Consider the following 57,671-nt stretch of genomic DNA (forward strand, 5'->3'; position numbering starts at 1 on the left):
TCCTCTGTTTATATACAAGATCCCGTGATAATAGGCAATGCTGACTGCATGAGCGATTGTTGTAGCGTTAAGCTTGCTCTTCAGATTCTTTATGTGCCATTCTATTGTATGTGACGATAGGTAAAGCTTAGTTGCAATTTCCTTGCAGCCTAAGCCTTCAGCTGTCAGCCGCAGTATTTCAGTTTCCCTTTCAGTTAGCATGGCTAATTTCCTTTTTTCACCCTCGCACACATTGTATCAGCTACGCAGTTATGGCACAACTAGGCTACGAGTATAATGTAGAGAATAAATGAACTGTCCTTAGTCTCAAGGTCTATATGAATATGGATGTGGAAAATATAGTTGACAATAAATAAAGCTGATATTTATAGGGCTTCTAAGCTTGCAATTTTGGTGACAACAGCCAAAACTTCAGTCGCTTTTTTAAGTTCAGTTACAGACGGTAATGAAGGTGCAATGCGAATGTTGCTATCAATAGGGTCTTTGCCATAAGGATAAGTAGCTCCTGCACTGGTGAGCTTGACGCCTGCATCTTGTGCCATTTGAACAATTTTTTTGGCAAGCCCAGGTTTACTGTTAAAACTAATAAAATAACCACCTTTAGGTTTATCCCAAGTGGCAAATTTACCTGCTGCTCCTAGTTCATGCGTTAACACTTCATTTACAATATCAAACTTAGGCTTTAAAAGTGCAGCATGTTTTGCCATGTGTACCATAAAGGCAGTCTCATCAGGTAGAAGTTTTAAATGGTGAAGTTGGTTGATTTTGTCGTGACCAATCGTTTGTACTTTTAAGTGATGTATTAGCCAATCGATATTTGCTTTGTTAGCTGCAACAATTGCAACACCCGCACCAGCGTAGGTAACCTTAGAGGTTGAAGCAAACATAAACGCTCGATTAGGGTTGCCAGCCTGTTCACACACATCAAGGATATTTAAAATTTCTACAGGATCATCGATATTTAGGTGATGAACGGCATAGGCATTATCCCACATGATTCTAAAGTCACTGGCAGCGGTTTGCATATAAGCTAAACGTTTAATTACTTCATCGCTATAACTCTCACCAGTTGGGTTGCTATATTTGGGAACACACCACATTCCCTTGATGTTCTTATCTGCTTTAACAAGTGCTTCAACCTTGTCCATATTAGGACCTGAACCTGTTAAGGGTACGGAAATCATGTCGATGCCAAAAGACTCACAAATAGCAAAGTGGCGATCATAGCCAGGCGTAGGACATAAAAACTTGATTTTACCTTGCTCTGACCAGCTTTGCTGCTCGTTGGGTAACTTGTGAACCAGTGCTTTGATAATGGTGTCATACATTAAATTCAAAGACGAGTTCCCACCAATAATAATTTGTTCCGGTTTAATGTTAAGCACTTTGGCAAATACCGCTTTCATTTGTGGTAATCCTGTGAGTAAATCAGGCGGGCTGTAGTTACGGTAATCGGGGGCGATCACAACATCCTTATGGTTTAAGTTATGTAATAAATCATCTGATAAACTCAACTGTTGAGGGCAGGGTTTGCCACGCGTCATGTCTAATTTCAGGTTTTGTTTTAAAAAACCTTGATAGCGTGATTTCAGCTCAGCTAATTGATTTGATTGGATAGTTACTGTCATGTTTTAACTCCAAGCGACTACTAGATAAATGTAAATACCAATATAAAGCAAGATAAAAACAAAAGGCATATAAGTTTCAATGCGCTTAAGTGGTGTAAATGAACCTTTTTGCATAGCAGTAACCCTCTCTGCTGAAAAGATAGGACTAGATGGCAGACGCTTCTCCAGTGCGCCAATCACTTGTTCTTTAATATTGACTGTGTGGCGATAAAAACGCACTACACGCCACCAGCAGTAGCAAATAGCAAGTAAGCCTAATAGTGGTAAAACCAATAGCCCAAGCGACAACTCAGCGCTTGATCGACTAATGCCAAGTGCCATGATTCCAACAATAGCGATGTTAGTAATCAAGAAGAATAGATTAATTGAAATACGGCGAAAGCTCGCACGATCTGCCATTTCAACATAGATCTTATATTGCTCAATCAAAAGCGAATAGTACTGCTCATTGCTGAAATTATCCTGCTCTTCATTCCATAGATTATCCATGTTGATATTATCAAAACGACTCATGAATGATTAACTCCAAATTGTTATCAAATTCTACGACAGTCAGATTAGCAGATTTATAGCTATCGGACTATTGTAAAATGTGTCAATTTTTTGTTTATTTTTAGGAGTTTTATAGAGACCATGCTCATATGAACAAGATTATTCCTGCTAGGCTCCAGATAGTAACTGAAAATGGTGAGATCATTAAAACTATAGCTATACCTGCTTTTAGTCAAGTACATAAAAGTTAACAACGCCTTAAATAGTATATATTTTTTCATTGATGATTCACCGAAAGTAATTTATGTGCCTTATCTTTTCTCATCAACCGATATTATAGAGCTTTCAGAGAGTCTTAAACAAAACTTATATCCTGTTAAAATAGCATATAAGTGAGGAGAACGCTCTTTATTGTTATTTGAGTACGTTATATACTCAAACCAGTCAAGGATAATAAAGTGAGGATGCTATGGTCAAAGCAGCAGTAATTCAAATGAGCTCTTGTCTGGCAGTGGGTATTAATTTATTGACGTTGAAGCGCATGGTTGAGCGTGCAGCAAGTGCAGGTGCTAAGCTTATTATTTTTCCTGATAGATGTACTCTTTTTTCTGTTAACGCAACTGATTATGACATCAATAAGGAGGTTTTAGGTGAAGGAAGAATACAGGATTATATTCAAAAATTAAGTCGCGAGAATGACGTTTGGATTATTGCCAGTGGGATTCCCATCGTATCTGAATATAGTAAGTTAAAATATTATTTGGCTACGGTCGTTTACAATGACTTGGGAAATTTAATAGAAGTATATTACCAATTACCACCTACGTTACCTGCTGTGTTTCAATGGACGCATATGTTGTTGCAAAACCAAGAGTATGGAGAGTTTGTCAAAATTGTTCAAACACCGTTTGCGAACATTGGACTTAGCACAACGTATGACATATTTTGTCCAGAAATTTTTCGTTACCTCAAGAGGCAAGGCGCTGATGTATTTGTATTAAGTGCGGCGATGGGTAGTGATTTGGGTGTACACGCTTGGACTATGTTATTGAAAACCCGTGCATTGGAAAACAGTACGATGATTTTAGCAGCTAATCAAAGTGGTTTTCATGAAGATGCAAATATGCTTTCGCATGGTAATTCTGCGATTATAGATGATAGAGGTCAAGTTGTTGACAGTGTCGAAATTGGTGAAAAAGTACTTGTTGTTGAGCTGAATTGTAATTCTTTTAAAAATATTTGTTTTGATCAAAATCCATTCCAGTTACAATATCGCAGATAGTTCTTAAACGAGGTGTCATTTATTTGTACGCCTCATTTTTTTAAAGAAGGTTAAATATGCAATTACATATGCCAAAAGTAGGTTTTTTGAGCTTAGGCTGCCCTAAAAATTTAGTTGATTCTGAACGTATTATTACCAAGCTTAAAACAGATGGTTATGAAATCGCAGCTGACTATGCCAACGCAGACTTAGTTGTTGTCAATACATGTGGCTTTTTGAACTCAGCAATTGAGGAATCACTTGATGCAATTAAAGAGGCTTTGGATGAAAATGGCAAAGTGCTGGTTACAGGGTGTCCTGGCAAAAAGTCCGAGATGATTTTAGAAAGATATCCTGATGTATTGGGTGTTTCAGGTCCACAAGATTATGAAAACTTGATAAAAGCAGTGCATAAGCATTTGCCAATTGAACATCATGCCTTTACCTCTCTTGTGCCAGCACAGGGGATTAAGCTTACACCACGTCATTATGCATATTTAAAGATATCAGAGGGTTGTAACAATAGTTGTACTTTCTGCATTATTCCAGATATTCGTGGTAAGCTAAAGTCACGTAGGATTGATGATGTGATGATGGAAGCAAAACGCCTAGTCAATGCAGGTGTTAAGGAATTGTTAATTATCTCTCAAGATACCAGTGCTTATGGGGTGGATATTAAATATGAACAAGCAAAGTGGAACGATGAAGTGTATCAAAGTCGTTTTGTTGATTTAGCGCAAGCACTATCAACGCTAGGGGTATGGGTGCGGATGCATTACGTTTACCCTTATCCTCATGTCGATAAAGTTATCCCTTTAATGGCAGAAGGTAAGATTGCACCATATTTAGACATTCCCTTTCAACATGCCTCAGCACGTATTCTAAAGCTTATGAAGCGTCCAGCCAATGCAACCAATACACTTGCTACCATTAAGCGTTGGCGTGAAATGTGTCCTGATCTTACAATTCGTAGTACTTTTATTGTTGGTTTTCCTGGAGAAACTGAGCAAGAATTTGAAGAACTTTTAGCTTTCCTGGAAGAAGCAGAGCTTGATCGCGTAGGTTGCTTTAGCTATTCGGAGGTTGAAGGTGCTCAAGCAAACGATTTACCAGGTCTAGTTGCAGAAGAAATAAAGCAAACGCGTTTAGAGCGTTTTATGTTGGTGCAATCTAAAATAAGTGCCAAACGTCTTAAACGTCATATTGGTAGTGTACAAAAAGTTATTATTGATGAAATCCGTCATGATGAAGGTATTGCACTTGCACGCACGCAATATGATGCACCAGAGGTCGATGGCGTTGTGATTATTGACAATATCAGTAACAAACAGCTTTCTAAGGGTTTGTTTGTGAATGTTGAGATTATACAAGCCAATCAACATGATTTGTTTGCACGACTTACTAAGTAAATCATTAGTTATATGCGTTGCATAATGCACAAAAGCCTTGAAATGTTTTAGATATAGTTGATTTGAGTATTAGATTCAATGCATCTTACGGGAGCTTATATTATAAAAATATAAAAAATAAATTGAATTTATGAGTAGAGGTACTTTAGAATTTTGAACCAAAGTGGTTTTGGATTTAGCTTTTGTAAACAGAAGTACTCAAGGAGAAAGTATGCGTTTTATAAATACAGTTTTGATGTTACTTACGATTATTGGTGGCTTTAATTGGTTCACTTTTGCGGTATTTAACTTTAATATTATTGCAACTATTTTTAGTAATTCAGCAGTAGGGCAAAAAATAGTTTATGTCATTGTTGGTTTGTCAGCTTTGTACTGTTTAAGCTTGATTAAGGTAGTTTATAAGAGTAAATAAGTTTTCAGTATGAAAGCCTGTTGTAAAATTAGTTATTTTGATTAGAGAAGGATAACGTTACCTTCACCCATGTAATGATGAGTTAGCTGATTTCTTAGTGATGATTGAGGCAATTACTCCAAGTATATCCCAGGGATGTATCACAACATAAGTAGGGGTAGTACGCAAAAGGTTGGGCATACTTTCTAGCATGTAGAATTTTCATTAAAAGGATTAGAAATAGTCCTATGAGACTTTCCCAGTACATTATCCTTATTACTGTCACTATTGCTTGGAAGATTTAAAATATAATCTGCTATTTCGGCTTTTTTAAGAAACTCCTCCTGTGACATTGCCATTAAGCGAGAAAAACCTGGATGATCTGTAGAAATTTGTTCTTTCACCAATTCCTTAAATTCATCCAAGCTCATTAGAGAATTATTCCCTTTCACCGAACCAAAATCAAAATCATATTGACCTGCTTCTTTAGCCTGCTCTGAAGTTACACCGTGAAAGACCGCAAAAGGCTCAAGAGCATCTGGATATAATTTGATGTAGTACTCCATAAAATTGATATTTCTGAAATCGTTGATGTAACCAGTTACTGTTTGATTTTGATGAAGACGGTATGCATTTTGATTTCGAAGATATGAGGCAGGATAATCGCTATTATCGTTAACCATTCCTGTGTGGTCTATCCCCGCATAGGCATAATGAATAGTGCTAAATGTGATTAATGCTGCGACGCTGTATATTGTCCTTTTCATGTTGCTTTTCCTTTCTGAACTAAATTAAACCAATGAAGAAAGGTCATCTCCCTTTCTCACTATCGAATGGTAATAAAAAAAAGCATGAGGTCAATAGGTTGCAAACCATAAAAAATAATTATCCATAATCATTGTAAAATCTGGTAGAGTTTTATTTTAACTTGAAAGCATTATGTCTATACTTGCGAGACTGCTTGGTATTATACGTTTAAGATTTATGTGGAAAAAAACCGTTATTTTATCGACGTTTGTTGTTATGAGTGCAGCTGTTGTATTTGCAGGTGAAGTATCACTGCCCTCAGCTAAGTTTAACTTTCAAGTAAACACGATTTCATCGGATTCAACCTATAAGCCTTTCCTTGCTTTTGTTGATAATGAGAAGACATATATTCGTTTTCCTCCAACCGTAACAAATGATAACATGCCAATTATTTTAGTAGATCAACTAGGTGATGCTAATACACCGATCATTTTGTGGCAACAAGGATACGTTGTAATCAATCAGCCTTCTAGTCATATTAAAATTTATAATCCTAAAACAAAAAAGCTTATTTATGATTTGACTTTCCCCGAGCAGTTTAATTATGCGGTTGTGCCACCTTCACCTAGAATTTTGCCTTATGAGTATGCTGGTTTCTTCGTTGGAGCAACTGTTGGAGCATCAAATATAGATGGTAAAGGCATATCAGCTGCCGGTGGTATGAAGGCAGGTTATGATTGGCATTTCTTGAAAGGATTTTTGGCTGGATTTGAATTTGGCTTTAACTATGATGGTAAAGTGTCAAAAGATTCTGTTAACTATAAGAGCTGGAATATAAATACAATGCTAAGAGCAAAATATTTGTTCCAATCTGGGTTTAGCGTTACAGGTAAAGCAGGTATAGCATACGTCAAAAATAGTCAATCTACCCCAGCTGGAGCAGCAAGTAATAGCATACGGAATACAGTTGCCCCTCGATTTGGTGCGGAAGTGGGTTATTTGTTTACCAATGGAATTGGTTTAAATTTAGAATACGATCATTTATTCTCAAGTTCGAAAGTACTCTCATTAAATAGTTTTCGGTTTGGGGTTTCGTATATTTTTTAAGAGCTTTGTAAAAAATGCAAATATGGAGTTTGTTTATGAAAATTGCTACAACCCTTGTTTTATTGACACTAACGAGCACACTTCTATATGCAAAAGAAAATAATAAAATCAGTGTGGATTATGCTTTGGGTGATTATTACTACCCCTACATTGATAAGGGGCAAACAGATAATGGTTGCTTGACACGTTTTGTGACAAAAGTATTTAAGAGTCAAGGTATTGAGCTTGGAGAGATACGCTGGTTACCATGGAGCGTGGCATTAAAAAGTTTAAATTATACAAAATCTGCTGTTGTTTCGTTTCCATGGAGTTACACAAAAGAGCGTGCCAAGGATTATTTGTACAGTGATATTTTATATACTAAGCAAGCCTATATTTGGGCGTTAACTGAACAAAAAGATAAGTTAATTGACTTTACCAAGCTTAATGGTCAAAAGGTTTGTATTCCACAAGGTTATGGTGCCTATGGTCAGATGAAAAGCATGTTTGAAGCAAACAAAGCTATGCGTATTACGACACCAACGATGCAAGATTGTTTTAATCAATTAAAAAACAAGCAAGTCATAGCGGTTTATGCAGGTGATGATGCTATGAAGAACATGAAAAACGTTGATAAATCTGCAAATATGCTTTTTGCAAAAGCATTTGCTGCTGATATGCAAACGCATTATTTGATCGCAGGAAAAAGTAATTTTTTATCGGTTAAGCTAATTTCGGCTTTTAACAAAGGCTTGGAAGTGAATAAATTTGACTTTGATAAATATTGTAAGCAATAGCGTTAGCATGCATTGATCAATCTTGAGAATCACAAGATATATCAGTTCTCTAAAATTAAGAAGTTGTTAATAAGCATTTTATATTAATTATTAAATAATAATATATTTTAATTTGTTCTATGGGTTTGATACTATCAGTGACAAATTAAGAACTGTTTATTAAAGGTTAAGATCATGAAAAATGTAAAAGTGGCAATAGTTGGTGCAGGGACTGCAGGACTTTCAGCCAGAGCTCAAGTTGCACAAGTAACGGATGATTATGTTGTAATTGATGGGGGTTATATGGGTACTACTTGCGCACGTGTTGGCTGTATGCCATCGAAAGTACTGATTCAAGCGGCAAATGACTTTGATCGTCGGAAAGTGTTTACCAGTGAGGGAATCTACGGGGCAGAGTATTTACAAGTAGATCATCATCAGGTAATGCAATTTGTACGTAAATTAAGAGATAGGTTTGTTCGAGGTGTTATAACTGATATGCAAGGATGGCAACAAGAGAAACTCATCAATGAATATGTACATTTTGTTGATTCCCATACTTTGCAAACAGAAAGCGGTCTGAAAATAAGAGCAGAAAAAATTATTGTAGCAACGGGATCAAAGCCAATTATACCAAAATCATGGCAAGTTTTTAACCGTCATATTATTGATACTAACCAGTTTTTCGAACTTGAAGATTTACCCGAAAGGATGGTGGTTATTGGACTAGGGATTATTGGTATTGAATTAGGACAGGCTTTAGCTAAGTTAGGTATTGATGTGACGTTGGTTGGATTAGGTAAAAGTATAGGTGGTTTAAGTGATCCTGTCATTCAGGAATATGTGGCATCTAAATATGTAGAACAGCTCAATATTTCTTTTAATGGCGCGAACCTGATTGGGATTGATCACAATGATAAGCTGCAAGTTGAAATAGAAGGCAAAATTAAATTATTTGATAAGGCATTACTAGCAATGGGACGCACTCCTAACTTAAGCCAGCTTAAGCTTGAGGTATTGGGCTTGTCATTAGATAAAGGCATTCCACGCTATAGCGAAACAACCTATCAACTACAGCAGCAACCACATATTTATTTAGTTGGTGATGGTAATGCTCAGCGTCCGCTATTACATGAAGCAGCAGACCAAGGTAGGATCGCAGGCTTTAACGCTGTGCGTGCAGATAGTCAATGTTTTACAAAACGCGTAGCTTTAGCAATTACATTCAGCGATCCTAATATTGCAACAGTCGGCATGCGTTACCAAGAAATCATCAGTAGTGATATAGATTTTGTCATAGGTAAAGTTAGCTTTGAAGGGCAAGGGCGCAGTATCGTTAAATCAAAAGAACAGGGTCTATTGCATCTTTATGCCAGAAAATCAGATGGTAAGTTGTTAGGTGTAGAACTACAGGCTCCTGAAGGAGAGCATTTGGCACATCTGTTGGCATGGGCGATTGCCAATCAGATGACAGTTGATGAAGTTTTGACGATGCCATTTTATCATCCTGTTATTGAAGAAGGTGTGCGCACCGCATTAAGAGATGCCTCCAAGCAGTTGGCGACTAAGGAGCATGATTTAGAGCTGTTTCGGTGTAGTGATATGCCAATTCGGTAAATCTGCTGAATTATAATTGTAGAGTTCAGTTTTTATATGCTATGGTTTGAGGCATTAAGAGAGATTGCAAATTTTTGTTGTGAAGTCATCGCGACAAGGTGGGTGATATATTATAATATGCAGTCAGAACTACCTAAGTGGTCAGATTACAAAGGTTAAAACAGACTAAATCAATAGGGATTACACTTGCATGAAGAAAAATGAATTTTTGCGAAATGCACTGTTCTGGGGGCTTATTGCCATTGGATTAGTGTTTATTTTTAGCAATATGAGTACTAAGACAGATTCATCAACAGCGATGAAGTACTCAAGCTTTATTCAACAACTTAATAGTGGCAGCATTCAATCGGTCATGGTTGATGGACGTACTTTTATCGGTACGACGGATACAGGAGAAAAGTTTACAACTTATGCTCCATTACTTGATCAAAGCATTGTTGATCAAATGCTGAGTAAGAATACGGAGGTTTCAGCTAAAGCGCCTGAGAAACCAAGTTTACTATTGGCATTTTTATTTAATTGGCTACCACTTTTATTGATTGCTGGTTTCTTTATTTTTCTGATGATGCGTGCAGGCGGTGGCAAAAGTGGAGCTTTTTCATTTGGTAAGAGTAAGGCCAAGCTTTTAGGTGAAGACCAAATTAAGGTTACACTTGCTGATGTCGCTGGTGTCGATGAAGCAAAAGAAGAGGTCAGTGAAATTGTGGATTTCTTAAAAAATCCGGCTAAATACGAAAAAATTGGCGGTAAAATTCCTAAAGGTGTATTAATGGTGGGACCTCCTGGGACAGGTAAAACGCTATTAGCGCGTGCGATTGCAGGTGAAGCTAAAGTTCCGTTTTTCTCAATTTCAGGTTCCGATTTCGTTGAAATGTTTGTTGGGGTTGGCGCATCTCGAGTTCGAGACATGTTTGAACAAGCAAAAAGACGTGCACCTTGTATTATTTTTATTGATGAAATTGATGCTGTTGGACGTCATCGTGGCGCAGGTCTAGGAGGTGGACACGATGAGCGTGAACAAACGTTAAACCAAATGCTCGTTGAAATGGATGGTTTTGCCGATAATGAAGGTGTGATTGTCATTGCTGCAACTAACCGTCCTGATGTTTTAGATCCTGCGTTATTGCGTCCTGGTCGTTTTGACAGACAAGTAACGGTTGGTTTACCAAGTGTCAAAGGTCGTGAGCAGATTCTTAAAGTACATATGCGTAAAGTAGCAGTTGGCGAGGAGGTGCGTGTTGATTGGATTGCGCGCGGCACATCTGGTTTCTCAGGGGCTGAGCTTGCTAACTTGGTCAATGAAGCTGCTCTTTTTGCTGCACGTTCCAACAAAGAAATTGTTGGAATGGAGGAGTTTGAAAAGGCGAAAGACAAAATCTTAATGGGAGCAGAACGCCGTTCTATGGCAATGAGTGATGAGCAAAAACGCTTAACTGCGTATCATGAAGCAGGACACGCTATTGTTGGTCGTTTGGTGCCAGATCATGATCCTGTGTATAAAGTGAGCATTATCCCTAGAGGACGCGCATTAGGCGTTACAATGTATTTACCAGATGGTGATCAAGTCAGTCAATCGCGTGAACAACTACTTAGTCGATTATCGAGCATCTTTGGTGGGCGGATTGCAGAAGAGCTTATTTTTGGCTATGACAAGGTGACAACTGGAGCTTCAAATGATATTCAAGTTGCAACTAATATTGCTAGAAGCATGGTTACAAAATGGGGGTTATCAAACAAGATGGGACCAATCTTGTTTGACGAGGATGATCAGCAACCATTTTTAGGGCAAAGTATGAGTAAAAGCCCTAAACATTTCTCAGATAAAACCGCGTTAGATATTGACGAGGAAGTACGTCGCTTGATTGATGAAAATTATGCAAGGGCAGAAAAAATCCTACGTGAGAACGTTGACATTCTCCATGCTATGGCAGAGGCGTTGATGAAATATGAAACGATTGATTCAATGCAAGTAGATGACTTAATGGCGCGTCGTGAAGTCAGAGAACCAGGTGACTGGGGAGATAGTTATGTTCCTAAAGAGGAAAAGCAAACTATAGCAAATAGACCAAGAAACAATGAATCATCTAATGTGTCAGAAACCACTCTAAAAGAGTAAACTACACCTTTTTAACTTGTGGGAAAATTGGCTATTCGGCTTAAGTAGTTGATTTCATCAAATGATTTTTGTATGCGGCATATAAGGTTGATATATCCTGTCCAAAATATTGTTGATCATTTTCTTAAACATCTTGAGATTTTTGCTCAAACTGAGTGTATCTTTTAAATGTCTTTCGTTCTTTGTATTTCCGTGACTGTAAGCTAAGTATTGCTTTTGCTCTTAGAACATCAAATGAATATCCACGCCCATTTTTATTGATCAATTTAATCAAACCATTGATCGCCTCAGTACAGGCATTAGTATATTGATAGTAAAAGTAATTAAAGATTTCATCCTTCCAGTTGCTCACGGTTTTTGCCACTAACTCATAAAATACTTTAACGTTATCATCAATAAGAGTGAGCCAAGTGTCATACGCTGCTAATGCTTTTTTTCTATCTGATAACTCAAAAATACAAAAGAAAGCTTCTTTTAGAACATAAACCTGTTCTAATTGAGGGAATTTACCAAACCAGTCATATAATATAATTTTTTCCATCTCAGATAAATCACGTTGGTGCTTCAATAATAAATAACGATCATTCTTTAATTGTTTTCTCTCTTTGTGTGATAAGGCAGACTCAATTGATTTTCTTGCTTTTTCAAGCGCCTCTTGTGCTAATTTGACGACATGAAATTTATCAATGACAACAACAGCGTGTGGTAAAAGCGCTTTCACAACACTATGGTAAGGGCGCCACATATCAATTGAGACGACAGAGATTTTATGTCTATCAGGTAAGTTACTAATGTATTTTGACAGTGTCACTTTATTGCGATCAACAAGCATATCAATAAGGCATTTTTCTTTAACGTTTGTAATCACACATCGAGCTTTTCCAATCAGATGTGCCTCATCAATACCAAGTATTGTTGGTGTAATTGGTTTGTAGCTATTTATTTCTGGCGTTAATGATTCTTTAAATATTCTTCTTACCGTTTTCTCATCTAGACCAATTTCATCCGCAACAGATTGGAAAGTCTTATTGAACGCATTTTTATAAATATACTCGTGCAATCGATTTGTCATCAATGCTTTTTCGTGCATCTCACACGAGTGCTGATATAAGGTAGCACCACAGTCTTTGCATTTATAGCGTCTACGCTTAAGATAAATACCAACAAACAACCCATGTAATGGAATGTCACGATAAAGTGTTGTTTTGCTGCCATTTTTAATCAGCTTACCAGTATTACAGGATTTACAGGTGGTCGGATCAATGACTATTTCAGCATTGATATGGCATGTATGATCAGCATCCTTTTTAATATTAATGACACGAATATCACTTAGTTGTAAGTTGCCCACTGTCTGCCTTTTCAGAATAAATCATATCTGCAATCAAAGAAGTAATTAATGCCATTTTTTCTTTTTGTCCTAGCGCTTGCATGCTTAAATCCGTATGAGTACGTAGACTATCTACAACAGCTCTTTCTACTGATTGCGGCAAACTTCCCTCCATTGCGCGCTGTTTATCGTTAGCATGAATTTGTGCCATGGTTTTTTCATCTTTTTTCACTTTATCTTTAACACTGGTCACAAAATTGATAGCATCTTCATCACTAAAGTCCCCCGAAAATAGCTTATTGAATTGATCGATAATTTTGCTCAAAACTTCAGTTTTCTGATCTCGTGCTTTAGCTTGACCTGGGTTAATGGCATCTATTTTGCTGCCTTTCAAGTCAATGCTTTGGGTTGCCTGTTTAGTTAGCTTGTAGTTAGTAAGTACCACATCGCCAATATCAACCTCAGGTGCTAGTTCAGTGGTATATAAATTTGGCAACAAGCCACGCGCATAACTTGAGAATTTTTCTAGTTCAATATCATTATAATCATGCACCTGAGACAAGAAGTCGTACATTCTGATAAAGGTTGATAACGATTTTTTAAACACATCTAAGTAATTTTTGGCTTCTGAGACTTCTTTTAGCTGTGAGTTTGCATTTTTGATAGCAATCTCATCATTAGAATCCTTTGCGCGATTAAGCTCAAGTTGTGCGTGCTTGATTGCCTCAATAGTCTGTCTATAACGCCCTTTAAATCTATCTGCTGCGGGCTTAATGGCAGCACTCATTAGATTTTGAAGGTTCTTGTGCTGATAAAATACTGCCGAATAAGCATTTATTTCAAGTGTGGTAAATATACCATATTCATCAAGCTTTTCATAAAGCTCATACACTAAATTTTCATCAGTTACATCGGTGATTTCAGCCGCCTTATAGTATGGCTCAAACGCTTCTTTTATATCTTGAGCTTTATTGACAAAATCTAAGATAAAAACATGATCTTTGCCGGTATAGGTGCGATTTAAGCGTGATAATGTCTGTACAGCATCAACACCACTTAATTTCTTATCAACATACATAGCGCAAAGCTTTGGTTGGTCAAAGCCTGTTTGAAATTTATTAGCAACAAGCATGACTTGGTAATCATCCGTATCAAAGGCATCACGCATATCACGCCCCTTTAATGTAGGATTCATATTGAGCTCAGTATATTCCTTTTCATCCCCTTGATAATCATCATTAACTTTACCAGAGAAAGCAACCATTGCTGCAACGTTATCAAAAAGTGGATTACCTTTATTTTTTTCTAAAAAGCGATCAAACTCAATTTTATATCTTACCGCGGCCTTGCGTGAGGAGGTAACCACCATTGCCTTGGCTTGGTAGTTTAATAATGATTTAATTGAAGTGGCAAAGTGGTGAAGAATAATGTCAATCTTCTGTGCAATCGCATAAGGATGTAAAGTGGTATAGCGCTTAAGTTTGATTTTTGCCTGCTTGGTTTCTACTTCACGCTCGCCATCTTTTGAGATAATCTTTAACGCGGTTTCATAGGTTGTATAATCTTTCAAAACATCGAGAATAAATCCTTCTTCAATGGCTTGTTGCATCGTGTATACATGAAATGGCAATGGCGGATTGTCCTTGCTTGTGGGGTTATTTGGGTTTGCAGGTCGTCCAAACAGCTCCATCGTTTTGTGTTTTGGTGTAGCAGTGAATGCAAAAAAACTGATATTGGTTAGTTTGCCTTTACTCTCAAGAGTTGCATTTAATACATCCTCAGCACTCATCTCATCATCAAGCATTTCAGCATTTAATACTTCCTTCATTTTTTGCGCTGTTTTGCCTGATTGAGATGAATGCGCTTCATCGGCAATAATGGCAAAGTTTTTGTCCTTTAATGTGGTTGTTTTTTGTATCTCTTCCAACACAAAAGGGAAGGTTTGAATCGTCACAGGAATGATGGCAGCACCATCTTTTAAGGCGACAGCAAGCTGATTAGATTTGCTTTGAAAGTCCGAGTTTCTCTCAATAGGTACCACTAAGCCGTCAACTTGCTCAAATTGTTTGATCGTTTGTTGTAGCTGACTGTCCAAAACCGTGCGATCGGTAATTACAATTACGGTATCAAAGTAACGCCTGCCTTCATTACTATGCAATGATGATAATTGATGCGCAAGCCATGCAATAGAGTTAGACTTGCCACTGCCAGCACTATGCTGGATTAAATATTTCTGACCAACCTTTTCAACATGCACGACCTCTAGTAATTTCCTAACCACATCAAGCTGATGATAACGCGGGAAAATTAACGCTTCTTTTTTCTTGATAACGCCTTCAGCCGTTGTTTTTTCTTCAACTTGAAGGTGCATGAATTTAGCTAAAATATTGAGCAAACTCTCTTTGCTTAAAACTTCCTGCCATAAATATTCAGTTGCAAAGCCCTCTGGTTTATGCGGATTGCCTTTACCGCCATTATGACCTTTGTTGAAAGGCAAGAAAAAGGTATTTTTGCCTTCAAGCTTAGTCGTCATATACACTTCATCGGTACTCACTGCAAAATGCACCAACGCACCACGCTTGAAAGTAAGCAATGGCTCATCTTTACGTGTCGGCTTATCTTTTGGTAAACGATCTGATTTATATTGCTCAATGGCATCTTCAACCGTTTGCGTAAAGTCGGTTTTTAACTCGATGGTCGCAACAGGGATACCATTGACAAATAACACCAAATCAATGCTATTTTTATTATTTTCAGAATAAAATACTTGCCTGACTACGCGACAAATATTGGCATGATAATTACGTTCCAAAGTCTCATTATGTAACTGCGGTTTAAATTGGCATAGTTTTAATCTTGCTGGATGTGCTTTTATTTCATGTCGCAAATAATGCAAAGCACCTTTATCATGAATTTTTTTAGCAACAAGTTTGGTAATTTCATCATCTGCTTTATCTTTAAAGCGTAGTTGATATTTCTCATAGGCTTCAGATTGTGTCATTTTAATATAATCGAGTAAATCCTCTGTGTATAACGCCAAAGATTTATCATAACGACTTGAAACACCTTCAACCCAGCCGCATTCGGGTATGCACATATCTAAAACAACTTGCTGTTCCATTTTTTTCTCGTGATGTTTTGTACTCATTTCTTGCCTCTTCCCTTTGGTAATTGATCAATGACCTTATCAAAATCACTTAACCGCTGATCGTTATGCTTTATCTCATTGGCATGAAATGTATCATAAGCTTGCTCTGCTAATTGATTAGTTGCCCATTGGCGGAATCTTGTTGCAACATGAGATCTAACCCGATATCCCACTGAGATGATCATATCCAAATTATAATAATCAACAGCCCTATTTACTTGTCTCTCACCCTCAAATTGAACTGTTCGGAAATTCCGAACAGTTGAAATTTGTTCAAGCTCATCTTCTTCATAGATATGTTTAATGTGTTCACTAATAGTTGATTTTGCAACTTGAAATAACTCAGCCATGCTTTTTTGAGTAAGCCAAACGGTCTCATCTTGCAAGCGCACTTCTATTTTGGTTTTACCTGATTCAGTCTGATAGATAATAAATTGAGATTGATTTTCAATCGACATCAAATGCACTCCCTTACGTCAACTTTGCCTGTGACCACAGCGGTGATTAAGGCAGTACGTTTTTCTTTTAGTAGCTCAATTGCCTGTTCAGCTTTGGTAATGGTTTGGTCTATTTTAGCGGTTTGTTGGTCTAGATAATTGGCTATGGCGGTTTGTTCTTGAAGTGAAGGTAAACCTATAGTTATGTTATTTAAATCCTCCTGCGTCATACTAGGAAGGGCAGTACTGGTAGAATAGAAATCAAAATTTATTACCGTAGATCTATAGAAGATAAATTTAGGGTTACGGTTTGCTTCGATAATTGAATAAAACATTGTATCTACTGTCCAGAACTTACCATTAATTAATAAAGGTTTATCAATTGTACCTTTTCTTCCAAATAAAATAGAAACTCCTTCATACAGATAATTAGATGCTCTTGCAAATTCACCTCCTGAACCCATTACAGGGTATCCTCCTGTATCTGTTTGTATGTTTTTATAGTCTTGACCATTTTTTATCTTTAAAGAATATTTCATTTTTTGAACAACCCAATGCTCAGGCACCTCCCCCAACCACTCAACCCCACTATTTTTCATTTTAACCGTTGGATCTAAGCCTTTGGTCACACAATGGGTAATTAAAGCTGTGCGTTTTTCTTTGGAAAGTGCAATTAGCTTTTGATAGTGCTCAATAAGCTTATCTATTTTTGTGGTTTGTTGGTCTAGGTAGTTGGCGATGGTGGTTTGTTCTTGGCGTGGTGGCAATAATCCAAAAAGGTAGCACAGCCTTTCAGCTTTAATCCCAAGGGCAGTTGACCCAGATGCATACAAATATAGGCTAACTTGAAATGAATATGACATTATGAAATATTTAAGAAAATAGTTACAAAGTTGATTTGAACGCCCTCTGAACTTAATAATTCGTTGCGCTAATGCAATTTCTTCATTGTCAATATTTGCAACTTCACCCAATGGTGCTTCTGTAGTAAAAACCACATCACTAATCTGAGGAAGACCTCTAGACATAACCTCTGAATAATCGTTAGCAGTAATATATTCTTGTGAAAGTGTATAATCAATTTTACCTTTTTTAATATTCCTTGCTGTAACTAGGAAAATTCCTTCAGTATGCTTTTCAGGGGTCTTACCTCTATAATCAACTATTGATTCCATCATTTTCTTGAATCCAATAACCACCCAACCCTCAGGCACTTCCCCCAACCACTCAACACCACTCTCTTTATATTTTGGATAAGGCTTCAGTTTACCACTCACTGCTTGTCTCCTTGCGGAAAGGGAATCACATTATCAATACCAGCGACATTTTCGCCCTCATTAATGCAATCGCCATCAAGATACGACTGCCAAAGCGCAATTGGTTTAGTGTACTCTTTTTTAGTATGTGGGTTGGTGATTAAGGCACTTTGCCAGTAATCCATTGTTTTATTACAAACTATTTGACTCACTTCACCATGGCGGAAACATTCAAACTCTAGGATTTGTTTAAATTGATTGAGATGTGTCGTCACACTGCGATTATCCGTTTTACAAAAATCAAGCTGCTTTAACTGTGGCTCAAAATAATCACGAATCTGGCAACCGTAGTCTTCAAACCTTGGAATTTCAAGCTCATTAATCGCCCATTCGATCATTGCTGGCAGCGAATCAAAGAGATATTTTGCACCACCTATTTCAAACAATGGGATAGCTAATGTGACTCGCGTGTTAACGTGCATAAACACGGCAACATCTTTGCGTTGGATTTTTAACAAATCAACTGCCCAATCATCATAAAAAGGTAAAGACTGCTCTTTTGATTGTGGCAAGTCCATTATTTTAAGCCTGCTTGCCATTTTAGCCGTTAATCTAAATTGGGCCATTTATGTTTCCCTTAAAACGCAAAAGCCGCTAAAGTGTGCGTGAATCAGAGGCATAGCGGCTATGTTGCCCCTAAGTATATTCGCAAGGATCCGAAAATGCAAGCACCTCATGAATGCACCTCGCCCAAAAGCGCTAATATCTCTTTGGTAACTGCATCTAATTCTGCGTCAATTTCTGCTAACGCGCGTGGTGGTTTATACTCGTAAAAGTAACGATTAAATGGGATCTCATAACCAACAATACCAATGTTACCATCCTTCTCATCGCGTTTACTCTCATCAATCCAGGAATCTGCTACATGCGGTTTGACTTCCTTTTCAAAGTAATCATAGATATCCTGTTGTAATGGGATATTTTCATAATCTCTTAAGTCAGTATTTGGCTCGGGGTTGCCTTTGCTATCAACACAGATTTCAGCATTATCATTGGTTTGAGAGAAATGTTTTTGCAGTAATTTAAATTGTGCTGCGGTCAGCTTGACATTTAGGTCTTTTATAAATTGATCTCGCGATAAGTACTCTTCTTTTTTGCAACTTGTTAAGGCATTCAATATTTCCTGTTGTTGTTCATCTTTAAGCTTCAAAAACGCGTTATCCTCTTTAAGCGCATTGATGTTGTTCTCGTCTTTTGGGTAAAAGGCAAGCTTTAATGGTCGCTCAATGGTTACCCGTCTAAAACCAAACTCAGTATAATCAAATAACTTACTTGTCTTAGTTTGTTCAAAGTTGCCATACGCTTGAACAATGTCAGCAATAACATCTTCATCTAAGTATTTACGTTTAGATCCCAATGACTTGCGCATGGGGCTACCTTTATCTGCAGCATTAATTAGTTGCACTTTACCTTTGCGCTCAGGTGATTTTTTATTGCTTAACATCCAGATATAAGTAGAGATACCCGTATTAAAAAACATATCCGTAGGTAAAGCAATGATGGCTTCCAACAAGTCATTTTCAAGCACATAACGCCTGATTTCAGACTCCCCTGAACCAGCGCCACCTGTAAATAAGGGTGAGCCATTAAGAATAATCCCAATGCGACTGCCACCTTCTTGTGAAGGACGCATTTTTGAAATAAGGTGCATTAAGAACAATAACGAACCGTCACTCACTCGTGGTAATCCAGCGCCAAAACGCCCGTTATAGCCTTGGATCTTATGTTCATCTTTTACTGCCTTTTCAACCTTTTTCCATTCCACACCAAATGGTGGATTAGATAGCATATAATCAAATTTTTTAGACGTAAGTTGATCGTCACTTAAGGTGTTGCCAAATTTAATATTGTCCGCATCTTCGCCTTTGATTAAAATATCTGCCTTACAAATGGCAAAGGACTCAGGATTCAACTCCTGTCCATAAGTTTTTAAATGGGCATTGGGATTAAGCTCCGCAATATATTCACTGGCTGATGTTAGAAAACCGCCTGTGCCAACTGTAGGATCATAGATTGAGCGTACCACGCCTTGATCAGTTAACATCGCATTATCTGCACTGAAAATTAATGAAGTAGCTAAACGTACAATGTCTCGTGGTGTAAAATGCTCCCCTGCGGTCTCGTTAGACTCCTCGGCAAACTTGCGAATCAACTCCTCAAATAAGTTACCCATTTCATAATTTGAAACCGCTTCAGGACTTAAATCGCAATCTTCTTTTGTAAAACGCTCGATGATCTTATACAGCAAGTTTGCTTCATCTAGGTAATGTATTTGATCTATAAACTTAAATCGATTAAAAATATCTTTGATATTGTCACTAAACGAATCAAGGTAGGTAATAAGGTTTGCTCTTAAGTTATCAGAGTCAGCCTTTAATTTAGCTAATGTATATTCCGATGTGTTATAAAACGTGTTTTGCGACTTAGCAGTTAAAATGGCATTTAGCGGAATGCCTAAATCTTTGCGTTTGTTGTATTCATCGACAACATCTTGCCTTGTCGGCGCAAGAACTGCCTCAACACGCGCTAAAACCGTAAAGGGCAAAATCACCTTACCAAAATCAGAGCGTTTATAATCACCGCGCAATAAATCTGCAATTGACCATATCAATGAGGATAAGTTTTTTGTGTTCATTTTGTATTATCTAAAATCTTGAATAATCGTGAATCTAGCAGTAAAGGATGTCAAAATCAATGGCATCATCAACCATAAAAGCCGATATTTAAAATAATATTCAAAAATAAATCAACTATGTAAGCCGAATAGCCTTAATTAGGTTTCATTGACTGTTTATTGTTAATCATTATTTGATGATGGGAGGAAGTAGGTTATGCAAAAAAATGTTCAATCAATTCGCAAGTGTACCAAACTCCAACACCACTGATTTCGGTTGGAATAGGAGCAAGCCCACCTTTATGTTTGCAAGAAGCTAAATCCATGTGTAGCCAACGAATTTCTTTGCCTACGAATTGTTGCAAGAATTTAGCTGCAAGAATATGGTCGGCATTACCCGTTACATAGCATTGTTTTAAGTCAGCGATATCTGATTTCAGTTCTTCTAAATAATGCTTATCCATTGGGAATGGCCAGACTTTTTCTGCGCATTTTATGCCATATTTGACGAGATTGTGCTGCCAATCATAATTGTTACTGAAAATGGCAGAGTATTCAGTACCTAGCGCACGCACTGCCGCCCCTGTTAAGGTTGCATAATCAATCAGTAGATCTGGTTTTTGCTGGCTAGCAAGACAGAGTGCATCGGATAGTACCATTCGTCCTTCGGCATCGGTATCAACAATTTCAATCGTTTTACCGTTTAAAGCGGTAATGACTTCATTAGGTAAAAAAGCATTTGCACCAATATTATTGGTGGTAATCGCCAAATAGCAATGCACTTGGAAAGGTACTTGTAAGATGCTTAACGATAGCAAGCTGCCAACTGCAACCGCGCTGCCCATCATATCATCATTCATGCCATACATATGTTGTGGTTGCTTTAAGCTTACTCCACCTGTATCAAAGCAAATACCTTTGCCGACTAAAGCAATGGTGTTAGTAAACTCCCTTGGTGTATAGGATAGCTTAACAATGCCCGCGACTTCTGATGCACGTGCTACTGCACTGAAAGCGCCTGCCCCCATATCTTGAAGTTGTGCTTTGTCATACAGTGTATATCCCCAACCTTCTGTTTTAGCCATGTTGGCTAATATTTCAATATAGATAGCGGGGGTTAAATAATTTGTAGGTAAAATAGTAAGATAGCGTGCTAACGCATTGCCTTTATGTTTGGCAATAATTTCTAGAAAATCACTTTCGATATAATCGCCAATGATATCAATTTCAGCATTGCATGGCTTATTATCGCGTTTAAAGTTAGGCATGTTTTGAGTGTGGGCAAGCAGTGCTCGGACACATGCTTCTACTGTTACATTATCTGCGTGATTAGTAATCAAGGCAATGTGTTTGGCTTCTAATACATTTGCCTCAGAAAGCAATTTAGAAAGATCCTTTAACCATAAGTAAAGCTCACAATCGCCTAGATTTTGTTTAACAATGATTCGAGTTCCTCTAGCGTTAGGTAGTTGAGTGAAATAGCCTTTCTTGTCGTGTGGCGCATAATACATTTTGCGCTGATATATCGTTTCTCCATGAGGTAGACTTAACCATTGCTGCTCGTCATCAGAAATAGCAATAATTACATCATATTGCTGTTGTGTTTGATTATAATCTTGAATAAAGTTTAACCTTGTTGCTGAGAGTGATTGTAGTACGTTCATTAGTAAGTCCTTAGACAAAAAAACTTTTTGCTAGAATGCCTTAGTATAACGAGACTCACAAGTAGTATAAACCATAATTTTACATATTTTGGGACTTAAAATAGCCGAAAAATTTAATGCAATGAGTGTACAATATTATGCGCATGTTTTACTATGGCAAGACTAAAAGATACCTCATCATTTTAGGTACCTAAAATGATGATTAAAGTGAGAAAGAATGGCATTGATAACTGATCAATCCATAAAAGCTAATCAACATTCTAAATTAAAGTTTAAGAAAATATGAGCAATAAGATTATTTTAAAAACCCCTGAACAAATTGAGAAAATGCGCGTTGCTGGTCGTTTGGCTGCTGAAGTTTTAGAAATGATTGAACCATATGTGGCAGTTGGTATTACAACAGCAGAGCTAGATAAAATTTGTCATGACTACATCGTTGATGTGCAAAAAGCCACTCCTGCACCTTTAAATTATAAAGGTTTTCCTAAGTCGATTTGTACATCGGTAAACCATGTAGTATGTCATGGTATTCCATCGGATAAGAAGCTTAAAAAAGGCGATATTTTAAATATTGATGTCACGGTGATTAAAGAAGGATTTCATGGAGATACCAGTAAGATGTTTTTTGTTGGTGGCAAAGAAAGTGCATCGATTATGGCGCAACGTTTAACAGAGGTGACTTATGAGTGTTTATTAAAAGCCATTGAGATTGTAAAACCAGGAAATATGTTGTTAGATGTCGCAAACGTGATAGAAAAACATGCCAAATCTCATAACTTTTCAATAGTAGAAGCATTTTGTGGTCATGGGATTGGTCAAAATTTTCATGAAGAACCACAAGTCTTACATTATGTTTCTAAAAATCCACAGGAGCATAAGTGTTTAAAAACTATCTTAAAACCAGGAATGACCTTTACGATTGAACCAATGATTAATGCAGGGAAAAAGCAAGTGACGATTTTGCGTGATGGTTGGACGGCAGTAACAAAAGATAAAAACCTTTCTGCACAGTGGGAACATACGCTTGTTGTGACTGAATTAGGTTGTGAAGTCTTAACTAAGCGCAAAGATGAAGTGATTTAGAGACATATTATGTTAAGCCAACGTCAGATCAATGAAGCTTGTCAAATGTTAAAACGAGACGGGCAAGAAATTAGCATTGCTAAAGTGCGTAAGCTCTTGCAAGGGCATTATTCTTTTTTTGATGTAGCTGACAAAGTTTTGCTTTTTAAAGAAAATCCAGATAAGGCACGTGAGCTTGCCAAAAAAGAGGTTATTATTGAGGATAAAAGACCAAACGGTTTAGCTTATGTCATTGATCAAGTGTTACTTACTTGTGCTTTGCATGAACATAAACAAATTACTTTAAACCTTAAAGATAAGTTACAGAATTTTGTTGATGCTGAAATTAAAAGTAAGACGCATGATTATGAACATAAGCTTAGAAAACTGCGTCAAAAAAATGATCATTTGGAAGTAAACTTTTATAGTCTTCAAACCCGTATTTTGCAGCTTATAGAAACTCAAAACGTACTAAAAGAGCAAAATTACAGCTTGCAACAGCAGCTGCAAAAGGCGCTTGCTCAGAAAAACTATCGCTTACCAGAGGAGCAAAATACCCAAAAACCTGCACAAATTCGTGATTTTCAGACCCAGATATCGTTTTTAAAAGCTGATTGTTGTGCCGTTTATGATATTGAGAAGCAGAGAATTGTGGTGAAATTGCCACCAAAGCATAAGTTAGAAAGAGAGTTTCAAAAAGGACTAAATAGCATTTATTTGCGTGCTAACGCTATCTATGACTTTGAGATGAAGTGTTGGTTTTTAGATCAATTTGAAGCAAAGACGATTAACCTTTTGGTACGTAATAACTTCGTTATTTCTAAAGAGTTGGCTTATGTGCTGCAAAAGTTGCAGGAACAAACGACTAATTAAGACTTTCAAATACATTTGTTAGTGTTAAAATAATCTCATTTTCATGAGTCTAAGGGTGTCGATTATGCCGTTTGTAGTAACAGAAAGTTGTATTAAATGTAAGTATGGTGACTGTGTTGAGGTTTGCCCAGTAGATTGTTTTTACGAAGGTGAAAATATGTTGGTCATTAATCCAGATGAATGCATTGATTGTGCTTTATGTGAGCCTGAATGTCCTGTGAATGCAATTTATTCCGAGGATGAATTGCCAGAAGATCAACTGGAATTTGTTGAGTTGAATCGAGAACTCTCGCAAGTGTGGGATAATATTACCGAAAAGTGTGAGCCACCTGAGGATGCCGATCAGTGGCGTGACATTAAAGCCAAGCGTCAATATTTAATCAAGTAGGCACGTTTATAAATGTTTAAAAAGAAGCCAGCTTTAGTGATATTGGATCGCGATGGTGTAATCAACGAAGACTCAGATGCTTATGTTAAATCAAAGGATGAATGGCAACCTATTGTAGGAAGCATTGAGGCGATTAAACTTTTGAAAAAGCATCATATTCCTGTGGCAATTGCTACCAATCAATCAGGTATTGCAAGAGGGTTGTTTGATCTTTTTGCTTTGCATGAAATGCACCAAAAACTTTATACACTTTTAGGTCAAGATGCCGATGCCATTTGGCATATTGCGTTTTGCCCGCATGTGCCAGAAGATGAGTGCATGTGTCGTAAACCAAAGGTTGGGTTGCTAGAGGAAATTAGTCAAAAACTCAAAATTCCATTTAATAAAAAAGTCTACTTTGTGGGAGATAGTTTTAGGGACATTGAAGTTGCATATAATGCAGGATGCATACCTGTTTTGGTTAAATCTGGTAAGGGACTCAAAACACTTACTACGCATCAAGAGGCATTAAAAGAAGTACCTGTTTTTGACAATTTATATCAATTTGTGGAATCAATTTTATGAAATTAATACGCGCTTTATGGCATGGTGTGTTATGGTTAAGACAAATCATTTTTGTTATTTACATCGCATTATTAACATTTATTTTGGCATTAATAACAGTCATTCTAAGCTTATTGTGTTTGCCTATTCGTATTCGACTCATTCCTGCTCAAATTTGGTCGACCTTAATGCGCTGGGGATTGGTAATTTTTTTGTGGCTTAGAGTCAGAATTGAAGGTGAGGAAAACTTATTAAAAGAGCCTTGTATCTATATTTGTAAGCATCAATCATCATGGGAGACAGTAATATTACATGGACTACTTCATAATATTTGTTTTGTGTTAAAAGAAGAGCTTTTAAATATTCCATTATTTGGACAAGCATTAAAAGTGGTAGATAGTATTCCTATTGATCGGAAACAAAATCTAAAGTCCTTTAAGAAGATCTTGCAAATGGGAAAAGAGCGTTTACATTCTGGTTTGAGCATTGTGATTTTCCCTGAAGGTACACGCGTTGCTATAGGGAACTATCCAAAATTCCATAAAACGGCGATTACCTTAGCTAAGTCAACAGGAGCAATGGTTGTTCCTGTGGCACACAATTCAGGATGCTTTTGGCCAAATAAAGCAGGACTCATTAAACCTGGGTTGGTGACACTTTCTATTGGTCAGGCGATTTCATCATCTGAGCTTAATATAGACGAATTAAATAATTATTGTTACCAATGGATCAACGATAAAGTAAAGCAAATTGGTGGTTAAAATTTTAAAAGGATAAAAAAATGAAGATTACAAAGGCGGTTTTTCCTGTTGCGGGTTTAGGGACCAGGTTTTTACCTGCAACAAAAGCATCACCAAAAGAGATGCTAACAGTTGTAGATAAGCCTTTAATTCAATATGCTGTTGAAGAAGCCATAGAGGCGGGTATTAATGAGCTTATTTTTGTAACGAGTACCCATAAACGCGCTATAGAAGATCACTTCGATAAAAATTTTGAATTGGAATATAACCTTGAACAAAAAGGTAAGTTGGATTTATTGGAAACTGTGCGCAATATTTTGCCTGCTGATGTTAATTGTGCCTATATTCGACAGAAAGAAGCATTAGGATTAGGGCATGCCGTACTTTGTGCTAAACCTTTGGTAGGCAATGAACCTTTTGCAGTGTTACTAGCAGATGACTTGATTGACAACGCTAATGGCAAGGGTGCGTTACTACAGATGATGGAGCAATATTATTATCAAAAATGTGGTGTAATTGCGGTGCAGGAGGTTTTTAAAAAAGACACAGGTTCCTATGGTATCGTAAAGACAAGAGCTGATAATAGTATCCAAGCGATTGTTGAAAAACCTAAACCGGAAAGTGCACCTTCGACGAATGCAGTGGTAGGTCGTTATATTCTACCTGGTGAAATATTTGATTATTTGGAAAAAATTCCTAAGGGTGCAGGTGGTGAAATTCAATTAACGGATGCAATTGCTAAACTTGTTGAATCTCAGCGTTTGGTTGCTTACCATTTTGATGGTACACGCTATGATTGTGGCGATAAATTGGGTTTCTTGATTGCCAACTTTGAATTGGCTGCACGTGATAAGGTGCTAGGTAAAAAGTTTATGGCTCATGTCGAATCAATGTTAAAAAATATTAAGCAAGGATAGGTGTAGTGTGAGCCAACAGGGTAAGGTTTATATTGTTTCAGCTCCTTCAGGTGCCGGTAAAACATCTTTACTTAAAGCATTTATTAAAAATCAAACCAATCTTGGGATTTGTGTATCGCATACAACACGTAAACCACGACCATTAGAAATAAATGGGGTACATTATCATTTTGTGTCTAAAGATGTATTTGAGCAAATGATTAAGGAAGGTGCATTCATTGAATACGCTCAAGTTTTTGACCATTACTATGGAACGTCTAAAAATGCGATTTCAGTTTTGACAGAAAAAGGTTTAGATGTAATTTTAGAAATCGATTGGCAAGGAGCAACACAAGCACGAGAAAATTTTAAAAGTAATTGTGTGAGTATTTTTATTTTACCACCCTCACTCTCTGCTTTATATGAGCGTTTAAAAAAGCGTGGTCAAGATTCAGATGAGATTATTCAAAGGCGTATGCAAGACGCAAAGAATGAAGTTTCGCATGCAAATGAATATGATTATGTTATTGTGAACGATGACTTTGATGAGGCACTAAAAGATTTAGAAGCATGTTTTCGTGTTCAAAAATTAAAATCTAATTTAGACTATCAATTGTGATCATTAATGTCAGAAAGATAAAATATGGTAAAAAAAGCGCTTATATTGGCATCGTTGTCATTGAGTCCTCTTATGGTTAATTCAATGTGTGAGGTGGATAAAATAGATTGTTCTGAATTTTCGTTGTCTCCTGCTATTGGTTATTATAGCTATAGAGAACCTGGCTTGATGAGTATTAAGGGACCAAGTATTGCACTTGATGGTAGTTATCAGTATATCGAACGAAATAGAATCACTTTGATGATTGAAGGACAGCTTGGTTTTGTGAATGGCAAATATGATGGACGTTTGAATGACAAACAACAAACACCTTTTCAGATGAATAATGATAACAGTTTTATATTTGGCATTTCGCCACGGATAGGTTATTTATTCCAATTTCCTAAAGTTTTAATTACCGTTACGCCATTTTTAGGATTAGGTTATCGTTATTTAAATAATGATACTTCAAACGACTCACATGGTTATTTGCGAGCATCAAATTATTTTTATATACCTATTGGATTACAGTTTACTTGGCTTCATAAAAAACTGGTTCTTGAATCAAAATTAGAGTTTGATTATTTAATCAGAGGTATTCAATACATAAGTGTAGATGGGGGTATTGTTAATCAACAACGTGAAGGTTGGGGTGCTAATGGTAATATTTTATTGGGACGTAACCAGGGAAGTTGGATGTGGTTGATAGGACCTTATATTAGGTATTGGAAGATACAAACTTCAGATATCGCAAATGGTAATGCAGAAAAAGGATGGTATGAGCCAGAGAATAATACACTAGGTGTAGGAGTGATGGCTAAGTTTGTTTTTTAATCATAAACTTCTGGAAAAAAATGCCACTGTCAGTTAGGTTTGTATAGACGGTAGTTTATGGAATGATCACCATGTGTGAAAAAGAGTTACAATTACCTACTTTACCTAGTATTTTTCTGTGTGTGCTGGCGTCAATGGTCATTTATTTTGTTGCGCTTTTTTTACCATTTGGTGAATTTTCTGCATCAGGGAAGCATGCGTTTGCTGTTTTTTGCGTTGCGGTATTTTTATGGATAATTAATATTTTCCCGCTTGCAATTACAGGTATTATCGTTCTGTTTTTATTACCTGCTTCTGGTGTGATTTTTGCTCAAGATGTATATAGTTATTTTGGTAATTCTGCAACTTTCTTTGTGTTGGGTGCATTTATTTTAGCAAGTCCAGTTATGCGTTCTGGATTAAGCAAACGTTTAGCGATTACGATTATTTCTAAATTTGGTAAAGGCTCTAAGCGTCTTTGTATGTCGATTTTTGGACTTTCAAGTACTATGGCTTTTTTCATTAGTGAACATGCCGTTGTTGCAATGTTATTGCCGATTGTATTGGAAATTGTTACTGCTGCAAATGTGAATAAAAAGAGTCGATTTGCATTCGCAGCTTATATGGCAATGGCATGGGGGGCAATGATCGGGGGCACTGCAACGTTGTTAGGTGGTGCAAGAGCGCCTTTGGCATTAGGTATTTTGCAAGATAATTTTGCAACAAATGCTAAGATGGCACACGTTAGTCATATTGGTTTCTTTGAGTGGAGTTTATGGGTAATACCAATTGTGTTAGTTATGCTTTGCCTTGCAAGTATATGTGTGTTGATTATTGCACATAAAAGTGGTGCTAATATCGAGTTAGCAAGACAAAAGTTAATAGCGCATAAAAAAGAAATTGGACGGGTGACAAAAAGAGAAGTTTTAACTTTAATGGTCGTCTTATTTACAATATTTCTATGGATTTTCTATGGCACGGCATGGGGGCTAGATTGGATTTCATTTTTGGGTGTGATTTTGGCTTTTATCTTGCGTATTACCAACTGGAAAGAGATTGAAAGAGATGTGCAGTGGGGTATTATTATTATGTATGGTAGTGCGATTGCTTTAAGCGTTGCCTTACGTAATACCGGAGCTGCCCATGAAATGGTACAAGTGATAATAGATTTAGGGATTTCATCACCTTTGCTGATTATAGTTTCATTGATTGTTCTGGTAGCTATACTAACTGAGGTAATGAGTAATGCAGCAGCGGTCGCTATATTGCTACCTGTAGGCTTAGCATTATCTTTAGAGTACGGTATTGATCCAAGAGTGATAACTGTTGGAATTGCCACAGGTGCTGGGTTAACTTTTTTGTTGCCGGTGAGTACTCCGGCAATGGCATTGGTGCTTCACTCTGATCATGTTAAAATTCATGCTGTAATGGCATGGGGGATATGGCTAAAAATCTCTAGTATATTAGTGATTATTGTTGCAATTATATTTTATTGGCCACTATTGGGTGCACATCTCTTAATACAGTAGTAGTGGATTTTTTGACTTTGTTGGTATTAAGCTCTGAAAAAGCATAGAGCACGTTTTCAAGCTACAAAAATAGCGAAATTTCAGTTCTCCATTTATCGCGCCCGTATTTTACAGTAAACTTATGTCGCAAATGTAAGACCAAAGTGAATTAAGGTAGTGTATTGTGATAAAAGAAGTTAAAACGCGCTTTGCCCCAAGCCCAACGGGGTATTTGCATGTAGGTGGCGCAAGGACGGCGTTATTTTCATGGGTGTATGCGCGTAAAAACAAGGGTAAGTTTGTATTAAGAATAGAAGATACCGATTTAGATCGCTCGACACCAGAAGCCGTGCAAGCGATCTTAGATGGTATGGATTGGCTAGGATTGAACGCAGATTATGAACCTTATTACCAAACTCAACATTTTGAGCGTTACAAAGGAGTAATTAATCAGTTATTACAACAAGGGAAAGCATATTGTTGTTATTGTTCACGTGAACGTTTAGATGAATTGCGTGATAGGCAAATGGCAAATAAAGAAAAACCACGATATGATGAACATTGCCGTCATTTAAACCAAAGTGAACAGGATGTATCAAAGCCGCACGTTGTACGCTTTAAGAATCCCAAGGAGGGTATCGTTAGTTGGTTAGATGCAGTCAAGGGTCAAATTAATATTGCCAACACTGAGCTAGATGATTTAATCATCCAGCGTACGGATGGTTCTCCAACCTATAACTTCTGTGTTGTCGTTGATGATATCGATATGGAAATTACCCATGTTGTGCGCGGTGATGATCACGTTAACAACACACCAAGGCAGATTAATTTATATTACGCATTAGGTGCAGATGTTCCTATTTTTGCACATGTACCAATGATTTTAGGGAACGATGGTAAGAAATTATCAAAACGTCATGGTGCAGTAAGTGTGATGCAGTATAAAGAGGAGGGTTATTTACCACAGGCGCTTATTAATTACTTGATTCGCTTGGGTTGGTCACATGGAGATCAAGAAATCTTTAGTATGGATGAGATATTCAAGTATTTTGATTTAAATGATATTAATGCCTCAGCTTCAACTTTTAATACAGATAAATTGAATTGGTTGAATCAACATTATATGCGTAGTTTGCCAGTAGAAGAGGTAGTAAAGCACCTGAAATATCACTTTGAACAGCAAGGCTTAGACATTACTGAGGGTCCTGAGCTTGAGCTCATTATCCCTGTGATGGCAGAAAAAGTAAAAACACTAAAAGAGTTGACCGAGCAAAGCCGTTATTTTTATCAAGGTTTTGAAAGTTATGATGAGAAGTCCGCAGTTAAGCATTTAACCAATGGATCGATTAAGTCATTACAATATGCATTAAAGAAATATGAAGCACTGACAGAGGTAGATTGGCAAGATGAAGCTAAGTTGCATCATGTATTAAAAGAAATTGCACAAGAGCTTGAGCTAGGGATGGGGAAAGTCGGAATGCCTGTTCGTGTTGCCATTACTGGTACCGCGCAATCCCCTGATATTGGCTTGACACTTAAGTGGATTGGAAAAGCGCGCACTTTAAAGCGCTTACAACAAGCGATTGATTTTATAAAAACTCGTGATGCTTAGCGTTGACCAATTTTATTGAGCTTCACTCCATGTTCTAGGTCTTTTTCGATTTTTTCCAAGCTTACCCCCTTTGTCTCAGGAACAAAGAATTTTAAGAAAACCATAGATAGGATACAAAATCCCCCAAATACAAAGAAAATGGAGGCATTGCCATATACTTTCATGAAGCTCAGTGCATTGGCCATCACAATACCAGCAAAGGTCCAATTGATCATAGTAGTAACAGTCATGCCGATTTCACGCCCTTTTAATGGAAAAATTTCAGCACATACAACCCAAGCAACAGGTCCCCATGAGCATGCAAAACCAAAGATATAAACCACAGCTGAAATTAGTAATATTGCCTTAGGCACAGCGCCAGGTGTAGTGCCGCCATTCGCTATGACTAAAAATGCAAAGCCTGCTGTAAACATAGAAACCATCATTACCACAGCACCGACGTATAAGAGTTTTTTACGACCCCATTTTTCAATCCATTTAATAGCAGGGAAGGTAAAGAGCATGTTTACTGTTGGAATGGCAAGTAAAGCAATAATTCCTGTCATGCCAGCATAGCCAAAAATAGTTGGGGCATAATAAATCATCATGTTAATACCAACGAGTTGCTGAAACATTTGTAATACCACTCCGACAATTAATATTTTCCAAAAATAACCTTTGGATAGCATAATGATTCCAGAGCCTTGATTTTCTATAATGCTTTCTTTAATTTCAGCTATTTCATCATTTATTTCTTTTTCAGAAGAGCGTACTCGCCTTAGTACTTTTAGAGCTTTGTCTTCTTTGCCTTTTAACATCAACCAGCGTGGACTCTCAGGCAAAAAGAAACTGCCAATGAACATAATTAATGCAAATATTACAATGACGCTAAACATTAAGCTAAGTGAAATCTCGAAATGTCCTAATGCTTTGACAATCATCACATTAGTAAAAGCGATTAAGAAAATACCAATTGTGATCATCAATTGAAATAAAGTTGCCATTCCCCCACGAATAGAAGTTGGCGCTGTTTCTGATAAATAAAGTGGTACTGTAAAAGAGGCAATACCAACGGAAAAGCCTAATCCAAAACGACAAGCGATTAAAATTTCAAGTGGTGGTAAAAATGCAGATACAAGTGACAATAACGTAAATAAAAATCCAGATAGTATCAGTACTTTTTTGCGACCAAGTATCCTTGCAAAAATGCCACTTAATAAAGCACCAAGAATACCACCCCACGCCAGTACAGCAGAGTAATGTTCCCCTTGTGTAGTAGTTAGTTCATAAATGTGATCAATTGTGGCAAGCGAATTGGCGATAAAACCTTGGTCAAGACCAAATAATAATCCACCTAAAGCTCCAATTAAACAAATCATGTAAACAATTTTCTTATATTGTTTGTTAGAAGTTGATTGTATTGGCATAAAAGTCCCCTGTGTAAATTAAGACAGGCATATTTTGCGTAGTGTTAATGCAGATGTCAAATAGTTACATTAGAGAATAGTTATTTACATTGTTCACAATAAAGAAATAATTATTGGTAATGATTAATATTAAGTGTAAATATCTGTAGATATTGCAAAGCTGATATTGATTCAATAAACAAAGTAGACACGCTTTTATGCAATTTAATAGTTGATTAAAATGCTCATTTAAATGATGATCATGAGTAGAACCACGTTTAAGTGGACTTTATTGATGAGGTTAATACTGTATGGAAGAATTGCATCAGATGGAATATTACTACCAATAATGGCAAAAAAAGTAGAAGCAAAGTTTAACACTAAGCTACTTTTAATGTTTGAGATGGGCATAAAAATATGCCCAAAAGTAAAAAGCAAGCAAGATACAACGTATCAAAAATCTGTATAAATGTATGAATATTTAAATGGTTTAAGCCAATAGTGTAAGTAGCAAAAGTATAGTTCAAAAGAAGAATATTCGCTGAATATAGCGATTATTTCTGATATGATTCAATCAGTTTGAGTAGAAGGTAGTAAGTAGCGATGAAAATTGCAATATTTGGTACAGGTTATGTTGGGCTTGTAACGGGCACCTGCTTTGCGGCGATGGGTAACCATGTTTGCTGTGTGGACATTGACAATAAAAAGGTAGAGAATTTAAAAAAAGGAATTTCTCCAATATATGAACCAGGCTTAGATGATCTAATTAAACGCAATGTAGCTAAAGGCAGATTAAGTTTTACGACGGAGGCAAAATCTGCGATTGATGAAGCAGAAATTATTTTTATTGCAGTAGGGACTCCACCTGATGAGGATGGTTCTGCTGATTTAAAATATGTGCTTCAGGTTGCAAAAACGGTTGCAAAATATATGAGTGAATATAAAGTCATTGTCAATAAATCGACTGTACCTGTGGGAACAGAGTATAAAGTAACAGAGACGATTTCAAATGTGCTTAGATCGCGTGGCGTCACGCTTGACTTTGACGTTGTATCAAATCCTGAGTTTCTCAAAGAGGGTGATGCAATTAATGATTGTATGCATCCAGATCGGATTGTGGTTGGTGCACATTCTGAGCGCGCCGCGGATATGATGCGCGAACTTTATGCACCATTTGACCCAAACCAAAACCGTTTAATGATCATGGATGTGCGTTCTGCCGAGATGACGAAGTACGTTGCAAATGCGATGCTTGCCACCAAAATCAGCTTTATGAATGAGATGAGTCAAATTGCTGAGCGAGTAGGTGCGGATATTGAAAAAGTACGAATTGGTATTGGTGCGGATCGGCGTATTGGTTATCATTTCATTTATGCAGGATGTGGTTACGGTGGTTCTTGTTTTCCCAAAGATGTGCGAGCGTTGAGTCAGACTTCGCATGAATATGGTTATAAAGCAAGGCTTTTAAATGCTGTACATGATGTTAATGATGAACAAAAAGAAGTATTGTTTAATAAGTTTTACAATTATTTTAATGGTGAAGTTGAAGGCAAAATAGTAGCCGTATGGGGACTTGCATTTAAACCAAATACCGATGACATCCGTGAAGCACCTTCTCGAGTGTTGATTGAAAAACTATGGCAACACGGTGTGAAAGTAAAAGCGTATGACCCAGAGGCGATGAATAATTTTATCAACACATATGAGAACCGTGATAATTACGAGTTAGCACAAGATGCTTATGATGCGTTATATGGTGCCGATGCACTTTTTGTAGTGACAGAATGGCAAAGCTTTAGAAGTCCAGATTTTGCTAAAATCGCGAGTAGATTAGCGCAACCTGTGATTTTTGACGGTCGTAACCTATATGATAAATCTCGCATGAAAAAAATGGGGATTGAATATATTTCAATCGGGCGTTAAGCGGTTGAGATATAGTCAAAAATTTTTATTACGCTGTTGATGCATCACAAAGCTATTATCAGCTATTTTTTGCTCGTCTTTGGATAAATCTGCTTGATAACCAATAATCATAAGATAACCATTTTTGGATGTAACGTTAAAATGGTAGTAAATACCGTTGATCAGACAGCTTTGTTTGGCATCACATTCAATTTTTGGAAATATTCCGCTTAGTGTTTTAATTGATTGTTCATAGTTATAATTGCTCATGATAATGGCATTATCTACGATATTGTAGTTGAGTGTTAGGTAACCGTTGTAATTGTGTTTGAGCTCGGCTTTTAAATCCTGAGCAACGGTTTGATAGGCTTTAAATTTTACAAAAAAAATAAAACTCATAAAAAATAATACTCCAAGGGCAATAAGTGTAACAAGAAGTATTACGGTTAGTTTACCGCTTGAAACACTTTCTTGATTTTCGATTTGACTTTGTGACATGACGATTCCTTGTTAATTTATACCAAAATATTTTTTATATAATGTATCAATATCTTTCCAGCGCTTATCATCATAAGGTAATAGATTAGAGGCAAGATAATCCCGTTCGCTGTTAAATGAAATTTCATCGCCATCTGCGCCATAGATTGCAAGGATTTTGATACGGATATCTAAATTTTTAGGTTCGCTATTTAACGCTTCTTGTAAAATAGTTTTAGCGTGTGCAACATCTTGTGCCTCTAGTAGTTCGTTGGCTTTTTGGAGTAGTTTTTTAATTTCATCTTTGGATGCTTTTTTGCTAATACGCTCAGTCTCAGACTGTTTGTTGATCACGGCACCTTCTTTATCTTTTGTTGGATCAGATGTCTTAGCATAAAATTGATCTTTCATTATACGTGTATCATGCTGGGCAAAAGTCGCTTTGCGTTTTAAGCGTCGCTGCCAAATTAAGAATATGACAATAACAATTAGTATAATGATTAGCCACTGATTATAATCCGTTTTAGCTTTAGTATGGATATTGATATTTGTGTTTTCAGTATTCAGCCTGCTATCTTTATTATGGTCAACGTTGGTGTTAGTTATTGCTGGTGTAATGACAATGCCTTCAATAGTAGAGTTAGAGTGTTGGCTGGTATTTATTTGATTATTATTTGTATTGACTATGGAATTTTCAGGTAATGAATAGAGAGTTGAATCTGATTGTTTAATTGAGATAGTGGATTGCTGTTTTTTGTTAGCAAGTGTGAAAGATGTTTCTGTGAGGGATAACGCTTGCTCAAGAGTCGATGCTGGATTATTTTGATTAAGGTACAGCGTATGGCGTAATGTGTATAGTTTAACACCATCTTCTACTTCTTGTTTGGTAGTTGGAATGAGTAGTTTTTGGTTGATATTAATAATATCGTCGTTAATAGAAGGATTTTCTTTTGAGTTAATTCCCTTGATGGCTTGGATCATATCTTTGTTTGGAGTGCCTAAAATACCGTGCTTGCTCGCAATTCGCCATAACGAATCCCCTGACTTGACGGTGTATGTTGTAAGTGCAAAAGCAGGTAAAATAGGGAATAAGAATAATAATAGTAGCATAAGCTTTTTATGCCAACTAGAGAGAGTGCTCACGTTTGCTCCTTTTTGTGTGATAAATCTAAGCTGTGATTGTAATCTAAATTAATTAGAATGACCACGGGCAAAAATCGGATGTTTGTTACTTTATGAAGCTGCTTGAAAATAGTTGCTTTGACTATTTTCAAAGTTTCTTGTGTCAAATTCACATTAAGAAACTACAAATAATTTCAAAATCATGAATCATAATTTATATAAATTCATCGATTTGATGAATGTATGTTAAAAAAAGACGACAATATGACAGAGTATTTTATTATGGTCACCATTGTTGATTAATGATTTAGCAGACCTTGAAAAAACTTATATATCCAAGTTTGCTGTTACTGGGATTATCATGCAATGGAGTGTCGGCGCAAGAGACTAACTCTCCTGTAAATAACCTTGTAAGCAGCATGTTTCCACTTAGTGCAAGTGATATTCAAAGCACTAAAAGTGAGATTAGTGCAAGACAAAAGGCAGCAGCTGTTATGCCAGCTATGAGTGATGCAAAAGGAGTCTCTCGCGTGGTTATGGCTGATACTAAACCAGGCTTTGCAACTTCCCCTCCTAATGTAAGGCTTGGTATTGGTGTAGTGAGTTCAATTATTTTTACTGATGCAAAAGGAGTGGTTTGGCCGATTACTAGTTATGTGATTGGTGACACAGAGGACTTTGCAGTCAATTGGGATAAAAAGGGTGGAATTATGATGCTTCAATCTAAGAAACCTTATGCTAATACGAACATGGCTGTGATGTTGCAAGGACGTGCAACACCTGTGACTTTAATGCTGCAATCCACACAAAAAGAATGGGACTATGAGCTTTATGTTCGTGTTGCTAAAGCAGAGGATGATACTCATTTGGAAAACATTAGACAATCCCCTTATCTGTTATCACTTCTATCTGGAATAGTGCCAGAAGGTGCAAAATCGTTAAGTGTTTCTGGAGAGCAAAACACAGGAAAATTTTGGCTTTATCAAGGTCATTACCTCATTTTAACTTCAGGTACACTCATTTCTCCCGCCTATATCAATCATATTGAAGATAATACTTTAGGGACGACTAACGTATATGAAATTGTACCCACTCCTGTCGTAATGATCTCCGACAATGTAGGGGTGCACAAAATCAATCTAAAGGATGAATAAAGTCATGTTGAAATTTTTGAAAAATCATCCACGTATTAGAATACTCATTATTTTTGCCATACTTGTCATTGTCTCAATTACAATGCTATTAAAGTGCTCTAAAAATGGTCAAACTTATTTGCAGTCACAAGTGAATGATAAAAAAATTGAGGTAAACCAAAAGAATCCAATAAAGGATGACCAATACCAAAAGCTCGTAGACCAGGATAGACAACAAAAAATTAAGCAAGCTGAACATAAAAATAGCAGTTATATTGAAGATGTTTTTGCTTCCTCAACTCCAACTGAAAAACAAGAAAACCAGGCTCAGGATTATCAACAGAAACAAATGGATCCTGTTACGTTTTATGACTATAAAAATAATCAGCAACAGGTAAATAAGCCAAGCGACACACAATCAACTAAGCACTCGTATGCTATGTCAACTATTCAAGAAAATTTAGCTGTGGATCCTCAAACTGTGCAGAAAAATTTTGAAGTCATTTTAAAGTCTTGGAATAAAGTTCCATCAATGAAGGAGGAGTTTGGTGAGTTAGCAAATGGTTATGGAAGCAAAGAATCATTTAGTGCTCAATCTAAAATGGCGATGTTTAAAGCAGGTGATATTCTTATTGCGGTGATTGATACGGCTGTTAATAGCGATCAACCTGATACGCCAATATTGGCTCACATCGTTGTGGGACCTTACAAACATGCAAAACTGTTAGGTAGTTTTGTCAGAGAAGAAGACAAATTAGTGGTGAAATTTACGACTTTATCCATTCCAGATCGAGCAGCAAGTATCAACATCAATGCTTACGCTATTGATCAAGCCACAGCCCAAACTGCGTTGGCAAGTGATGTAGACCATCATTATCTTTTACGTTATGGCAGTTTGTTCTCAGCTGCTTTCTTGCAAGGGTTTGGGACCTACTTCACTAATGCTCAAAACAACAGTGGTTGGTGTTATGTTGACCCAATGGGTGGAAAGCATTGTCAAGGAAGTGAAGCTGCATTAACGACGAAAAATGCAGCATATGCTGGGTTAGGGCAAATTGGTACAGCATTAAGTAGTGCGATGACGAAGCAATTTGATAAACCTCCAACAGTTACTTTAAATCAAGGTAGTGCAATAGGGGTTTTGATTATGCAAGACATAAAAGTTTAAAGACAAATTTAAGGTATAAAGTAAATGAGCAATTATGATTTTTTTGAAGATAATGAGAAAAATAAGCAGCCTGATCAAGAACAAGAGGGCAGATCCAATCAGCAAGGGATGGAAGAAACCTCAACTGTAAATGACAGAAATAGTATGAATCGCTTAAGTGACAAGCTTAAAAATTTTAAATTTGAAAAAATTTATCTTGCTTATGGCTTGGCAGTATTTATGTTGATGGCAGGCGCTTATTTTATTTTTAGCACTTTATTTGCCAGTGATGATACATCTCATCCTAGTAGGACATCACAAATATCCTCTCCAAATACAAATACGCAATTTGTCAAAACCGAGCAGCGTATAATACAAAATGTCGATAACAAAGAGCTAACACAACGCTTACAAACAATATCAACACAACTAAATGATTTACAAACATCACAGGATAATAATAGCCAGCGATTTGAAAAAACCATCATTGAAATGGCACAGCATATTAAAAGCGTGGAGTCCAATCAAGCTCAGATGCTAAAAAGTATCCAAAGTATAATTAAATCGCTGGATGATATACAAAAAGCAGACCAAAGCAAAACTTTAATTTCACTTGTTACTGAACTTCAAAGGCAGTTGCAATATATGAATGCCAAGGAAATAAATATGAATGAAAAACTGCATTTAACAGCAGTAATTGATGGAATTGCTTGGCTTGAAGACAAAAAAGGCAGATCGATTACCGTAAAAGAAGGTTCGCAATTAGATGGCTATGGTAAGGTTTTGAAAATAGACAGTCAGGCATATAAAGTCTATACAGCATCAGGTTTTGTGTTTGAGTAAATAATTAAGATGAGTGAAAGATGAATTTCTTGTATAAAAGCGTTGAAGGTTTATTTGCTTGGTTAAATGCCATTAGCAATAAAACGATCTACAGTTATTGTGAGCTCGAAAGTGCAGATGATGAAAATACTTTAATTGCTAAAGATGGCAGCTTGATTTCAATATTGGAAATCAATGGCGTTAAGCATATGGTTGGCAATGATGAATATATCTATTTATGTGAAAAAATTACGGCTATTTTAACACCTTTATTACAAAAACAAGGTGTCAGGATTAAATGTTTTTTTCGTTATGATGCACAAAGTACAGCGCAAGAAATAGATGATTTACTGTTGCCTTCACAAAAGAGTGCTAAGCGCTTAAATCTCAATTTAGATGATTATTTTGAGGCAAAGAAAGAAAAATTAGATGAGGTTTGTGTATTTGAAAAATGTTACTTATGTATCTGGAGCTCAGCTGGTTTATTAAGTGCACATGCTCAAAAGCAAGCTTACAGGAATAAGACTGAGCGTTTAAAAGATCAGAATGTAAAAATATCATCAAAGACACAACACTTTTTGCATGTGCTTAATGAAGTGCGATTACAGCATGCTGCATTATTGACAATGCTATTAGAGTCATTTACAGCAATGGGGTTAAGTACGCATATCATGCAAGTACGGCATTTGCTACATACAATCAAAAGGCAAATTGCGCCAGACACAACAGATAAGAGTTGGCAGCCACATTTACCAGGCGATAATTTATATCTAGGATATGAGGATAAAGATTGGTCGAACTGGTTATGGCCTAGTCTGTCTTATCAGTTATTTTGTGAAGATGGTGCTAATGTTAATATGTCTGAGTGTGTAATTGGTAACTACCGATATGCACCTGTAACTATCAGTTTGTTTCCTCAACATATTCAAGCGTTTTATGTTTTATTTAAAACTTTGAAAGAATATCAACTGCCTTGGCAAATGTGTTTTTCACTTACAGGAAATGGCATCAAAATAAGCCAAGTAAAATCATTATTAGCACAGTTTTTAACGTTTAGTTCGCATGAAAATAAATTGATTTGTAATGCACACAAATTACTCAAGCACATTCAAGAACACAGCGATATGCCAGTGGTTAAGCTTTCAGTAAATTTAATTACTTGGGCACCTAAATCAGAGATCGAGGAATTTCAAAAGCGTAAAGCAGCCTTAAATAAAGCAATACAAAGCTGGGGGAGTGCGCAAACGACCGAAAATTTTGGTGACCCATTTGCCATTGTTCAATCAACCTTATTAGCAATCAATCGTGAAGGCTTTCCTTGTGCAGTTGGTGCCCCATTAGGAGACGCAATAAAGCTTATGCCATTTTTTCGACCTGCAATTTCATGGGATTATGGTGCAACCTTATTTCGTACTCCAGATGGCAAACTATGGCCTTATCAAAGTGGGTCTTCAAAGCAAGTAAGCTGGATAGAGTTAATTTATGCACGATCTGGTTCAGGTAAGTCAGTATTATTAAATTCTCTTAACCTGTCTGCTTGTCTTTGCCAAGGATTAGAAGAGCTGCCTTATCTTTCAATTTTGGATATTGGACCATCTTCAAAAGGTGTGATCGATTTGCTAAAGTCCGTAACTAAAACGCCGAATATTGCTGAGCATTATCAATTTACATTTAGTTATAACGATGCGATTAATCCTTTTGATACGCATCTAGGTGCACGCGTTCCTGGTCATGCACATAAAGCATTTTTAATTAACTTTCTTTCCGCTTTATTGTTGGAAAATGTAGAAGCTTCTTTACCGGAAGGGATGGAAGCTATGTTAAATTTAGTTATTGATGAAGTTTATAAATTACACAGTGACGTTTATCAACCAAAGCTATACCAACCAGGAATTAACCCCGAAATTGATGATAAAATTAACGTTTTTAAATCTAACGATCATGGGCAATCATGGTGGCAGGTAACGGATAAATTATTTGAGCAAAATGAAATACGTTTAGCTCAAAAAGCACAGCGTTATGCCATGCCGTTACTTTCTGATTTAATTAGTGCAGTCAATCAAACAAGTGTTATTGATTTATATAAAACGCTAAAACTTTCCAATGGTGAGAGCTATATTCAGTATTTTTGTCGTAATATCACGACGGTAATTAAGAATCTACCTTCATTAAATCTTGTCACACGCTTAGATGTTTATGCAAAAGTAGTGGCATTTGATTTATCCTCTGTTATGTCGGCTGTATCGGCAAGTGATTCACGCATTTCAGTTATTGCTTATATGTTAGTACGCCATTTGACCGCAAGTTACTTTTTCGTTAAAGCACAAGATTTAGAGAGTTTGGCAAATGATTATCGACATTATCACAAACATAAATTACAGGAGTTACATAACGTTCCAAAACGCATTGTATTTGATGAGTTTCATCGCACGCGTGGTTGTGCACCGATTTTAAGACAGGTTTTGACCGACATGCGTGAAGGTCGAAAGCACAATGTGCAAATTGCATTAGCATCACAGTCCTTAACTGATTTTAACCACACTATGCTTGAGTTTGCTACTTCCGTTTTTATTTTAAGTGGAGGCAATCAAAGTGCATTAGAAAACACGAAGTCTCATTTTGGTTTAAACGAAACTGAAGCGCTTGCGTTAAAGTATGCAGTGCATGGTCCAAATAGTAATGGCATGAATTTTATTGGTCAGTTTCACACCATTAATGGTGTAAATACTCAACTACTTAATTTAAGCTTAAGTGCCTATGAGGTGTGGTTATTTACAACTACTTCGGAGGATTGTTATTTGAAAGAAAAGCTTGTTGAGCATCTTGGTGTCATTCCAAGCTTAACGCTTTTAGCACGTAAATTTCCACAGGGTAGTGCTAAACCCTATCTTGAAACACAAGCAATACTGCATTCAGATAAATCTATAAAACAAATTGCAAATGAATTAGTAGAAACTTTCATTGATCAATATTATGGGAGTATAAAGCATGCGTGATGCAATCGACATTCATCATTTTAAGACAGAAATTATTAATTATTGGCATGGCTTTAGTAAAAAAGAACTCGTCGATTTATTGACGGTTTATGATATTAAGGAAGCACAAGAAAATGATTTTCAATTTTCAAATGAATTTTATGAGCAATTCTATGAGATTTGCTTAGAGTCCTATCAAAAAGAACATCTATCAGAAGAGTATGTTGAGGCAATCGTTAACTTGTGTGCAAAATTACCAACCACATTGATGATGTATTTCATGCAAAATGTACACAAGAAAAATTCAAATTTGTTTCAATTGGTCTATCAAAAATTAAGCAGTGATTCTGATTATCATGAGCTTTATAAGCGTTGTATGTCATTTGAAAAAAATTTGCTTTTAACCAGAGTGTGTAGTGAGTCTCGATTATTAATAATAGATACCGTGCTGACAAGACTAATGGAGGAAAACCATGCAGGCTAATGTGTTAAAGGCGATTACTGAGAAAGCTGAATTTTACAAAAATAATTTTAGACTCATGATTAAAATTTTATTAGTGAGTGTATTGCTAAACTTGGTTTTACTTTTAGGTTTGTGGTATAGCCATAAAGAAGAAAAAATCTATTTTCTTGCGATTGATAATCAGGGCGTAGTTAAAGAGCTTAATTTACCTCAAACACCAGTTGTGACCGAAGATATGTTGATCAATTGGGTTAGTCAGAATGTAAATAAATTGTATAAATTTGATTTTCTTAATTATAAAGAGCAAATTTTGGCCTTGAGACCTCTTTTTACAGATCATGGCTGGCAGGCATTTAATGAAGCCTTTAAAGATACAATTAAGCAAGTAGTAGATCAGAAAATGGTAGCAAAAGCGGTACTAAATGGTGTGCCAGTGGTAACGGCAGTGGGGTATATTGCTGGCATAAAAAGCTGGCAAGTACAAGTGCCTATACTGGTAACTTTCTCTAAAGGGCACGAGGCTGGTAATAATAATATGATTTTGAAATTAACGCTTCAGGAAAACACAGATATTTCAGATTTAGCAAGTGGACAATATTTTGGAATTACACAAATTATTCAGCTTAATGAAAAATAATGAATTGAGAAACCTCATATGAAAAAAACAAAAGAAAGTAAAGAGAAAATTAGATTCCGTCGTACAAAGAAAATGTTTCTAATTGATTCGTTTCAAAAGCAGCATAAATTTATTGCTAATATCTTTAAACAGGTATTTAAAATTAGACAACCTGAGCATGAAATGTCATATGAAGACTTAGCAGCAATAGGTGTAGATAGTAATCGTGTAACTTATCTAATTAGAAGATTTACCTTTATGCTGCGACTATGTTTATTGCTTGCTGTCGTTGATTATTTTTATGCGCTGTATTTATTCATCCATGGTTATATATTAGTTGGGTTAATGGCCATATCGGTTTTGCTATTACTTTTGGCCAATGCCTTTAAATATCATTTTTGGCGCTATCAACTATTGAAGAAAAAATTAGGATGTCATTTTAAAGAATGGTTTAGTGATTTAGTAAAAGGAGTCAAATGATGGCAACGGGTATAACAGAAAACTGGAGCGCCTGGCAGGTACTTGATCAGCTATTTGGTTTTGATAGCCAAAATACTTCGGCATCTGCCGCCTTGTCAGGGCAAGCAAGTGACGTTGCTTTTAGGGAGCTTATTTATTATTTCAATTGTGGCATTATTATGGCAGTAATTGCTATTTATGCTTTTATTCTGGTAATTGGCACGATTAATACAGCAAAAGATGGTACTTTTTTAGGTAAAAATTGGAGCTCTTATTGGATTCCTTTGCGAACTATTTTAGGTTCTGCATGTGCAATTCCATTAAAATCAGGTTTTTGTATGGCACAATACTTTGTTTTTTTGATGGTGGGAGTGAGCATTAATTTTGCTAATCAAGTATGGCAAAATACTTATGAAAAACTCGATAAGGATAAAGTACCGCCTGTGATGAGTTTTGATATATCAGATGGAGTGAAGACTGACATTGCTTTGTATCTTTTAGCAGGTTTTTCAGCAGATATGTTAAAAAACGTTGGTATGCCTACAGGTAGTGATAATAAATATGATGCTTTGGATACGACTAAAGTGGATCAAATGTCTTTAGTACAAGCGGCAATGAAAATCGAAAAAAACATTACCCAAAAGATGATTGACAATAATCAATTAGACGATATTTACGTTACGAAAGACAAAAAAATTAATACAGCCAACATAGAAAGACTCAAACAAGGTATGCAGCAATGGTCAGTGATTGAGGATGATAACTACGTTCAATTTGATGTTTACAAAATCATTAACCACTATATATTTAGGTTACCTATCACTCAACCTGATCAGGATAAAGTTTCTACGGCGTTAAATACTTATTGTTATGTTGAAAAAAAGGATGAAGGATCACAACCACGTTCTTGTCAAGACATGGTTAATAGTATTATGGCTATTCATAACAATAGTATGGATATTAATAAGCACCTAACAAACGATGCAGATGTTATTTTTACGTTGTCTCAGGCGATTGCCAGAGGGTTTCAACAAAAATTAAAGGACGAAGCAAAAAATACCGATCAAGATAAAGTCAACTCTACTGAAGATGATAAAAAGGAGGGTGAAAATGACTGGTGGAATGCAGATCAAAAGTACTTTAAATTGGATGGTAATTTTGAGGAAGTATTAAAAGCATTTCATAATGACTTTGCAATATTTGATGACTTATTGTATAACAACCAGCAAAGTCAAATCACTATTGATAAAGTGGGTGTGACACTACAGTATTTAAAAAATAACAATAGTATTAGTAGCTTAGTTGACCATTATAATGATGGTTCTCTTGAATATAGACTTTATCCTGACACCCACGCAGATGAAAAAAATCCTAAGCATAATAAAGAGGTCAAATTAACTGATTATACAGAAAATGATAAAACAGATAAGTTTATTCAGTTGGATGTCACTAAGCTTAAACAGCAAATGATAGATGTTTTTCATAACGTGTACGGAGATAAGGATAATCAGTACTGTAGGGATCAATTTAGCAAGCTTTTTCCTAATCAGCATATTATTGATGGTTTTAGTTGTAAGGATTTAATCGATGCGGTTGTTCCTTCTTCTATTTCAACAGATATTGGTAAGTATTTTTTAGTTATTCAAACGGCACTTGCTAATAGTAAATCAGGGATAGAAAGCTTGAAAGCAGAATATATCAGCCAATTTTTGTACTTAGTGCGTTTGTTTCAGCTAAATAATGTCGGTTTTTTCCATGAAGGTGCAGTAGTTGCTGATATTGCTTCTCCTGCGGAGAGTTTTTTAAATGGAATTTTCCAAAAAATGAGCCTTAATGCTGATGCAGGAGGAATGTTAAGTCAAATTTATAATATTGGTGAAGCAGTAACTCCTGGCGTTGAAATGACAAATGCCTTTTCAGCGTTAAGACAGATCCAAGGTGTGGGGCAGTCATTAATTAAAATGGTAGTTGATACTTTGCAATCTGTTACCGAAAAAACAGAGAAAGCTTTTACAGATGTTTTAATTGAAGTATCTACTATTCAGGGTGCGTCAAAACTTGCTGCATTAGGAACTGCGGCTTTTAGTTATTTTACACCTGGGTTGCCTGGTGTGATTTCTTCAATTGGAGACGTTGGTGCACAATTGGCGACCCTTATTACTATGACGAATTTAACGATGTCATTAGTATGGTTACCCTTAGTATTTTTTGTTTTAGTGACCTTATTTACCAATGCAGTTTTATTCGCACTTATTATTCCATTGACCCCATTTATCTTATTTTGGGCGGGAAAGATTGCATGGTTGTTACTCATTATTGAAGCTTTAGTTGCAGCCCCTGTTGTGGCATTAGGTATTGTTTATCCAGAAGGACATGAAGTATTTGGTAAAGCGGAACCTGCTATTCAAATCATGTTGAACCTTGTCTTAAGACCTGTATTGATGGTATTTGGGTTAATTACTGCGATTATTTTGACATATCTGGTTATTGCCATTTCGGCAAAAGGATTTCACGCTGTAGCAACTCAAATTAGCAATGTGTATGGTACATCGAGTGACAGTTATGTAACGGGGACATTAAACTTATTATTGGTATTTATGTATGCAAGCTTTATTGGTTTAGCCTTTTACAAGTGCTTTTCATTAATTTATATTTTGCCAGATAAAATATTGCATTGGGTAGGTGGCACACATAATGAGCGTGCAGGTGCTGAAGATATGCAAGAGATGAAGTCTTCTGGTATGCAAAATGCTCAAGGTATGGCACAAGCAGGCACACAAACGGCAGAGAAATATAATCAAGGCAAAACAGAAGAAATGCATGGTGTTCAAAACATGGGCTCTAGTGTGGGACATGTCGGCACGTCTGTGGATAATTACAAATATCATAAAAATCAGAAAGGTAGTAGCGGTGGAGGTGAAAATAGTGCGCACCTTAATAACCCCGTTAATCCTAACAAATAAGGCTTAAATCTTGTCATAAGTTATGAATGGAAGTGGAGAAATAAGATAATGAAAAATAAAATTAAATTAATTATTGGTTTAGGAGTCATTATATCCCCAATATGGGCTTTTGCTGTCACAGACTATTATATTACGATTAAAAACAATACCCCTTATACTTTGGTAGAACCAGGAACTTGGGTGGATGAAGGACGAGGATTTCAGACGAGTAAATCTAATATTAATGGAGGTAAAGAGTATACCTATGAAGTAGATGCTACATCTGGACCAGGCGGTGATACACGAGTAAGGGGGGGGATTGCTTATAGAATTAATGATTTTAATAATGATCGTTTTATGGCTGGGATTAAATTTAACATTGATGCCCATTCGGATCAATCACCACAATGGGCAGAGGCCTATACGAATGGGGATGATAACTTATTACACGTTGATTATAGATTTACAGGAAGTCGTTATCTTGAAGTTACAGTGACAGTAGCAATGAACGTATTCCCCTATCGTTTTATTTCTTTGGGACTCGGTTCTTTGAATGTTAGCGCTTGTGGTCAACATGCAACGCCATTAGCAAATGGTTTCTATGGTAATCCGTGTAAAGGAAACAATGATAGCTTTCTAAGTATTGGTTTTGCAAATTCTCCTGATTTATGTAGATTGACGATTAATTCTAATGGAGAAATTAAAGATGGGTTGATTTCTTGTAATATGGGGACCGAAGCGCGTTATATTAAAGATAAATCTACAATTGTCTTTGTATGCCAATCCAAAGGTTATGGCACGAGTTCTTGTCCGTGGTTAACTTGGGAGGGACAATCTGATTCATACAGTAAAGCTATAAATGGCACTTTTTGAGTATCTTTCAATGTTGTCTGTCAAGATTGTAAATACGTTATAAGATTCAGCAATTTGATGAATCTACTCATATACTATGGTGTCTTTTGAATAATGCTCATATAATAACAACAGATTTAACTAAATATACTCTAGGGGGAAACAATGAGTAGTCAAAATAATAATGGTAGTAAAAATGAGCAGTATAAGGTTAATGTTGTTTCAGATGAAAAAGCAATTGCTGCGATGAAAGAAGCTTTTAAACTTTCTGCAAAATTAGAGCAGGATTCAATTAATCGTTTTTCACAAGACAATTGGTTTAATCAACCAATAGAAAAAATAGATTATGATGTTAAAAGTGGTTCAAATTATAAAGGTGATATTTTCAAAGGTGGTTCAGACGTTGGAACACAGAATACCCCAAGATAATTGTTATTGGATTATATAATAGCTTTATGAAGTCAAGTTGACTTAAACCAGTAAATCGATTTCATCAAGCTCTAAAAGTTTCAACTGATGTTTTGATTGCAAGGTCACCTAGCTCTTGCAAGAAGAAAAGTACACTTTCGTTCCCATGATTAACATCAATAGATAGCGTTTTTTATTTTTAATAAAGAGGAATTTTAATATGTCATTTGATTTAAATAATACGATTTTTTATGCAGTAAAAAAAGATGGTGCAAACAACTATGAAATAAAGGCTGTAGAAAAAGTTGGGTTTTATTCTGATAAATATATGAAGGATCAAGATAAATCTAAAGAACATTACTTGCTGAGTGTTAATAATTTAAAAAAGGATAAACGTGAAAAATTGTTTAAAAAGGATAAAGACAATAAATTTGATCTGTTGGAAAAAACCGAATGGTCAGAACAAGAACTTAATGAAATATTGGGTGTTAATTGGAATAACAATAAGATTGATTTTCAACAAGGTGCTGATTATAACTTTGCGCAATTGACTAATCTAAGTCAGGTTAAAACAAAGGATGAAGCAAAAGCTTTGGTAGAGGTGTTAAATACGCTGCTTCCTCAAGGTAGTGATGGCACTAAATTACCAAAATTTGAGTTCAAAAAATTTAAGCAGGATAAAAAAGACAATGCCACAATTTACACGTTAAAATCAGGCGAAGATGCTTACACTATCACCCAAAAAAGTGATGGCATAACTCATATTGAAGCAAGTAATAACGGAAAAGAGTTCGCACTTTGTGTACTGGCGACTGCTGCAACTTTACGTGCTAATACCCGAGCGAATTTAAAAGCAAAGGTTCTAGAAGCGGTAGATAAGCTGGATAAAAACGATCCAGACTTTGAAAAGAAAAAATATGAAAAAGTAAGAGAAATACTAAATATAGGTTTACCTAAACAGCAAGTTAATCCGCCAAAAGAACACCCTAATAGTAATTCTCAGAATAAATTGAAACAACCAAATGAGAATAAAAATTTAAACAAACAAATTCAGCAGGAAATAGTTCCTACTGTTACATTGAAATTAAAACCAATCTATAAAAAGAAAGATAATAATAAAGATGATGATGATTTAGATTGGAAGCAATATGAGGCAATTAAGGAAGCTTACGATAAGGCAGGTGTTCGCGTTAGATTGGATGATACAATGTTTGCAAAAAATCAAAAAGGAGAGTCGGCATATTCAGCAGAAGCACAAACAAAGTTACAAGAAATCTTTAAGAATAATGATTATTCTGAAGCATTTATGAATTATTATTTAGGCAAGCAAAATACAACTAGCGCAGAAAATGTTGGCACATTATGAACTTAACTATCAACTTGTTAAGGTCAAATTAACTTGGGGGGCTTATGTCTTCATTACAAACAAAAATAAAACAAATATCACAACAATTATTAGAGCAGCAACAGGAATTTGAATTCAAAAAACCACTATTGCAATTTTTAAACCAGGTTTATATAGAGCAAGGTAAAATTCAAGTTTTGCAAGATAAACTGGAAAAATTCATAGAATTGTTAGGTCGATATTTAAAAACGTATGCACATGTACATAAAGTAAATGAAGAAATAAATGAAGAAGACCAAGAAAGTTTAGATGAAGCCTTAAAAGAAATAGAAGTTTTTTACCATGATTTGCATAACAAGTATGAAGAGCAACAGCATCAGTTTAAAAAGAAAGAAAAAGTTAAGTTAAAAGGTGTTTATAGTAAAAATAAAGAGGCACATGATGCAAACGATGTTTTAGAATCACAATATGGAATAGCCGAAGATGATAAAATGACACAGGAAAAGGTGGAATTATTGGTGCAAACTTTAGATAAAGAACAGCCTTGTATTTTATCTTTTTCGCTGACCGAGAATAGCTTGTATAATTTAACAATGATCGTGCAGGAAATGTTAAGTTGTGATTGGCTAAAAGATAATATTTGCTTAAATTTATGTAAGAGTCGTAAATCTAAGTTAAACGATAAATGTTTATCACATATACGTGAGCTGTCTGAATTATTATCTCCTGGTGAGTATCAAAACCCTTTGTCTTTCTTGTTTAAGGAAAATAATGAAAAACCAGAGCAAATGCTGAAAATCGGTAAATTAATGTGATCAACATTGTAAGCAAAGTGAGTTATTGGTAATAAAATATCACATAATTTTATTTTTAAAAATTAAAAACCTTAATGCTATAAACACATTGATCGTTTAGTAAAGTGTGTACATATTTCAAGTATTGTTTGTATATTGATCTTTAGGTGAATATAAAGTAGTATTTGCCCACATTGTTCTAGCTATACGTAGAGTTAAATGTCTATTTGTAACAGAAAGGAAAATCTTAAAAAGATTTATTTTCATCATAAAAGTAGAGTAATCAATAGCTACTATGATGTTGTGTCACAGTTGACCCATACATTTCAGGTATCAGATGCAAGTTATGATAGAGTATATAAAAATAAAAAGGTCATATCATTTCCTATTCTCGTTAGAGAAACAACAGAGGAATGGCTAGATACCAGTTCAATACATGAGCCTTTACACCTTTATGATAATTTATTAGAGTTACCTTGTGTGTCAACCCTTGAAGAAGTTATTCCTTTTATACGTGAACAAGAGATTATAGAGTGTGAATATGGCTTTTTTGATAGGGTCCGTGTCTTACCAAACATTGTGACTTATAGAGTGTATAATGAAGATGACTCTATTAGTTCCTTAACCATTGTTACTAAAAACGGAGCGTTTAACGTTCGCGAATATGATTGGTACTTTAAAAAAATTATTAAAGAGATAGAAAAGAGATTATTTAGTTCTGACACTTTATTCTATGAGTTATTTGACATCACTGAATATATAGAACCAATCAAGTTGAACATGGGAATAGAGCAAGACAAATTTCCCTTTCAGCTGACAGATTCTGAAAATAGTTGTTTTTATTATATTTATCATGGGCATTATGATGCAAAATCTTTAGCCTCAAAACTTTCATTATCTCATAGGAGCGTTGAGAGAATTATTGCATCATTGATTGAAAAACTAGGTTGTGTAAATAAATATGACCTTGTTGTCGCCATTTCTAAGCGTCATGACTATATTAGAAAACTAATACAACGAAGTACATCATCCTACATTCGACTAAGGTGAGTTTGTATAATAAAGTATATATGCTCATCGTAACCATTTAATCTTTCGAATGTGTTTGGTAGAGAATATCTCCACCTTTATCAAAGCTTGTTACCTCACCTTTTAATTTCCATTGTGGTGTAAGTGAAAACGTTGCAATACCTTGTTGTTCCCCTGTGAATATTCCAACACCATAACTCAAGTAGAGTCGTGGCGTTATTTGTTTACCAATGAAGACAGCGGTGTTATTTTGTGTATTGCTTGTTCCATTTGTGGTATTAGTTGAATTATTGCTTAAGTTGCCAAGCGAAAATTCAGTTAGTGATAGACGATCCTTTAATTCATCAATCACACTGCTGCCACCTTCGTTAATTGCAATTAACAAAGCCATTTGAGAAAGTGAATCGGATGAAGTCTGATTGCTGTTCAAGCTTGTCAATACTTGTCCAAATAGAATAAAAGATAAAATATCGGTTTGTGACATAGTAGGATTAGAGAAAAGCTGAACTTTAGGATTGTTTGCTGTTCCTGTAATTTGAATGCCGATTGTCTCTGGTACATCAGGTTGTGAAAGTTTGACAGAAGTTGGGATGTTATAATAAGTAGTGATTGAAAGTAGGGGGTTATTAACAGAAGAGCTATTAAACAAGACCCTTGATTTAGGATCAACTGTGAAACGCTTGCCATAAGCAGTAAATATGCCATTAACAGGTTGCAAAGCTCCTATACCAAGCATCGGTTCGTTGGATTTACTTATGATATTAAGCGTACCTTCAATATTTGTGTTAATTCCAAGTCCTGAAATCGAAGCATTTTGCCCCATATCGATGTTGATATTCATGCTAAATGGTATTTTTTTTTGCGGTTCAAGTGCCTGGTTGTTATTCACATAAACGACGTCATTTTGGATAGTGTTTTGTAAGTTGCTTCCTTTCATGCCTGCCAGATTAACAATGAGCTGATCGATAAAAATACTACCAGTGAGCGTGTTATCACTATTTTGTTGACTAAAGTTAAGCTTAGGTGAAACGATTACTTCTATATCAGGCGTATTGATAACCTTAAGCTTGTGACCAGTTATTGTAATATTAGTGTTGATTTTACCTTGTTGAAAGAGACTAGTTCCCGAAATCGACAATCGTTCATGATCAATCATCGCTTGAGCCTCTATTTGAGCAGTCAGAGGCGTGTTGATCTTTATATTAGCATTCAAGTTTGTAAGAGTTGTATTAAGTGGAAGTAATTCGATTGTGCCATTGTCGAGTTTTAGATTGCCATTGATATTTGGATTAGAGAAGTTATTGCTGATAGAAAGTTTTGCATTGAGCGCTCCAGTTTTAATCAAGGTAGGAAACTTTGGGAAGAAGTTACTGATCCAGCCTAAACGCGTAGATTTGACATTGATATTACCATTAATCATTGCGCTCGTTAAATGAGCAAATTCAAAGTCACTGCTTTTTAGTGCAGCTATTATGCTGTTTTGTGGGAAGTGAGCATCAAGTTTGCTGGTGAGCATTTTATTCTTGAGATCTACACTTGCATTTATATGAGTGAGGTAGATGAGTTTATGAATTGGATCAATTGCTTGTAATTCTTTAAACCAGTTACTGTTATTGCCAAAGAAAAAACCCTTTCCAGTAACATTAACGTTGGCAATGGGATTCTCATTTGCTTCTTGAGAGTATGTGCTATCAAAATCAACGACAAAAGTATCATTGCCATAGGGTAGATTAGGCATTAATTTCACGGGGGTGATCCTTCCATGTAGTGTTGCAATTATGGCACGAGGTGAAAAGTTTGCTTCTAGGCATAGCCTATTATTAGAAGAGGTCATTAAACAAAGCGTTGATAATGAACTGTTAGTTGGAGAGAGTTTGATTGTACTTGGATGCATGATTTGCCAGCGTTGCTTAAATTTTTTCAGCGTAAGGTTAAGCGTATCAATCGTTGCAATAAGCGTCGATAGAGAAAGTGATTTAAGCTTACTCTGAAGAGCCAGATTAACATCGTTTGAATCTACGCTTAATGAAAGATTAGTATTGTCAACGTTTAGGATGAGTTTTTGGGTATCAAAATTTTTGTATAGAAAATCACGAATATCTAAGTTAAAAGAAAGTGTGTGATAGTCTTTGTCATCAATAGCGATATTACCTTTAGAGGAAATGCCCCCACTAATGCTGAAAGGGTAATGATTTAGGTTGGTAATAAATACTTCCCACTTGGCTTTAAGTAATGCATTATTCTTAGTTAGTTGAAGTACAATAGAATCATTATTATGTGGGTTGGTTAAAGAGAAATCGTCGAGTTGAAATAAGCGAGTTTTATTAGTGAGTTTAAGTACACAGTTAAGCTTGATTTCATTGGCAAAGACATCGCAAAATTTCGTCTTTAGCTCCAGTTGATCCTCTTTAGTGTTCAGTATACCTCCAGCATTAAGATGTACTGGCCAGGTTTGATTAAGCGATTTAATTGCCAGTGACCAATTTAGTTTGTTGCTAAATAGCAAGGTGTTATCAATTTCTGCAATATGATTCAAGATGAGTTTAGTGTCAATTTGAGCGCCATTGAACAGACTTGTAAGCACATAAGGATAAGGTTTTTGTTGATAATAAACGTCCCCTTTACTAACTATTTGAAACAGTTTGCCAAAATCACCACGTATCGTTGTGTCTTGAGTCGTTAATTGTACACCTTGTTGAGAAAGGTTGACGTTTAGATCAAGTGTAGTTGAAAAAGGAGCATTTAAAATAATAAAGCCTGTTTTCAAGAAAGCATGTGCTTGATATTGTGGCAATTGAGCAGCGACAGAATCAAGGCTTAACTTATCCTTGATAAGTGATACATTTTTAGCAGAAAATGATCTAGCCTGAACAATGAGCTCATTATTCATGAGGTAGTCTACTTGATCGATGCTTATGGCATAAGCATTCAAGTCAAGTGGCATGCTAAAATCGAAAGCTTCAATATGTTGAGTTTTGCTATCTGTAATTTCTTCTACATTCGTATTAACATCTACGTAAACTTTAGAAAGGTTAAGCTTATTGACATCAAGTTTTTGTTTTGCAACTAAAGCCCACAGCGATAAAGAAAGTTGAACATTGCTTAAATGAATATTAACGACATCATTTTTGATGTCTAAGTTTTGCAATTGTAAACGGTTGATTTGCCCCTTAATTTCACCTTCTATGCTAATGCCCAATGGTTGTAAAAAGTGATTGGCAATGACTTTTGTGATTTTAAGCCCAGGCGTGGTAAAAAGTAAAAAACCAAGCGAAATTAAGACAATGAGTAGTAAAGTAGAGACACTAATAGTTAACCATTTAAAACACTTACCTAATTTTTTCATAGGTTTACTCCTATGCTCAGATCAAAGCGCCAATGCTGATCGTTTCGGTTTAACGTGCGTGTAAAAAAAGCCATAAAAGGTCCTAAAGGGGTTTTATAACTTAAACCTATACCTCCAGCTTTTAATATTTGTATGTCACTGAGATTGGGTTTGTTTGAAGCATTTCCTAAGTTGTAATAAAGCATGGTACTAAAATTGCCATAAATGCGTTGCTCAACGCCAGCAAAACCTGTTGCTAAGTAGCGTCCACCTGTGACATTACCATTGACGGTAGGTCCTTGACTTAAATATGGATACCCTAATAAATTAGCAATTCCACCTGCGTAAAAGCGAAAGTTAGGTGCAACGTCTTGAATATTATTAACAGTGGTAAAACCCCAATAACCAGCAAATAGCAGTCGATTCCAATCGAGATTAAGTGGAAAAGAATAATAAATGCTCATCATGTTGCGAATAAAGTTTTGATCTGACAAAGGGGATTTAATAGAAGCTTGTAATAGATTATTCCAAATTAAACCTTCAGAGTAAAAACCATTTTGTGTTGTACTATCATAAACAAGCGCAATCCCTGGTACCAAATATTTGCCATTAATATTATTTGAATTGGCAACTGTACTGTAGTTGGTCAAATATTGTTGGATACTAGTAGTTGCTTGCCAATTACCGTATTTGTGCGTGTGAATAAGACCAAAGTTTGTTTGGCGCTCATTATAAGTATCAGTTTCAATATAACTTTGTTGGGCATTAATATTCCAGTTGTCATATAACGGATCTTGGCCTGGAAAAGTGTAACTTGTGCTAAAGGTGGTGTTAGCAGGAGAGGCTTCAATATTGAATGAAAATTGCTGTCCTGTATTTGTTACGTGACGAAAAAGTGTGCCAAAGCTTACACGTGGTCCGGTGAAAGTGCCATAACCCACACCAAAGGTATAGTTACGCGAGTAATTTGCAGTAAGCTTGACATTAATTGGCACGGTTTTATTTTGCTGATCTCTTTGAGAGATTAATGGTACTATTTGTGCACTACTAAAGTAACCACTATCTTGCAAGCGTTTATTTGCTTGCGTTATTTTGTTTTGACTAAAGTTGCTCCCTTGTTTGATCAGAATCAAATCGTAAATAAACTCTGGTGAATACTCATAGCGGTTTTGTTTGATGTTAATTTCCCCTATTTTGTATTGCTCTCCTGTATCAACTGTCAGAACGATCTCTGCACTGTATTTTAATAGGTTGATGCGAACTTGATGTTCAGTTAGTGTTGCATCTAAATATCCCTCATTGAAAAAACTATCCGTGAGTAAGAATTTTGCCTTTTCATATTGCGTTTGAGTGAGTATTTCACCTTCTTTTAATGGAAAGTTATGTAGTGTTTTTTTCGCAAACTTACTTCCTTTGCCTGCGCCAACGATGTTCACATGTAGTGAGTTAATATAAAGTGGTGCATTGAGCTGGATATTAAAAATAACAATCCATTTGTTATTTTGGACCTTAAAATCAGTGTTGATGACTGGTTTATAATAACCATAAGGCTCAAGTAGAGTTTTGATTTCGTCATCACTTTTTTTAAGCAGTAATTGCATTTGATTTGGATGTGCTAAGGCAAAGTCCTTAAAGCGTGATAGGGTAATGTTATCAATAAGGCTTTGTTTGACTTTAGTATCGTTTATACCATTAATTTGAATTTCAAGCTCTGATTTTACCGAATTTTCAGCATGAGTGATGGCAATTAGACCACAGGCAAAAAGCAAACAAAAAATAATTCTCCTTAGCATTGTCTTTTTGCTGTGCCTATCGTGTTAGTGAGTAAATTTAGTATATTATAAGTTATCTTTTGGCATATAGAAACACACGCGAGAATGTCTTTACCTGAACATGAAAAATGGATGCAAGTCGCATTACAACAGGCTAAAAAAGCGTTGCAATATGACGAGGTACCTGTGGGTGCTGTGATTGTTTTAAATAATGAAATTATTGGAACAGGCTTTAATCAAGTGATTCGCTTATCTGATCCAACGGCACACGCTGAAATTATTGCCTTACGACAGGCTGGTATGGCAAAGCATAATTACCGCTTACCTGAGTGTGATATATATGTCACTTTAGAGTCATGTATGATGTGTCTAGGTGCGATGGTACATGCTCGCTTGAGGTGTGTTTATTTTGCAACAACTGAACCAAAAGCAGGTGTGATTTGCTCTCAAGCTCATTTACATCAATCTAATTTTTTAAACCACAGGTTAGATGTTCAGGGTGGGGTGTTAATGAAAGAAGCAAGCCAGTTATTGAAAGATTTTTTTAAAAAAAAGCGCAGTATTAATTGTTAACGCTATCTAGTGGCAGAATCAAGTTGCTCATTTAATTTGGATAATTTGGAGTTTACAAAACCTCGTGTACAAAGGCATGATTTGCTGGTTGAAGTCAAAGGTGTATCGGTTAATTCTGTTGATACTAAATTCAGACAAGGCAAAATGGACAAACCAGGCAAACCAAAAATGCAATAGGTAGAAGATAAACGATACTTGTAAAGCCTATAGACAGTGGTATAAATTAACGCAGAGAATAATCAAGGTTATAGAGAGTTATGAAGCAGTTTAAATTTTATCTACAACGCTTTTACGGTTTTGCTCCACAACTAAAGAGTCCTTCTGATTGGCAGCAGTGGTATCAAGGTCAAACAAAACTGCATAAATGTGAGAAAGTAAAGACGACACATTTACCGGCAAGTTTAAAAAGGCGTTCAAGCGATAGTGTGAAGTTAGCACTGGATATAGCATTTGAATGTTTAGGACAAGAAACACAAGTTGATTATGTGATCTTTGCGTCACAACATGGAGAAAGTTCGCGTATACAATTGATATTGCAGCAAATTAGCAATAGACAGATGCTCTCACCTACTGATTTTTCCCAATCTGTGCACAATACTGCCTCAGGTTTATTGTCGATTACCAAAAATATCACGAGCAATATCAATTCGATCTCAGCTGGAGAGGACACATTTTTTATGGCTTTTTTTGAGGCTGTCGTTTATTTGCAATTAAATCCAAAAACCAAAGTAATGATTGTTATTTATGATGAAGTTTTACCTCTTCTTTATGAACGTTACCAAGTGGTATATGATCAGCAATATGCATGTGCTTTTATATTGACCGATACTCAAGCTCAAAATACAATTGCTATGACGTGTGATGTGACTGCTTGTAACAATAGCAAGCTAAGAAGCGTTCCACCTGCATTGATTTTTATGGCATGGCTATACAGTAATCAACAAAATAGCTTAACAATGGATAGTGTGTTTTGGCGGTTTAATTGGTATAAAGAAGAAGTGTTGTCATAAAAGGTTAGGTAAGCAGAATGTTAAAAAAACAGGTCGGTTTTATTGGTTGGCGAGG

The 57,671-nt window shown here is 36.0% G+C and carries 51 protein-coding genes (2 of these 51 cut by a window edge); 34 read left to right on the forward strand and 17 right to left on the reverse strand.

The annotated features are described in order from the left end of the window. The 3 genes from DNJ77_RS10200 to DNJ77_RS01560 form a co-directional block, all read right to left on the reverse strand. Nucleotides 1-201 carry the 5' portion of a response regulator transcription factor gene (locus tag DNJ77_RS10200; protein ID WP_116963241.1) on the reverse strand. The gene continues 54 nt to the left of window position 1, outside the view, so 201 of the gene's 255 nt are visible here — the first part of the coding sequence; it begins with the start codon at nucleotides 199-201; the stop codon falls past the left edge of the window. A 164-nt stretch (nucleotides 202-365) separates the two neighbouring features. Then, the gene (locus DNJ77_RS01555; protein ID WP_116963242.1) at nucleotides 366-1,628 is read right to left on the reverse strand and encodes an aspartate aminotransferase type Ic; all 1,263 of its coding nucleotides are present in this window, start codon (nucleotides 1,626-1,628) and stop codon (nucleotides 366-368) included. A gap of 3 nt (nucleotides 1,629-1,631) precedes the next feature. Then, nucleotides 1,632-2,141 carry a RipA family octameric membrane protein gene (locus tag DNJ77_RS01560; protein WP_116963243.1) on the reverse strand — a complete coding sequence of 170 codons (510 nt, stop codon included), beginning with the start codon at nucleotides 2,139-2,141 and terminating at the stop codon, nucleotides 1,632-1,634. 448 nt (nucleotides 2,142-2,589) lie between these two features. Here DNJ77_RS01560 and DNJ77_RS01565 point away from each other — a divergent pair, with 448 nt between their 5' ends. From DNJ77_RS01565 to DNJ77_RS01575, 3 genes are all read left to right on the forward strand, one after another. Then, nucleotides 2,590-3,402 (forward strand): nitrilase-related carbon-nitrogen hydrolase, encoded by an 813-nt coding sequence (locus tag DNJ77_RS01565; RefSeq protein WP_116963244.1) that lies wholly within the window; start codon nucleotides 2,590-2,592, stop codon nucleotides 3,400-3,402. 56 nt (nucleotides 3,403-3,458) lie between these two features. Beyond that, the gene (rimO, locus tag DNJ77_RS01570) at nucleotides 3,459-4,790 is read left to right on the forward strand and encodes a 30S ribosomal protein S12 methylthiotransferase RimO (RefSeq protein WP_116963245.1); all 1,332 of its coding nucleotides are present in this window, start codon (nucleotides 3,459-3,461) and stop codon (nucleotides 4,788-4,790) included. A 211-nt stretch (nucleotides 4,791-5,001) separates the two neighbouring features. Beyond that, nucleotides 5,002-5,202, forward strand: a complete 201-nt coding sequence (locus DNJ77_RS01575; protein ID WP_116963246.1) for a DUF378 domain-containing protein — start codon at nucleotides 5,002-5,004, stop codon at nucleotides 5,200-5,202. 185 nt (nucleotides 5,203-5,387) lie between these two features. On the opposite strand, the gene DNJ77_RS01580 is transcribed toward DNJ77_RS01575, so the two are convergent. Continuing rightward, nucleotides 5,388-5,948 (reverse strand): hypothetical protein, encoded by a 561-nt coding sequence (locus DNJ77_RS01580; RefSeq protein ID WP_116963247.1) that lies wholly within the window; start codon nucleotides 5,946-5,948, stop codon nucleotides 5,388-5,390. 172 nt (nucleotides 5,949-6,120) lie between these two features. Here DNJ77_RS01580 and DNJ77_RS01585 point away from each other — a divergent pair, with 172 nt between their 5' ends. The 4 genes from DNJ77_RS01585 to ftsH all read left to right on the forward strand — a co-directional run bounded on the left by DNJ77_RS01585 (nucleotide 6,121) and on the right by ftsH (nucleotide 11,523). Further along, nucleotides 6,121-7,035, forward strand: coding sequence for an outer membrane protein (locus DNJ77_RS01585; RefSeq protein ID WP_116963248.1), 915 nt, complete (start codon nucleotides 6,121-6,123; stop codon nucleotides 7,033-7,035). Between the two features lie 35 nt (nucleotides 7,036-7,070). Continuing rightward, nucleotides 7,071-7,811 (forward strand): substrate-binding periplasmic protein, encoded by a 741-nt coding sequence (locus DNJ77_RS01590; protein WP_157966547.1) that lies wholly within the window; start codon nucleotides 7,071-7,073, stop codon nucleotides 7,809-7,811. A 174-nt stretch (nucleotides 7,812-7,985) separates the two neighbouring features. Beyond that, nucleotides 7,986-9,407, forward strand: coding sequence for a dihydrolipoyl dehydrogenase (locus DNJ77_RS01595; protein ID WP_116963250.1), 1,422 nt, complete (start codon nucleotides 7,986-7,988; stop codon nucleotides 9,405-9,407). A 190-nt stretch (nucleotides 9,408-9,597) separates the two neighbouring features. Then, a complete protein-coding gene (ftsH, locus tag DNJ77_RS01600) occupies nucleotides 9,598-11,523 on the forward strand; it encodes an ATP-dependent zinc metalloprotease FtsH (protein ID WP_116963251.1) in 1,926 nt (641 codons plus the stop codon). 124 nt (nucleotides 11,524-11,647) lie between these two features. Here the strand turns inward: ftsH and DNJ77_RS01605 are convergent, their stop codons facing one another. From DNJ77_RS01605 to DNJ77_RS01635, 7 genes are all read right to left on the reverse strand, one after another. Continuing rightward, nucleotides 11,648-12,874 carry an ISL3 family transposase gene (locus DNJ77_RS01605; protein ID WP_157966548.1) on the reverse strand — a complete coding sequence of 409 codons (1,227 nt, stop codon included), beginning with the start codon at nucleotides 12,872-12,874 and terminating at the stop codon, nucleotides 11,648-11,650. Continuing rightward, nucleotides 12,852-16,001 (reverse strand): type I restriction endonuclease subunit R, encoded by a 3,150-nt coding sequence (locus tag DNJ77_RS01610; RefSeq protein ID WP_116963253.1) that lies wholly within the window; start codon nucleotides 15,999-16,001, stop codon nucleotides 12,852-12,854. The genes DNJ77_RS01605 and DNJ77_RS01610 overlap by 23 nt, the downstream gene beginning before the upstream one ends. Continuing rightward, entirely contained in the window at nucleotides 15,998-16,459 is a 462-nt protein-coding gene (locus DNJ77_RS01615; protein WP_116963254.1) for a virulence RhuM family protein, read from the reverse strand. The genes DNJ77_RS01610 and DNJ77_RS01615 overlap by 4 nt, the downstream gene beginning before the upstream one ends. After that, nucleotides 16,459-17,715 (reverse strand): restriction endonuclease subunit S, encoded by a 1,257-nt coding sequence (locus tag DNJ77_RS01620; RefSeq protein WP_116963255.1) that lies wholly within the window; start codon nucleotides 17,713-17,715, stop codon nucleotides 16,459-16,461. Before DNJ77_RS01620 ends, DNJ77_RS01615 begins: the two co-directional genes overlap by 1 nt. Further along, complete coding sequence (locus DNJ77_RS01625) at nucleotides 17,712-18,320, reverse strand: DUF6933 domain-containing protein (RefSeq protein ID WP_116963256.1); 609 nt, start codon at nucleotides 18,318-18,320, stop codon at nucleotides 17,712-17,714. The genes DNJ77_RS01620 and DNJ77_RS01625 overlap by 4 nt, the downstream gene beginning before the upstream one ends. 107 nt (nucleotides 18,321-18,427) lie before the next feature. Beyond that, nucleotides 18,428-20,389: a type I restriction-modification system subunit M gene (locus tag DNJ77_RS01630; RefSeq protein WP_116963257.1), complete on the reverse strand. Its 1,962-nt coding sequence runs from the start codon at nucleotides 20,387-20,389 to the stop codon at nucleotides 18,428-18,430. 194 nt (nucleotides 20,390-20,583) lie between these two features. Beyond that, nucleotides 20,584-22,032 (reverse strand): M17 family metallopeptidase, encoded by a 1,449-nt coding sequence (locus DNJ77_RS01635; RefSeq protein ID WP_116963258.1) that lies wholly within the window; start codon nucleotides 22,030-22,032, stop codon nucleotides 20,584-20,586. 282 nt (nucleotides 22,033-22,314) lie between these two features. Here DNJ77_RS01635 and map point away from each other — a divergent pair, with 282 nt between their 5' ends. From map to gltX, 10 genes are all read left to right on the forward strand, one after another. Continuing rightward, entirely contained in the window at nucleotides 22,315-23,115 is an 801-nt protein-coding gene (gene map, locus DNJ77_RS01640) for a type I methionyl aminopeptidase (protein WP_116963259.1), read from the forward strand. 9 nt (nucleotides 23,116-23,124) lie between these two features. Then, nucleotides 23,125-23,967, forward strand: a complete 843-nt coding sequence (locus tag DNJ77_RS01645; RefSeq protein WP_116963260.1) for a hypothetical protein — start codon at nucleotides 23,125-23,127, stop codon at nucleotides 23,965-23,967. Nucleotides 23,968-24,031: 64 nt separating this feature from the next. After that, nucleotides 24,032-24,355: a ferredoxin FdxA gene (gene fdxA / locus DNJ77_RS01650; protein WP_116963261.1), complete on the forward strand. Its 324-nt coding sequence runs from the start codon at nucleotides 24,032-24,034 to the stop codon at nucleotides 24,353-24,355. 12 nt (nucleotides 24,356-24,367) lie between these two features. Next, nucleotides 24,368-24,919 carry a D-glycero-beta-D-manno-heptose 1,7-bisphosphate 7-phosphatase gene (gmhB, locus tag DNJ77_RS01655; protein ID WP_116963262.1) on the forward strand — a complete coding sequence of 184 codons (552 nt, stop codon included), beginning with the start codon at nucleotides 24,368-24,370 and terminating at the stop codon, nucleotides 24,917-24,919. Next, complete coding sequence (locus DNJ77_RS01660; protein ID WP_116963263.1) at nucleotides 24,916-25,659, forward strand: lysophospholipid acyltransferase family protein; 744 nt, start codon at nucleotides 24,916-24,918, stop codon at nucleotides 25,657-25,659. Before gmhB ends, DNJ77_RS01660 begins: the two co-directional genes overlap by 4 nt. A gap of 20 nt (nucleotides 25,660-25,679) precedes the next feature. Further along, on the forward strand, nucleotides 25,680-26,555 hold the full coding sequence (gene galU, locus DNJ77_RS01665; protein WP_116963264.1) for a UTP--glucose-1-phosphate uridylyltransferase GalU: 876 nt from the start codon (nucleotides 25,680-25,682) through the stop codon (nucleotides 26,553-26,555). A 7-nt stretch (nucleotides 26,556-26,562) separates the two neighbouring features. Next, nucleotides 26,563-27,153, forward strand: coding sequence for a guanylate kinase (gene gmk / locus DNJ77_RS01670; RefSeq protein ID WP_116963265.1), 591 nt, complete (start codon nucleotides 26,563-26,565; stop codon nucleotides 27,151-27,153). 24 nt (nucleotides 27,154-27,177) lie between these two features. Continuing rightward, nucleotides 27,178-27,966 carry a hypothetical protein gene (locus DNJ77_RS01675; protein ID WP_116963266.1) on the forward strand — a complete coding sequence of 263 codons (789 nt, stop codon included), beginning with the start codon at nucleotides 27,178-27,180 and terminating at the stop codon, nucleotides 27,964-27,966. Nucleotides 27,967-28,037: 71 nt separating this feature from the next. Then, on the forward strand, nucleotides 28,038-29,474 hold the full coding sequence (locus DNJ77_RS01680; RefSeq protein WP_116963267.1) for an SLC13 family permease: 1,437 nt from the start codon (nucleotides 28,038-28,040) through the stop codon (nucleotides 29,472-29,474). A 163-nt stretch (nucleotides 29,475-29,637) separates the two neighbouring features. Beyond that, a complete protein-coding gene (gene gltX / locus DNJ77_RS01685; protein WP_116963268.1) occupies nucleotides 29,638-31,065 on the forward strand; it encodes a glutamate--tRNA ligase in 1,428 nt (475 codons plus the stop codon). On the opposite strand, the gene DNJ77_RS01690 is transcribed toward gltX, so the two are convergent. Both DNJ77_RS01690 and DNJ77_RS09900 read right to left on the reverse strand, forming a co-directional pair. Beyond that, nucleotides 31,062-32,471: a sugar porter family MFS transporter gene (locus tag DNJ77_RS01690; RefSeq protein ID WP_116963269.1), complete on the reverse strand. Its 1,410-nt coding sequence runs from the start codon at nucleotides 32,469-32,471 to the stop codon at nucleotides 31,062-31,064. The genes gltX and DNJ77_RS01690 overlap by 4 nt on opposite strands. A 228-nt stretch (nucleotides 32,472-32,699) precedes the next feature. Next, a complete protein-coding gene (locus tag DNJ77_RS09900; protein ID WP_157966549.1) occupies nucleotides 32,700-32,861 on the reverse strand; it encodes a hypothetical protein in 162 nt (53 codons plus the stop codon). Between the two features lie 192 nt (nucleotides 32,862-33,053). On the opposite strand from DNJ77_RS09900, the gene DNJ77_RS01700 reads away from it, so the two are divergent. After that, nucleotides 33,054-34,373 (forward strand): UDP-glucose dehydrogenase family protein, encoded by a 1,320-nt coding sequence (locus tag DNJ77_RS01700; protein WP_116963271.1) that lies wholly within the window; start codon nucleotides 33,054-33,056, stop codon nucleotides 34,371-34,373. A gap of 15 nt (nucleotides 34,374-34,388) precedes the next feature. Here the strand turns inward: DNJ77_RS01700 and DNJ77_RS01705 are convergent, their stop codons facing one another. Both DNJ77_RS01705 and DNJ77_RS01710 read right to left on the reverse strand, forming a co-directional pair. Beyond that, complete coding sequence (locus DNJ77_RS01705; RefSeq protein WP_116963272.1) at nucleotides 34,389-34,850, reverse strand: hypothetical protein; 462 nt, start codon at nucleotides 34,848-34,850, stop codon at nucleotides 34,389-34,391. 12 nt (nucleotides 34,851-34,862) lie between these two features. Then, on the reverse strand, nucleotides 34,863-35,972 hold the full coding sequence (locus tag DNJ77_RS01710; protein WP_116963273.1) for a LysM peptidoglycan-binding domain-containing protein: 1,110 nt from the start codon (nucleotides 35,970-35,972) through the stop codon (nucleotides 34,863-34,865). A gap of 398 nt (nucleotides 35,973-36,370) precedes the next feature. Between DNJ77_RS01710 and DNJ77_RS01715 the strand changes: the two genes are divergently transcribed. The 13 genes from DNJ77_RS01715 to DNJ77_RS01775 all read left to right on the forward strand — a co-directional run bounded on the left by DNJ77_RS01715 (nucleotide 36,371) and on the right by DNJ77_RS01775 (nucleotide 50,957). After that, nucleotides 36,371-37,105, forward strand: coding sequence for a DotH/IcmK family type IV secretion protein (locus DNJ77_RS01715; RefSeq protein ID WP_116963274.1), 735 nt, complete (start codon nucleotides 36,371-36,373; stop codon nucleotides 37,103-37,105). 4 nt (nucleotides 37,106-37,109) lie between these two features. Next, a complete protein-coding gene (locus tag DNJ77_RS01720; RefSeq protein ID WP_157966550.1) occupies nucleotides 37,110-38,252 on the forward strand; it encodes a TrbI/VirB10 family protein in 1,143 nt (380 codons plus the stop codon). Between the two features lie 24 nt (nucleotides 38,253-38,276). Further along, on the forward strand, nucleotides 38,277-39,074 hold the full coding sequence (locus DNJ77_RS01725) for a hypothetical protein (RefSeq protein ID WP_116963276.1): 798 nt from the start codon (nucleotides 38,277-38,279) through the stop codon (nucleotides 39,072-39,074). A 20-nt stretch (nucleotides 39,075-39,094) separates the two neighbouring features. Then, nucleotides 39,095-42,049, forward strand: coding sequence for a hypothetical protein (locus tag DNJ77_RS01730; protein ID WP_116963277.1), 2,955 nt, complete (start codon nucleotides 39,095-39,097; stop codon nucleotides 42,047-42,049). After that, complete coding sequence (locus DNJ77_RS01735; protein ID WP_116963278.1) at nucleotides 42,042-42,512, forward strand: type IVB secretion system protein IcmW; 471 nt, start codon at nucleotides 42,042-42,044, stop codon at nucleotides 42,510-42,512. The genes DNJ77_RS01730 and DNJ77_RS01735 overlap by 8 nt, the downstream gene beginning before the upstream one ends. Next, a complete protein-coding gene (locus DNJ77_RS01740) occupies nucleotides 42,502-43,128 on the forward strand; it encodes a DotI/IcmL family type IV secretion protein (RefSeq protein WP_116963279.1) in 627 nt (208 codons plus the stop codon). The genes DNJ77_RS01735 and DNJ77_RS01740 overlap by 11 nt, the downstream gene beginning before the upstream one ends. Before the next feature lie 18 nt (nucleotides 43,129-43,146). Continuing rightward, the gene (locus DNJ77_RS01745; RefSeq protein WP_157966551.1) at nucleotides 43,147-43,587 is read left to right on the forward strand and encodes a hypothetical protein; all 441 of its coding nucleotides are present in this window, start codon (nucleotides 43,147-43,149) and stop codon (nucleotides 43,585-43,587) included. Then, complete coding sequence (locus DNJ77_RS01750) at nucleotides 43,584-46,529, forward strand: DotA/TraY family protein (RefSeq protein ID WP_116963281.1); 2,946 nt, start codon at nucleotides 43,584-43,586, stop codon at nucleotides 46,527-46,529. The genes DNJ77_RS01745 and DNJ77_RS01750 overlap by 4 nt, the downstream gene beginning before the upstream one ends. A gap of 48 nt (nucleotides 46,530-46,577) precedes the next feature. Beyond that, nucleotides 46,578-47,381, forward strand: a complete 804-nt coding sequence (locus tag DNJ77_RS01755) for a hypothetical protein (protein ID WP_116963282.1) — start codon at nucleotides 46,578-46,580, stop codon at nucleotides 47,379-47,381. Between the two features lie 144 nt (nucleotides 47,382-47,525). Beyond that, on the forward strand, nucleotides 47,526-47,789 hold the full coding sequence (locus DNJ77_RS01760) for a hypothetical protein (protein ID WP_116963283.1): 264 nt from the start codon (nucleotides 47,526-47,528) through the stop codon (nucleotides 47,787-47,789). A 199-nt stretch (nucleotides 47,790-47,988) separates the two neighbouring features. Further along, nucleotides 47,989-49,134: a hypothetical protein gene (locus tag DNJ77_RS01765; protein WP_116963284.1), complete on the forward strand. Its 1,146-nt coding sequence runs from the start codon at nucleotides 47,989-47,991 to the stop codon at nucleotides 49,132-49,134. Nucleotides 49,135-49,178: 44 nt separating this feature from the next. Continuing rightward, on the forward strand, nucleotides 49,179-49,928 hold the full coding sequence (locus DNJ77_RS01770) for a hypothetical protein (protein WP_116963285.1): 750 nt from the start codon (nucleotides 49,179-49,181) through the stop codon (nucleotides 49,926-49,928). Nucleotides 49,929-50,126: 198 nt separating this feature from the next. Then, nucleotides 50,127-50,957, forward strand: a complete 831-nt coding sequence (locus tag DNJ77_RS01775) for a hypothetical protein (RefSeq protein ID WP_116963286.1) — start codon at nucleotides 50,127-50,129, stop codon at nucleotides 50,955-50,957. Nucleotides 50,958-50,994: 37 nt separating this feature from the next. Here DNJ77_RS01775 and DNJ77_RS01780 read toward each other — a convergent pair whose 3' ends face one another. Then, nucleotides 50,995-54,282 carry a translocation/assembly module TamB domain-containing protein gene (locus tag DNJ77_RS01780; RefSeq protein ID WP_116963287.1) on the reverse strand — a complete coding sequence of 1,096 codons (3,288 nt, stop codon included), beginning with the start codon at nucleotides 54,280-54,282 and terminating at the stop codon, nucleotides 50,995-50,997. Further along, complete coding sequence (locus DNJ77_RS01785; RefSeq protein ID WP_116963288.1) at nucleotides 54,279-56,054, reverse strand: autotransporter assembly complex protein TamA; 1,776 nt, start codon at nucleotides 56,052-56,054, stop codon at nucleotides 54,279-54,281. Before DNJ77_RS01785 ends, DNJ77_RS01780 begins: the two co-directional genes overlap by 4 nt. Before the next feature lie 84 nt (nucleotides 56,055-56,138). Between DNJ77_RS01785 and tadA the strand changes: the two genes are divergently transcribed. The 3 genes from tadA to asd form a co-directional block, all read left to right on the forward strand. After that, nucleotides 56,139-56,606 carry a tRNA adenosine(34) deaminase TadA gene (tadA, locus tag DNJ77_RS01790; RefSeq protein ID WP_116963289.1) on the forward strand — a complete coding sequence of 156 codons (468 nt, stop codon included), beginning with the start codon at nucleotides 56,139-56,141 and terminating at the stop codon, nucleotides 56,604-56,606. 257 nt (nucleotides 56,607-56,863) lie between these two features. Beyond that, nucleotides 56,864-57,616 (forward strand): beta-ketoacyl synthase chain length factor, encoded by a 753-nt coding sequence (locus DNJ77_RS01795; protein ID WP_116963290.1) that lies wholly within the window; start codon nucleotides 56,864-56,866, stop codon nucleotides 57,614-57,616. A 17-nt stretch (nucleotides 57,617-57,633) separates the two neighbouring features. Beyond that, nucleotides 57,634-57,671, forward strand: the 5' end (the start) of a protein-coding gene (gene asd / locus DNJ77_RS01800) for an aspartate-semialdehyde dehydrogenase (RefSeq protein ID WP_116963291.1). 1,066 nt of this gene lie beyond the right edge of the window; the window shows 38 of its 1,104 coding nt (coding positions 1-38); it begins with the start codon at nucleotides 57,634-57,636; its stop codon lies beyond the right edge, outside the window.

It is taken from the genome of Fastidiosibacter lacustris (assembly GCF_003428155.1).
In the GTDB taxonomy this organism is placed as follows: Bacteria; Pseudomonadota; Gammaproteobacteria; order Francisellales; family Francisellaceae; genus Caedibacter; species Caedibacter lacustris.

What these genes read in the sequence shown, in the direction of transcription:
- DNJ77_RS01730 (WP_116963277.1), top strand. Translation starts at nt 39,095, where the DNA reads ATGAATTTCTTGTATAAAAGCGTTGAAGGTTTATTTGCTTGGTTAAAT.
- tadA (WP_116963289.1), top strand. Translation starts at nt 56,139, where the DNA reads ATGTCTTTACCTGAACATGAAAAATGGATGCAAGTCGCATTACAACAG.
- DNJ77_RS01785 (WP_116963288.1), bottom strand. Translation starts at nt 56,054, where the DNA reads ATGCTAAGGAGAATTATTTTTTGTTTGCTTTTTGCCTGTGGTCTAATT.
- DNJ77_RS01615 (WP_116963254.1), bottom strand. Translation starts at nt 16,459, where the DNA reads ATGTCGATTGAAAATCAATCTCAATTTATTATCTATCAGACTGAATCA.
- DNJ77_RS01780 (WP_116963287.1), bottom strand. Translation starts at nt 54,282, where the DNA reads ATGAAAAAATTAGGTAAGTGTTTTAAATGGTTAACTATTAGTGTCTCT.
- DNJ77_RS01690 (WP_116963269.1), bottom strand. Translation starts at nt 32,471, where the DNA reads ATGCCAATACAATCAACTTCTAACAAACAATATAAGAAAATTGTTTAC.
- DNJ77_RS01660 (WP_116963263.1), top strand. Translation starts at nt 24,916, where the DNA reads ATGAAATTAATACGCGCTTTATGGCATGGTGTGTTATGGTTAAGACAA.
- DNJ77_RS01625 (WP_116963256.1), bottom strand. Translation starts at nt 18,320, where the DNA reads ATGGCCCAATTTAGATTAACGGCTAAAATGGCAAGCAGGCTTAAAATA.
- DNJ77_RS01585 (WP_116963248.1), top strand. Translation starts at nt 6,121, where the DNA reads ATGTCTATACTTGCGAGACTGCTTGGTATTATACGTTTAAGATTTATG.
- DNJ77_RS01755 (WP_116963282.1), top strand. Translation starts at nt 46,578, where the DNA reads ATGAAAAATAAAATTAAATTAATTATTGGTTTAGGAGTCATTATATCC.
- DNJ77_RS09900 (WP_157966549.1), bottom strand. Translation starts at nt 32,861, where the DNA reads ATGCCCATCTCAAACATTAAAAGTAGCTTAGTGTTAAACTTTGCTTCT.
- DNJ77_RS01645 (WP_116963260.1), top strand. Translation starts at nt 23,125, where the DNA reads ATGTTAAGCCAACGTCAGATCAATGAAGCTTGTCAAATGTTAAAACGA.
- DNJ77_RS01745 (WP_157966551.1), top strand. Translation starts at nt 43,147, where the DNA reads ATGAAAAAAACAAAAGAAAGTAAAGAGAAAATTAGATTCCGTCGTACA.
- DNJ77_RS01635 (WP_116963258.1), bottom strand. Translation starts at nt 22,032, where the DNA reads ATGAACGTACTACAATCACTCTCAGCAACAAGGTTAAACTTTATTCAA.
- galU (WP_116963264.1), top strand. Translation starts at nt 25,680, where the DNA reads ATGAAGATTACAAAGGCGGTTTTTCCTGTTGCGGGTTTAGGGACCAGG.
- fdxA (WP_116963261.1), top strand. Translation starts at nt 24,032, where the DNA reads ATGCCGTTTGTAGTAACAGAAAGTTGTATTAAATGTAAGTATGGTGAC.
- ftsH (WP_116963251.1), top strand. Translation starts at nt 9,598, where the DNA reads ATGAAGAAAAATGAATTTTTGCGAAATGCACTGTTCTGGGGGCTTATT.
- DNJ77_RS01795 (WP_116963290.1), top strand. Translation starts at nt 56,864, where the DNA reads ATGAAGCAGTTTAAATTTTATCTACAACGCTTTTACGGTTTTGCTCCA.
- DNJ77_RS01560 (WP_116963243.1), bottom strand. Translation starts at nt 2,141, where the DNA reads ATGAGTCGTTTTGATAATATCAACATGGATAATCTATGGAATGAAGAG.
- gmhB (WP_116963262.1), top strand. Translation starts at nt 24,368, where the DNA reads ATGTTTAAAAAGAAGCCAGCTTTAGTGATATTGGATCGCGATGGTGTA.
- DNJ77_RS01565 (WP_116963244.1), top strand. Translation starts at nt 2,590, where the DNA reads ATGGTCAAAGCAGCAGTAATTCAAATGAGCTCTTGTCTGGCAGTGGGT.
- DNJ77_RS01760 (WP_116963283.1), top strand. Translation starts at nt 47,526, where the DNA reads ATGAGTAGTCAAAATAATAATGGTAGTAAAAATGAGCAGTATAAGGTT.
- DNJ77_RS01680 (WP_116963267.1), top strand. Translation starts at nt 28,038, where the DNA reads ATGTGTGAAAAAGAGTTACAATTACCTACTTTACCTAGTATTTTTCTG.
- DNJ77_RS01595 (WP_116963250.1), top strand. Translation starts at nt 7,986, where the DNA reads ATGAAAAATGTAAAAGTGGCAATAGTTGGTGCAGGGACTGCAGGACTT.
- DNJ77_RS01675 (WP_116963266.1), top strand. Translation starts at nt 27,178, where the DNA reads ATGGTAAAAAAAGCGCTTATATTGGCATCGTTGTCATTGAGTCCTCTT.
- DNJ77_RS01765 (WP_116963284.1), top strand. Translation starts at nt 47,989, where the DNA reads ATGTCATTTGATTTAAATAATACGATTTTTTATGCAGTAAAAAAAGAT.
- DNJ77_RS01775 (WP_116963286.1), top strand. Translation starts at nt 50,127, where the DNA reads ATGTCTATTTGTAACAGAAAGGAAAATCTTAAAAAGATTTATTTTCAT.
- DNJ77_RS01575 (WP_116963246.1), top strand. Translation starts at nt 5,002, where the DNA reads ATGCGTTTTATAAATACAGTTTTGATGTTACTTACGATTATTGGTGGC.
- DNJ77_RS01720 (WP_157966550.1), top strand. Translation starts at nt 37,110, where the DNA reads ATGTTGAAATTTTTGAAAAATCATCCACGTATTAGAATACTCATTATT.
- DNJ77_RS01700 (WP_116963271.1), top strand. Translation starts at nt 33,054, where the DNA reads ATGAAAATTGCAATATTTGGTACAGGTTATGTTGGGCTTGTAACGGGC.
- DNJ77_RS01580 (WP_116963247.1), bottom strand. Translation starts at nt 5,948, where the DNA reads ATGAAAAGGACAATATACAGCGTCGCAGCATTAATCACATTTAGCACT.
- DNJ77_RS01555 (WP_116963242.1), bottom strand. Translation starts at nt 1,628, where the DNA reads ATGACAGTAACTATCCAATCAAATCAATTAGCTGAGCTGAAATCACGC.
- DNJ77_RS01630 (WP_116963257.1), bottom strand. Translation starts at nt 20,389, where the DNA reads ATGAACACAAAAAACTTATCCTCATTGATATGGTCAATTGCAGATTTA.
- rimO (WP_116963245.1), top strand. Translation starts at nt 3,459, where the DNA reads ATGCAATTACATATGCCAAAAGTAGGTTTTTTGAGCTTAGGCTGCCCT.
- DNJ77_RS01705 (WP_116963272.1), bottom strand. Translation starts at nt 34,850, where the DNA reads ATGTCACAAAGTCAAATCGAAAATCAAGAAAGTGTTTCAAGCGGTAAA.
- DNJ77_RS01750 (WP_116963281.1), top strand. Translation starts at nt 43,584, where the DNA reads ATGATGGCAACGGGTATAACAGAAAACTGGAGCGCCTGGCAGGTACTT.
- DNJ77_RS01770 (WP_116963285.1), top strand. Translation starts at nt 49,179, where the DNA reads ATGTCTTCATTACAAACAAAAATAAAACAAATATCACAACAATTATTA.
- DNJ77_RS01740 (WP_116963279.1), top strand. Translation starts at nt 42,502, where the DNA reads ATGCAGGCTAATGTGTTAAAGGCGATTACTGAGAAAGCTGAATTTTAC.
- DNJ77_RS01610 (WP_116963253.1), bottom strand. Translation starts at nt 16,001, where the DNA reads ATGAGTACAAAACATCACGAGAAAAAAATGGAACAGCAAGTTGTTTTA.
- DNJ77_RS01735 (WP_116963278.1), top strand. Translation starts at nt 42,042, where the DNA reads ATGCGTGATGCAATCGACATTCATCATTTTAAGACAGAAATTATTAAT.
- DNJ77_RS01590 (WP_157966547.1), top strand. Translation starts at nt 7,071, where the DNA reads ATGAAAATTGCTACAACCCTTGTTTTATTGACACTAACGAGCACACTT.
- DNJ77_RS01725 (WP_116963276.1), top strand. Translation starts at nt 38,277, where the DNA reads ATGAGCAATTATGATTTTTTTGAAGATAATGAGAAAAATAAGCAGCCT.
- map (WP_116963259.1), top strand. Translation starts at nt 22,315, where the DNA reads ATGAGCAATAAGATTATTTTAAAAACCCCTGAACAAATTGAGAAAATG.
- DNJ77_RS01715 (WP_116963274.1), top strand. Translation starts at nt 36,371, where the DNA reads ATGTTTCCACTTAGTGCAAGTGATATTCAAAGCACTAAAAGTGAGATT.